Origin of the sequence: Rhizobium sp. LjRoot258, assembly GCF_964254185.1 — a bacterium.
Taxonomy (GTDB): domain Bacteria; phylum Pseudomonadota; class Alphaproteobacteria; order Rhizobiales; family Rhizobiaceae; genus Rhizobium.
In genome coordinates this window covers 849,737-906,633 of the sequence record NZ_CAXUST020000003.1, presented here as the reverse complement: position 1 = coordinate 906,633, position 56,897 = coordinate 849,737, and the positions used below count along the sequence as shown (strand labels likewise).

52 protein-coding genes, 5 pseudogenes and 1 riboswitch (1 of these 58 cut by a window edge) are annotated in these 56,897 nt (G+C 59.0%); of the genes and pseudogenes, 34 read left to right on the top strand and 23 right to left on the bottom strand.

What is annotated here, in order from left to right; genetic code table 11:
* Positions 1-3 precede the first annotated feature (3 nt).
* Positions 4-1,869, top strand: a complete 1,866-nt coding sequence (locus ACSQ9D_RS32795) for a heavy metal translocating P-type ATPase (RefSeq protein WP_436285911.1) — start codon at positions 4-6, stop codon at positions 1,867-1,869.
* On the opposite strand, the gene ACSQ9D_RS32790 is transcribed toward ACSQ9D_RS32795, so the two are convergent.
* The 3 genes from ACSQ9D_RS32790 to ACSQ9D_RS32780 all read right to left on the bottom strand — a co-directional run bounded on the left by ACSQ9D_RS32790 (position 1,866) and on the right by ACSQ9D_RS32780 (position 4,065).
* A complete protein-coding gene (locus tag ACSQ9D_RS32790; RefSeq protein ID WP_436285910.1) occupies positions 1,866-2,318 on the bottom strand; it encodes a universal stress protein in 453 nt (150 codons plus the stop codon). The two genes, ACSQ9D_RS32795 and ACSQ9D_RS32790, sit on opposite strands and share 4 nt — an antisense overlap.
* A gap of 103 nt (positions 2,319-2,421) precedes the next feature.
* The gene (locus ACSQ9D_RS32785) at positions 2,422-3,255 is read right to left on the bottom strand and encodes a universal stress protein (protein WP_436285909.1); all 834 of its coding nucleotides are present in this window, start codon (positions 3,253-3,255) and stop codon (positions 2,422-2,424) included.
* 495 nt (positions 3,256-3,750) lie between these two features.
* Complete coding sequence (locus ACSQ9D_RS32780; protein ID WP_436285908.1) at positions 3,751-4,065, bottom strand: hypothetical protein; 315 nt, start codon at positions 4,063-4,065, stop codon at positions 3,751-3,753.
* Between the two features lie 155 nt (positions 4,066-4,220).
* On the opposite strand from ACSQ9D_RS32780, the gene ACSQ9D_RS32775 reads away from it, so the two are divergent.
* The gene (locus ACSQ9D_RS32775; protein ID WP_436285907.1) at positions 4,221-5,204 is read left to right on the top strand and encodes a zinc-dependent alcohol dehydrogenase family protein; all 984 of its coding nucleotides are present in this window, start codon (positions 4,221-4,223) and stop codon (positions 5,202-5,204) included.
* Positions 5,205-5,996: 792 nt separating this feature from the next.
* Here the strand turns inward: ACSQ9D_RS32775 and ACSQ9D_RS32770 are convergent.
* Positions 5,997-6,498 (bottom strand): annotated as a pseudogene (locus ACSQ9D_RS32770) (adenylate/guanylate cyclase domain-containing protein); the annotation flags it as partial.
* A 476-nt stretch (positions 6,499-6,974) separates the two neighbouring features.
* Here ACSQ9D_RS32770 and ACSQ9D_RS32765 point away from each other — a divergent pair.
* Positions 6,975-8,630 (top strand): Na/Pi cotransporter family protein, encoded by a 1,656-nt coding sequence (locus ACSQ9D_RS32765; protein WP_436285906.1) that lies wholly within the window; start codon positions 6,975-6,977, stop codon positions 8,628-8,630.
* Positions 8,631-8,973: 343 nt separating this feature from the next.
* Here the strand turns inward: ACSQ9D_RS32765 and ACSQ9D_RS32760 are convergent, their stop codons facing one another.
* On the bottom strand, positions 8,974-9,159 hold the full coding sequence (locus tag ACSQ9D_RS32760) for a hypothetical protein (protein ID WP_037121500.1): 186 nt from the start codon (positions 9,157-9,159) through the stop codon (positions 8,974-8,976).
* A gap of 218 nt (positions 9,160-9,377) precedes the next feature.
* Between ACSQ9D_RS32760 and ACSQ9D_RS32755 the strand changes: the two genes are divergently transcribed.
* A complete protein-coding gene (locus tag ACSQ9D_RS32755; RefSeq protein ID WP_436285905.1) occupies positions 9,378-10,418 on the top strand; it encodes a C45 family autoproteolytic acyltransferase/hydolase in 1,041 nt (346 codons plus the stop codon).
* Here ACSQ9D_RS32755 and ACSQ9D_RS32750 read toward each other — a convergent pair.
* Entirely contained in the window at positions 10,415-11,578 is a 1,164-nt protein-coding gene (locus ACSQ9D_RS32750; RefSeq protein ID WP_436285904.1) for a hypothetical protein, read from the bottom strand. The two genes, ACSQ9D_RS32755 and ACSQ9D_RS32750, sit on opposite strands and share 4 nt — an antisense overlap.
* Before the next feature lie 153 nt (positions 11,579-11,731).
* On the opposite strand from ACSQ9D_RS32750, the gene alr reads away from it, so the two are divergent.
* The 3 genes from alr to ACSQ9D_RS32735 are packed head-to-tail and all read left to right on the top strand — an operon-like array spanning position 11,732 to position 14,573.
* A complete protein-coding gene (gene alr, locus ACSQ9D_RS32745; protein ID WP_436285903.1) occupies positions 11,732-12,820 on the top strand; it encodes an alanine racemase in 1,089 nt (362 codons plus the stop codon).
* Entirely contained in the window at positions 12,817-13,695 is an 879-nt protein-coding gene (locus ACSQ9D_RS32740; RefSeq protein ID WP_436285902.1) for a DMT family transporter, read from the top strand. Before alr ends, ACSQ9D_RS32740 begins: the two co-directional genes overlap by 4 nt.
* On the top strand, positions 13,692-14,573 hold the full coding sequence (locus tag ACSQ9D_RS32735) for a TIGR01459 family HAD-type hydrolase (RefSeq protein WP_436285901.1): 882 nt from the start codon (positions 13,692-13,694) through the stop codon (positions 14,571-14,573). Before ACSQ9D_RS32740 ends, ACSQ9D_RS32735 begins: the two co-directional genes overlap by 4 nt.
* Before the next feature lie 30 nt (positions 14,574-14,603).
* Here ACSQ9D_RS32735 and ACSQ9D_RS32730 read toward each other — a convergent pair whose 3' ends face one another.
* The gene (locus ACSQ9D_RS32730) at positions 14,604-15,434 is read right to left on the bottom strand and encodes an IclR family transcriptional regulator (RefSeq protein WP_047521319.1); all 831 of its coding nucleotides are present in this window, start codon (positions 15,432-15,434) and stop codon (positions 14,604-14,606) included.
* 63 nt (positions 15,435-15,497) lie between these two features.
* Positions 15,498-16,829 carry an MmgE/PrpD family protein gene (locus ACSQ9D_RS32725; protein WP_436285900.1) on the bottom strand — a complete coding sequence of 444 codons (1,332 nt, stop codon included), beginning with the start codon at positions 16,827-16,829 and terminating at the stop codon, positions 15,498-15,500.
* Positions 16,830-16,973: 144 nt separating this feature from the next.
* On the opposite strand from ACSQ9D_RS32725, the gene ACSQ9D_RS32720 reads away from it, so the two are divergent.
* The 11 genes and pseudogenes from ACSQ9D_RS32720 to ACSQ9D_RS32670 form a co-directional block, all read left to right on the top strand.
* Complete coding sequence (locus ACSQ9D_RS32720) at positions 16,974-17,288, top strand: (2Fe-2S)-binding protein (RefSeq protein ID WP_436285899.1); 315 nt, start codon at positions 16,974-16,976, stop codon at positions 17,286-17,288.
* Entirely contained in the window at positions 17,285-18,670 is a 1,386-nt protein-coding gene (locus ACSQ9D_RS32715; RefSeq protein ID WP_436285898.1) for an FAD-dependent oxidoreductase, read from the top strand. Before ACSQ9D_RS32720 ends, ACSQ9D_RS32715 begins: the two co-directional genes overlap by 4 nt.
* A complete protein-coding gene (locus ACSQ9D_RS32710; protein ID WP_436285897.1) occupies positions 18,657-19,811 on the top strand; it encodes an NAD(P)/FAD-dependent oxidoreductase in 1,155 nt (384 codons plus the stop codon). The genes ACSQ9D_RS32715 and ACSQ9D_RS32710 overlap by 14 nt, the downstream gene beginning before the upstream one ends.
* 33 nt (positions 19,812-19,844) lie before the next feature.
* Entirely contained in the window at positions 19,845-20,732 is an 888-nt protein-coding gene (locus ACSQ9D_RS32705) for a substrate-binding periplasmic protein (RefSeq protein WP_436285896.1), read from the top strand.
* 55 nt (positions 20,733-20,787) lie between these two features.
* The gene (locus ACSQ9D_RS32700; protein ID WP_436285895.1) at positions 20,788-21,564 is read left to right on the top strand and encodes an amino acid ABC transporter ATP-binding protein; all 777 of its coding nucleotides are present in this window, start codon (positions 20,788-20,790) and stop codon (positions 21,562-21,564) included.
* On the top strand, positions 21,561-22,208 hold the full coding sequence (locus ACSQ9D_RS32695; protein ID WP_436285894.1) for an amino acid ABC transporter permease: 648 nt from the start codon (positions 21,561-21,563) through the stop codon (positions 22,206-22,208). Before ACSQ9D_RS32700 ends, ACSQ9D_RS32695 begins: the two co-directional genes overlap by 4 nt.
* 1 nt (position 22,209) lies before the next feature.
* Positions 22,210-22,926 carry an amino acid ABC transporter permease gene (locus ACSQ9D_RS32690; protein WP_436285893.1) on the top strand — a complete coding sequence of 239 codons (717 nt, stop codon included), beginning with the start codon at positions 22,210-22,212 and terminating at the stop codon, positions 22,924-22,926.
* A gap of 18 nt (positions 22,927-22,944) precedes the next feature.
* Complete coding sequence (locus tag ACSQ9D_RS32685) at positions 22,945-23,940, top strand: dihydroxyacetone kinase subunit DhaK (RefSeq protein WP_436285892.1); 996 nt, start codon at positions 22,945-22,947, stop codon at positions 23,938-23,940.
* Positions 23,937-24,557 carry a dihydroxyacetone kinase subunit L gene (locus ACSQ9D_RS32680; RefSeq protein WP_436285891.1) on the top strand — a complete coding sequence of 207 codons (621 nt, stop codon included), beginning with the start codon at positions 23,937-23,939 and terminating at the stop codon, positions 24,555-24,557. The genes ACSQ9D_RS32685 and ACSQ9D_RS32680 overlap by 4 nt, the downstream gene beginning before the upstream one ends.
* A 915-nt stretch (positions 24,558-25,472) precedes the next feature.
* Positions 25,473-25,718, top strand: a complete 246-nt coding sequence (locus ACSQ9D_RS32675) for a hypothetical protein (protein ID WP_436285890.1) — start codon at positions 25,473-25,475, stop codon at positions 25,716-25,718.
* A gap of 396 nt (positions 25,719-26,114) precedes the next feature.
* A pseudogene (locus tag ACSQ9D_RS32670) lies at positions 26,115-26,690 on the top strand (transglutaminase-like domain-containing protein); the annotation flags it as partial.
* Between the two features lie 187 nt (positions 26,691-26,877).
* On the opposite strand, the gene ACSQ9D_RS32665 reads toward ACSQ9D_RS32670, so the two are convergent.
* The 3 genes from ACSQ9D_RS32665 to ACSQ9D_RS32655 all read right to left on the bottom strand — a co-directional run bounded on the left by ACSQ9D_RS32665 (position 26,878) and on the right by ACSQ9D_RS32655 (position 28,480).
* Positions 26,878-27,201, bottom strand: coding sequence for a hypothetical protein (locus ACSQ9D_RS32665; protein WP_436285889.1), 324 nt, complete (start codon positions 27,199-27,201; stop codon positions 26,878-26,880).
* Positions 27,202-27,362: 161 nt separating this feature from the next.
* A complete protein-coding gene (locus ACSQ9D_RS32660; RefSeq protein ID WP_436285888.1) occupies positions 27,363-27,929 on the bottom strand; it encodes a hypothetical protein in 567 nt (188 codons plus the stop codon).
* 200 nt (positions 27,930-28,129) lie between these two features.
* Positions 28,130-28,480 (bottom strand): hypothetical protein, encoded by a 351-nt coding sequence (locus ACSQ9D_RS32655; RefSeq protein WP_436285887.1) that lies wholly within the window; start codon positions 28,478-28,480, stop codon positions 28,130-28,132.
* A 666-nt stretch (positions 28,481-29,146) separates the two neighbouring features.
* Here ACSQ9D_RS32655 and ACSQ9D_RS32650 point away from each other — a divergent pair.
* Entirely contained in the window at positions 29,147-31,009 is a 1,863-nt protein-coding gene (locus ACSQ9D_RS32650) for a TPR end-of-group domain-containing protein (RefSeq protein WP_436285886.1), read from the top strand.
* A gap of 208 nt (positions 31,010-31,217) precedes the next feature.
* Here ACSQ9D_RS32650 and ACSQ9D_RS32645 read toward each other — a convergent pair whose 3' ends face one another.
* Positions 31,218-31,655, bottom strand: a complete 438-nt coding sequence (locus ACSQ9D_RS32645; protein WP_132591229.1) for an Lrp/AsnC family transcriptional regulator — start codon at positions 31,653-31,655, stop codon at positions 31,218-31,220.
* A gap of 146 nt (positions 31,656-31,801) precedes the next feature.
* Between ACSQ9D_RS32645 and ACSQ9D_RS32640 the strand changes: the two genes are divergently transcribed.
* Positions 31,802-32,857 (top strand): ornithine cyclodeaminase, encoded by a 1,056-nt coding sequence (locus ACSQ9D_RS32640; protein ID WP_436285885.1) that lies wholly within the window; start codon positions 31,802-31,804, stop codon positions 32,855-32,857.
* 10 nt (positions 32,858-32,867) lie between these two features.
* Positions 32,868-33,800 (top strand): citrulline utilization hydrolase CtlX, encoded by a 933-nt coding sequence (gene ctlX, locus ACSQ9D_RS32635; protein WP_436285884.1) that lies wholly within the window; start codon positions 32,868-32,870, stop codon positions 33,798-33,800.
* A gap of 459 nt (positions 33,801-34,259) precedes the next feature.
* Here the strand turns inward: ctlX and ACSQ9D_RS32630 are convergent, their stop codons facing one another.
* From ACSQ9D_RS32630 to ACSQ9D_RS32615, 4 genes are all read right to left on the bottom strand, one after another.
* Complete coding sequence (locus ACSQ9D_RS32630; RefSeq protein WP_436285883.1) at positions 34,260-35,213, bottom strand: sugar-binding transcriptional regulator; 954 nt, start codon at positions 35,211-35,213, stop codon at positions 34,260-34,262.
* A 21-nt stretch (positions 35,214-35,234) separates the two neighbouring features.
* Positions 35,235-36,701 (bottom strand): FGGY-family carbohydrate kinase, encoded by a 1,467-nt coding sequence (locus ACSQ9D_RS32625; RefSeq protein ID WP_436285882.1) that lies wholly within the window; start codon positions 36,699-36,701, stop codon positions 35,235-35,237.
* A gap of 66 nt (positions 36,702-36,767) precedes the next feature.
* Positions 36,768-37,724, bottom strand: coding sequence for a transketolase family protein (locus tag ACSQ9D_RS32620; protein WP_436285881.1), 957 nt, complete (start codon positions 37,722-37,724; stop codon positions 36,768-36,770).
* The gene (locus ACSQ9D_RS32615) at positions 37,724-38,533 is read right to left on the bottom strand and encodes a transketolase (protein ID WP_436285880.1); all 810 of its coding nucleotides are present in this window, start codon (positions 38,531-38,533) and stop codon (positions 37,724-37,726) included. The genes ACSQ9D_RS32620 and ACSQ9D_RS32615 overlap by 1 nt, the downstream gene beginning before the upstream one ends.
* Positions 38,534-38,745: 212 nt before the next feature.
* On the opposite strand from ACSQ9D_RS32615, the gene ACSQ9D_RS32610 reads away from it, so the two are divergent.
* From ACSQ9D_RS32610 to ribB, 7 genes are all read left to right on the top strand, one after another.
* On the top strand, positions 38,746-39,726 hold the full coding sequence (locus tag ACSQ9D_RS32610; RefSeq protein WP_436285879.1) for an ABC transporter permease: 981 nt from the start codon (positions 38,746-38,748) through the stop codon (positions 39,724-39,726).
* A gap of 117 nt (positions 39,727-39,843) precedes the next feature.
* Positions 39,844-40,773, top strand: coding sequence for a sugar ABC transporter substrate-binding protein (locus ACSQ9D_RS32605; RefSeq protein WP_436285878.1), 930 nt, complete (start codon positions 39,844-39,846; stop codon positions 40,771-40,773).
* Between the two features lie 27 nt (positions 40,774-40,800).
* Positions 40,801-42,279 (top strand): sugar ABC transporter ATP-binding protein, encoded by a 1,479-nt coding sequence (locus ACSQ9D_RS32600; protein WP_436285877.1) that lies wholly within the window; start codon positions 40,801-40,803, stop codon positions 42,277-42,279.
* Positions 42,280-42,300: 21 nt separating this feature from the next.
* Entirely contained in the window at positions 42,301-43,089 is a 789-nt protein-coding gene (locus ACSQ9D_RS32595; protein WP_436285876.1) for an SDR family oxidoreductase, read from the top strand.
* Positions 43,090-43,093: 4 nt separating this feature from the next.
* Positions 43,094-43,831, top strand: coding sequence for a triose-phosphate isomerase (gene tpiA / locus ACSQ9D_RS32590; protein WP_436285875.1), 738 nt, complete (start codon positions 43,094-43,096; stop codon positions 43,829-43,831).
* A 68-nt stretch (positions 43,832-43,899) separates the two neighbouring features.
* Positions 43,900-44,682 carry a glucose 1-dehydrogenase gene (locus ACSQ9D_RS32585; protein WP_436285874.1) on the top strand — a complete coding sequence of 261 codons (783 nt, stop codon included), beginning with the start codon at positions 43,900-43,902 and terminating at the stop codon, positions 44,680-44,682.
* Between the two features lie 107 nt (positions 44,683-44,789).
* Positions 44,790-44,937, top strand: a riboswitch (FMN riboswitch).
* A gap of 113 nt (positions 44,938-45,050) precedes the next feature.
* Complete coding sequence (gene ribB, locus ACSQ9D_RS32580; RefSeq protein WP_436285873.1) at positions 45,051-45,680, top strand: 3,4-dihydroxy-2-butanone-4-phosphate synthase; 630 nt, start codon at positions 45,051-45,053, stop codon at positions 45,678-45,680.
* A gap of 216 nt (positions 45,681-45,896) precedes the next feature.
* Here the strand turns inward: ribB and ACSQ9D_RS32575 are convergent, their stop codons facing one another.
* Positions 45,897-46,064, bottom strand: a complete 168-nt coding sequence (locus tag ACSQ9D_RS32575) for a hypothetical protein (RefSeq protein ID WP_436285872.1) — start codon at positions 46,062-46,064, stop codon at positions 45,897-45,899.
* A 338-nt stretch (positions 46,065-46,402) separates the two neighbouring features.
* Here ACSQ9D_RS32575 and ACSQ9D_RS32570 point away from each other — a divergent pair.
* Positions 46,403-46,887: pseudogene (locus ACSQ9D_RS32570) on the top strand (helix-turn-helix domain-containing protein); the annotation flags it as partial.
* Between the two features lie 109 nt (positions 46,888-46,996).
* Here the strand turns inward: ACSQ9D_RS32570 and ACSQ9D_RS32565 are convergent.
* Positions 46,997-48,292 (bottom strand): flagellar hook protein FlgE, encoded by a 1,296-nt coding sequence (locus tag ACSQ9D_RS32565; RefSeq protein ID WP_436285871.1) that lies wholly within the window; start codon positions 48,290-48,292, stop codon positions 46,997-46,999.
* 444 nt (positions 48,293-48,736) lie between these two features.
* On the opposite strand from ACSQ9D_RS32565, the gene ACSQ9D_RS32560 reads away from it, so the two are divergent.
* The 4 genes from ACSQ9D_RS32560 (at position 48,737) to ACSQ9D_RS32545 (ending at position 51,802) form a co-directional block, all read left to right on the top strand.
* Positions 48,737-49,372 (top strand): TetR/AcrR family transcriptional regulator, encoded by a 636-nt coding sequence (locus ACSQ9D_RS32560; RefSeq protein WP_436285870.1) that lies wholly within the window; start codon positions 48,737-48,739, stop codon positions 49,370-49,372.
* Positions 49,373-49,472: 100 nt separating this feature from the next.
* On the top strand, positions 49,473-50,321 hold the full coding sequence (locus ACSQ9D_RS32555) for a DUF6502 family protein (protein WP_436285869.1): 849 nt from the start codon (positions 49,473-49,475) through the stop codon (positions 50,319-50,321).
* Positions 50,318-51,355: a DUF5666 domain-containing protein gene (locus ACSQ9D_RS32550; protein WP_436285868.1), complete on the top strand. Its 1,038-nt coding sequence runs from the start codon at positions 50,318-50,320 to the stop codon at positions 51,353-51,355. The genes ACSQ9D_RS32555 and ACSQ9D_RS32550 overlap by 4 nt, the downstream gene beginning before the upstream one ends.
* A gap of 150 nt (positions 51,356-51,505) precedes the next feature.
* Complete coding sequence (locus ACSQ9D_RS32545; protein WP_436285867.1) at positions 51,506-51,802, top strand: hypothetical protein; 297 nt, start codon at positions 51,506-51,508, stop codon at positions 51,800-51,802.
* Between the two features lie 33 nt (positions 51,803-51,835).
* On the opposite strand, the gene ACSQ9D_RS32540 is transcribed toward ACSQ9D_RS32545, so the two are convergent.
* From ACSQ9D_RS32540 to ACSQ9D_RS32525, 4 genes and pseudogenes are all read right to left on the bottom strand, one after another.
* Positions 51,836-52,153 carry a DnaT-like ssDNA-binding protein gene (locus ACSQ9D_RS32540; protein WP_436285866.1) on the bottom strand — a complete coding sequence of 106 codons (318 nt, stop codon included), beginning with the start codon at positions 52,151-52,153 and terminating at the stop codon, positions 51,836-51,838.
* Positions 52,154-52,166: 13 nt separating this feature from the next.
* Positions 52,167-54,348: pseudogene (locus ACSQ9D_RS32535) on the bottom strand (DUF1217 domain-containing protein).
* Between the two features lie 241 nt (positions 54,349-54,589).
* The gene (locus ACSQ9D_RS32530) at positions 54,590-54,934 is read right to left on the bottom strand and encodes an ArsR/SmtB family transcription factor (RefSeq protein ID WP_436285865.1); all 345 of its coding nucleotides are present in this window, start codon (positions 54,932-54,934) and stop codon (positions 54,590-54,592) included.
* A gap of 572 nt (positions 54,935-55,506) precedes the next feature.
* Positions 55,507-55,605 (bottom strand): annotated as a pseudogene (locus tag ACSQ9D_RS32525) (TetR/AcrR family transcriptional regulator); the annotation flags it as partial.
* 432 nt (positions 55,606-56,037) lie between these two features.
* Here ACSQ9D_RS32525 and ACSQ9D_RS32520 point away from each other — a divergent pair.
* Entirely contained in the window at positions 56,038-56,601 is a 564-nt protein-coding gene (locus ACSQ9D_RS32520; RefSeq protein WP_436285864.1) for an EF-hand domain-containing protein, read from the top strand.
* A gap of 213 nt (positions 56,602-56,814) precedes the next feature.
* Here ACSQ9D_RS32520 and ACSQ9D_RS32515 read toward each other — a convergent pair whose 3' ends face one another.
* On the bottom strand, positions 56,815-56,897 hold the 3' portion of the coding sequence (locus ACSQ9D_RS32515) for a hypothetical protein (RefSeq protein ID WP_436283259.1). The gene runs 88 nt beyond the window's last position; 83 of the gene's 171 nt are visible here — the last part of the coding sequence; its start codon lies beyond the right edge, outside the window; the stop codon is at positions 56,815-56,817.

Genomic DNA, 56,897 nt, shown 5'->3' with positions numbered 1-56,897 from the left:
TACATGCTGCCACTCGATGCGACGCCACTTGGCAAGACGATTTGCGGCCGGCGGAGCGTGAGGGATTTCGCTGAGCGCGTTTGGCCACTCCTCCTGTTTTCCAGCGCGTTGGGATGTCTTCTGATCTCCCTCGTCCTACGAGCGACAGGTGCCAAACCTCCTGCCGAGGTCTTTCTGATTGTTGCAATCGTCTCGGTGCTTGCACGCCTGCTGGTCGAAATCGTATCGAAACTTCGCCGCGGCGAATTTGGCCTCGATCTTATTGCGGCGCTGTCCATGTCTGCGGCCCTGTGGTTCGACCAGTACCTCGCAGGCGCTATCGTTTCGGTGATGTACGCTGGCGGACATCTCCTCGAGTTCTACGCCCATAGTCGTGCTGAGAGCGGAATGACCGACCTTCTGTCGCGAGTGCCGCGAACCGCCTTGCGCATCTCAGAAAATGGGCTGGTGGAGATACCAATCGCCGCAATCGGAATTGACGACAAACTGCTTATTCGCCGCGGCGACATCGTCCCGGTCGATGGGCGAGTGGAAAGCCGCACCGCACTCGTCGATCAGTCAGCTCTTACGGGAGAACCGCTTCCCGTACGCCTGGGGCATGGACAGCCAGTCATGAGCGGGGCGTCGAACGCGGGCGATGCCTTTGAAATGATCGCCGCCCGATCGGCTGCGGAGAGTACGTATGCCAGCATCGTGAGACTCGTCGAGGAAGCCAAGCAAAGCAAGGCTCCGATCTTCCGTGTCGCCGACCGATTTGGGCTGCTGTTTCTTGTGCTGACTGTAAGCGTGGCCATTCTTGCCGTAACGATCTCCGGAGACAGCTTGCGGCTTTTGGCCGTTTTGGTCGTCGCGACTCCGTGCCCGCTCCTTCTTGCGGTTCCGGTCGCCTTCGTATCGGGGACATCACACGCTGCCCGTCACGGCATCTTGGTCAAGGGAGCGGCAGTCATTGAAGCACTGTCCAACATTCGCACTGTGGTGTTCGACAAGACCGGGACGCTTACCATCGGACAGCCTGCTGTCACTGACATTGACTGCAATGGCGATGCGAACAGCCTGCTGCGACTGGCTGGATCAGCCGAGCAGGTATCGTCGCATTCCATCGGCCGCGCGATCGTCTCCGAAGCCCACCGACGCGGCCTCGCTCTCGTAAAGCCGGAGAAGGCCACCGAGGTCGCGGGCGAGGGCGTTGAGGCTTCGGTTGATGGCCACAATGTTCTCGTTGGCGGGCCTTCGTTCATTGCTTCGAAGATCAGCGGCGCTTTATTTCCCGTCACCAATGTTTTGGCCAGTGCCCTTGTGTTCGTGGACGGACGATATTCGGGCACCATCTGCTTCGAGGACACGCTCAGAGAGGAAGCCCCTGAGACGGTCGCAAAGCTGCGCGCTACGGGCATCAAACGGATCATTCTTGCGAGCGGTGACCGGATCGGCGTAGCGTGCGCGGTCGCAGAAAGGCTCGGCCTGGATGCTGTCGAGGCGGAGTTGTCGGCGGGCAAGAAAGTCGAAATCATCCGATCAGAGAGAGAGTCGGGACCCGTCATGATGATAGGCGACGGAGTCAACGACGCGCCGGCACTTGCGGCGGCCGATGTGGGCCTCGCTGTTGCGCGGGGAAATCTCGCCGCCGCATCGGAAGCGGCTGACGTCGTGCTGTTGCGCAGCGATTTGAGGGAAATCGTGACCGCGCTGACTATTGGCCGCCGTTCGAAACATATCGCGCTTCAGAGTGTCTACGCCGGCATAGGTCTCTCGGCCATCGCAATGCTGGTCGCCGCGTTCGGCTTTCTGCCTCCGGTCCAAGGAGCGCTCATCCAGGAGGCCATTGATGTGGCGGTCGTCTTGAACGCGCTTCGGGCACTGGCCTAGTGCGCTAGCAGCACGGGGACGCGGAGATTATCGAGCAGACCACGCGTTACGCCACCGAACATCGCTTCACGAAGCTTGGAGTGACCATAAGCTCCGGCGATCAGCAGATCGGCACGGCCTTCGAGGGCAGCATCCTGAATAACAGATGGGATGCTTTCCCCATCACAATGCAAAGCCGCGAGTTCCACCTCAAGGCCCGAATGCTTTAAAGCTTCGACGTGGCGCTCCAGCAGCTTGTCATGGGATAGCTCCCCATTTCGCACACAGGCGACGATCGCCTTGGTGGCGGATCCGATCAGCGGATAGGCGGTCGACAAGGCGCGCGCGACAGTGGCGCTGCCGTCCCAGGCTATGCAAACGGTGTCGATACGTCCGTAAAAATCCTCTGGCGGCAGCAAAAGCAGCGGGCGACCACTTTCGAAAACGAGGCTTTCGATTGTTGGCCGCATGGCAATCCCCATTGAATGGGTTCAGTGACTTTCGGTTGGGAACTTCATTGATATCGATCGCAAGCCCCGGCGACTGCCGGGGCCGATAGGCGTAGAGTCTGCGTCAACGGGACAGGAAAAGCGGGATCTGGCTGTCCTTCAGCATCGACCGTGTCACACCGCCGAAAAGCCGCTGTTGGATCCGCGGGTGGTTGTAAGCACCCATGACCACCATGTCGGCCGCCACGTCTACCGCGTGCTGACGCAATGTCTCGTCCACACGGCGCCCACCGCTCGCGATGCGGTCAACTTCCACCTTGATCCCGTGACGGACAAGGAAGGTGGCAATGTCGGATCCCGGCTCTTCACCATTCGCGAAGCTGCTAGCGACAGGATCCACGAGGGTGACGTGCACGGCGTCGCAGCCCTTCAGAAATTCCATCGACTGGCGGGTTGCACGCGCGGCCTCTTCGCTCGAATCCCAGGCAAGCAGCACGGACTTCGGAAACGCCACGACCGGCTGCATGCGAGGGTTGATGAGAATTGGCGTTGGGGACTGGAACAGCGCTCCATCGACAACTCGCCGCTGAAGATCTTCATTCGCTGCGGCCTGAGGGCCAATAAGCACAAGATCGGCATAGAGTGCACGTTGTGCAATGTCCTCGTCGGCCCAGGCGAACTCGGTGTAGATTTCCTGCACATCGAAGGACAGTTCAGTTCTTTCGAGGATCTTGCGGACCGCGGCCGTCTCCTCGGAAAGGCGATCGATTTCTTGTTGCTGCCCCTCGAGCCACGTGGTGGAAAGCGCTTCATACGTAGCAATCGCCGGAACACGCCCCATGCAGACGACGAGGGCGGTCATATGTGCACCCTGCGTTTCGCAAAACTCGATGGCGGTCTTGAGGTCCTGATCCCAGCGGTCGACACCGAAAACGCATATAACGGTCTTAATGCTCATCTCACTACCCTCCTGTTGGGTTGATGTGAGTTTATCGCCGCCCTGCGTATTGTCTTTGATGTTAGTCAATATTCATTGGGCGAGGGCAAAGAAGAAATATCGTACAAGCGGACCGCTGAGACGTTGATCCATCTGTCCGGGTGACGTTCGGTTGTCTCAGGGGCGAACACCGAAAACGTCGCTGGAAAACGTGCTTGCACGATCTATATCATTCAAACTCGAACACTGGTTTGCGCAATGCTTAATAGTATCGACGCCCTCGCTTATGTTGGACGTCATTCCATGCGCTGTCCGGCTCTCCGTATTTTTTAAGGAGAAGACTATTGGGTGAGGGAGCTTTGCGAATCCTAAAGCGAAGCCGGCAGGTTTCGCAACAGGATGCTGACTTCCGAGCACGGTCAGTTGGTGGCAGCAGAGTGTGACCAGTTGTGCGCCGACCTGGAGCACGACGCATGGCCGACGGTCGGTACCGGTTAGGAGACCTGGTCGCTAGCGCTAGTAGATGTCCTTGCCACCAAGGCCCACGAACTCTGTCTTGAATGCTTGTTTGCGCGCGTTCTTCAGCAGGCGGTCTGCGCTCATTATGTCAAGGCGCATGCTTCCGGCGAAGCAAGCGCGAAGCGCGCAGCAGAGTTCGTGGGCGGCCCAGTTTTGCGCCCGTAACGAGATCATGGTCACGACCCAGTGGTCGTTATCTGACCGCTCAAGCAGGATATCCACGTCCCTTGTCCCCGCATTGCTTGGAGCGAGGGTGCAACTGGGAATGACGGTAGGATTGGCGTTGAGGGTACTGGTTACGATATGGTCCATTGTGCCTTCCTCCTGGTCGTCCGTAAGCGCATCGAATTCAGTTAAGAATGCTCGATTTCTATCGCGCGGCAGGGCAGGTGTCTTTGATCCAGGTCAAGGCAGGTGCGTTCGGTGTGTTGCTGATTGGGGCTACTTTTCGATAAATGGAGGCTGACGTGAAGGCAATGATGCTTGACAGAGTTCGGACGCCTCTGCGCCTTGTCGAACTGCCGGATCCGTCTCCGTCAGCGGGACAAGTCTTGATCAGGGTTGAAGCTTGCGGCGTCTGCCGGACGGACCTCCACGTGTTCGACGGCGATCTTCCAGGCCCAAAGCTTCCCCTGATACTTGGCCATGAGATTGTAGGGATCGTCATTGCGCTAGGATCCGGCGCGCCGGAAACGTTGCTAGGTCGAAGGGTTGGCGTGCCGTGGCTTGGTCACACCTGCGGCAGTTGCTTGTTTTGCCGCGGTGGAAAAGAAAACCTCTGCGACGCTCCGCGTTTCACGGGTTACACGCTTGACGGCGGGTTTGCGACACATGTTACTGCCGACGCTAATTACGCGTTCGTTCTGCCGGAGAGCTCGGATCCGATTGCTACTGCGCCGCTTCTTTGTGCGGGTTTAATCGGATGGCGATCATTGAAGATGGCGGGTGGCGGGAAAACCGTTGGGCTATATGGTTTCGGCGCCGCCGCTCATATCTTGGCGCAAGTCTGCCGCTGGAAACAGCAGGGGGTCTATGCGTTCGTCCGACCGGGAGACGACGAAGGAAAGCGCTTTGCATTGGAAATGGGAGCGGTATGGGCGGGATCGTCTGACCAAGTTCCGCCGAAACCGCTCGACGCCGCCATCCTTTTTGCTCCGGCGGGCGAGCTGGTGCCCAAGGCACTGGCTGCCGTTCGGAAAGGCGGTGTGGTTGTCTGCGGCGGCATCCACATGAGCGATATTCCTGCCATGCCCTATCGCCTACTGTGGGGGGAGCGACGAGTTGTGTCAGTGGCCAATCTTACCCGGACTGATGCTCACGAGTTCCTGGAGGTCGTACGAACAGCAAACATTCGAACTGTCACAACCCCTTATCCCTTGGCGCAGGCCAACGATGCATTGGCGGATCTGCGAGCAGGTCGGCTCAATGGCGCGGCCGTCCTTGTAACCTGATCCGCATCAGTCACGGAGAGGATATTATGCTGCAGACACCAGCGCCTTAGTTCAAGCGATTGTGGCAAACGCCTTGAAGATGGCGATGATTTAACGCCATCGCGCCCATCGACGAGAGTGAGATCGGGTCCATGTGTGCGATTTCGCGAGAGCTGTGTGTCGCTGAGCCAATGGTAATCTGACATAGCGGTCCTTTGCCAAAACTGCATGTGCGCCGACATGAAATCCTCGAGCAATGCAAGTTGCCTTGCATGAGAAACGCTCGTTTTCGCTCAACAGCCAGAGATCAGATTGCTTCTTCAGCTTGTCCCCACTCTTTGCAAACATCGACCGAACACCAGTGGTTCACGTGGATAGTGGCTCCTGCAGCACTGCTGCATCCATCGCTGCGCATGGCCGGGTAGTCCCGACCACTCGCAACGTCCAGCCATATTTAGGCGGCGAGACGCCAATCGCCGCTGCACGCCGATCCGCTTCCTGCGCTGCCAATGCCTTGGCAGTTCCCAGGTTAGCAGCCCAAGCCGTGATCCTCATCTTTCCGGCCATAAAGGCATAGCGAGGAACTTTCTTTCTCCGACCGACAGCAAAACCAGCCCGGAAGCCGCGCGTAACGTCAAGCTCATCGTGCTTGGCTTTGAAAGTCGTTCGATTGGGCCGCCGCCAGTCGTCGGAGGCGGCCACCACATCCGTCGTTCGGTTTGACTTGACAGCAGGGTTACCCTGGATGTGAAGCGATGGTGCTGCGACCGAGGAGACGGGCGCGCGGTTGGACCCCTCGGCGTCATCAATGATGACATTGAATATGCGGAGCGGGCGCCTAATGTTTTTCAATGCAGGCTCGCCATCGTCTTCGAAACCGATGCCCAGGCGATTGCCCACGGTGTCGCGCACCGATGCCGAGACCGCGATGCCTCCTGGACGAGCGATGCTTTCGATGCGCGGCCAAGTTCACCCCGTCGCCATAGACGTCTTCGTTTCCGAACAAGATGTCACCGATATTAATGCCGATGCGGAATTCAATCTGCTGGTCGCTACGAACATTCGAATTCCTTCGCCCCATTTCACGTTGGATTTCTATCGCACAGAGGACTGCCTCTTCGACAGTGCGGAATTCAACCAACATTCCATCGCCCATGAGCTTGATGGTGCGACCGTGATGCAAGGCGATTTTGTCGTCCAAGAGTTCCTGTCGATGCCTCTTGAGGGCCGACAGGGTGCCCTTCTCGTCAACCTCCATCAGTCGACTGTAACCAACGACGTCAGAGGCCATGATGACGGAGAGTTTTTGTTCCATCGGTGCTCCCTGCTCCGGTCCCTGACTACATAACACATCCGCACCGTCGAAACACCGAACTTACGCAACCACACCCTGTGATTAAAAGATCCTGTCTCGGTGCTCTTTCAAAGTCAGCACCTCGTCTGGAACGGTCTCCTGAACGCACCGTCTGCCGGGTCTGCGGTTCAACCCCACTCAGGGTGGGTCGCAATTGACTGCGCCGACCGTGTCGGGTTGACTAGCCAGTGAAAGCTGACGATTCCGCACGGTCCCCATGGAGCACAACGCACGATACGAGCAGGCCACTGGAGGAGTCGGAGTGCGGAATCGACGCTCGGCGCCCCAGGTACTCGGACCGCTGAGCATCGCTATTCGCAGCTCACCCGTTTCCGACGCTAAGGCGTCGTTGCCGTGAATAGGCTAACGGCATAGGGTCGGCTGGCAGTACAACTCCAACGCGCTCAAGGCCGAAGCGCAGACCGGAAGAGACGTGCATGTCGACAGCAATTGCCATACTCGGCGGCGTCGGGCTCTTCCTGCTCGGCATGACTGTCATGACCGACGGCCTGAAGGCGTTGGCGGGATCCGCCCTGCGCACCGCCCTTGGCAAGGCGGCGGCCACGCCGCTCTCAGGTGCCTTCTGGGGCGCCATCGTCACGCTGCTCGTGCAGTCGTCGAGCGCTGTAACGATGACGACGATCGGTCTCGTCAGCGCCGGCCTTCTAACCTTTCCGCAAGGACTCGGTCTCGTTTTCGGCGCCAATATCGGCACGACGGGCACGGGCTGGCTCGTGGCACTGATCGGCGTGCGCGTCTCGCTTTCGGCCTATGCTCTGCCTTTGATCTTCCTCGGCGCGCTAGCCAAGTTGCTGGCAGGCGGGCGTATAGCGGCGGCGGGCGGCGCGCTCGCAGGCTTCGCGCTGGTTCTCTACGGGCTGACCACCCTCCAGCAAGGCATGGGAGGTCTGGCGCAGAGCCTGCATCCGTCTGACCTTCCCGCAGTGCTCGGCGTAGCGGGAGTTGGCTGGGTCGAAGGCTCGGTCGGTCTCATGACCCTCATCGTTGTTGGGCTGGCCATGACCGCGGTCATGCAGTCCTCTACGGCCGCCATCGCCGTCACCATTTCGGCCTTCTACGCCGGGGCGGTGAGCCTGGAGCAGGGCGCTGCGCTGATCATCGGTCAGAATATCGGGACGGCAACGAGCTCCGCATTGGCGGCCATCGGCGCCAGCGCGACGGCCAAGCGCCTCGCCCTTGCTTATGTGCTGTTCAAGGTCATAGCCGCGCTTATTGCGATCGCCGCCTTTCCGTTCACGGCGGCGCTAATGAAATCCTTATCTGCGTCGGTCGACGGAATGACGCTCCTTGCTGCCTACCACACGGCTTATAACGTCGTAGGGGTCGCGGTACTCCTACCGGCGACGCAGTGGTTCACCCGCGTCGTGGAGCGGCTCCTGCCCGCCAAGCAGACGGCGCTTCAGCGCGCGCTCGATCCGAGCGCGCTTGCCAGTCCGGTGGTCGCGGTCGAGACCGCCCGGCGTGTCGTGGCGGACGTCCTCGCGACAACCGCCGCCTCGGTTTCCGCAGCACTTTCGGGCGGAGCCGGCCCCGCGGCACAGAGCACTGCGGCCGCCGCCACGCTCGAGGAGGTGCGGGATTTCCTGTCCGAATTGAAGGAGCCGCCCGAGACGGAGGCCGAGCGGCTCCGCATGACGAGCACGCTACACGCGCTCGATCACGCCTCCCGTCTCGTGGAAGCCATGGAGGAGGGCAGGCTCGAAGGACAGCCGGCCGGCTCCGCCCATGACCTTCGTGCAACGGAGCTGTGCACGCAAGCCATGCATGCTGCACAGGCAGTTGGTGGCTCGATCACCGCGGAATGCGCCCTCAGCGCACAGGCGGCTCCCATCGGCTGGAACGTTTCGTCGGAGGTTGCCGCGGCGCTCGCCGAGCTGGAGAGCGCGGCAAGAGAGCTCGATGCCCTGCAGCGAGATCATCGCGCCACCACCCTTGCCTCCGTCGCGCCGGGAGAGCTGACCGCCGCGGATGCCCTTGCGCGGATCGACGCTGCCCGTCGGCTCGACCGGATCGCCTATCATGCCTGGCGTTCGGCGACGCATCTCCTCGGCCGCGGCTTCATGATGGGCTGAACCCGTGACCTCGACCTCTATTTGCGGCAATGCTTGCGCATCGAGAGGCCGCGACTGCCGGGCGATCCCGCCCGCCGCATCAGTATCGCCTCCAGAGTTATCGAACGCCGCTCTGCCGGCCCATGCGTTGGCGGCGTGCATGTCGCGGATCTTGATAGAGCTTCAGACAACCGCGTCGTTCATCCCAGAAGGTAAACGAGCTGCCCAGCCATATTACCGCAGCCCTATGCCACGCTTCTCGTCAAGATCGGAAATTGAACCTGGCCACAGCGCCGGGTTTCCGTTTTCGGAGCGCAGCTTCACTTGCGACCGAGCCCGCGTGAGCGATCAATGTGGGAACCTTTTACCTGAACTTTGGCGCACGTGTCATATTGTGCATGAGCTCAGCTGCCGTCGCGAACGGGCCGAACAGCGCGGTCAGCCTCGCTTCCTCATTATTATCCAACCGGTGGCGAGCGCAAAATTCCGGCACGCTCCAGACCCTGGTTGCCATGGTGAAATCGGTGCCTTCAAGCTCTACTTGCTGCATGAGATCCTCCCCTGATGTGTGGACGCTACTAAAGTCTATTTTAGCTTGCAATAAAATACGACAGGGGTCGCAAGGTAGAACCCACTTTTCCGAAACAGCCTCCGAACCTCGACCCGTAGTAGCAGTCAACTTTCGCACAGCGACAGCTTGTACCCACGTAGACTCGGAAAAATCGAGAATCCATATTGTGGATACATATTCCAAAAGACGGGTCACCTATGAGTTCTGGTAAAATTCCGATTCTCCATCTGCGCGGCGATGCTTACACCCGCGGAAAGCTACACGGAGTTGCATTGTCCACATCGATCCAAACGTCGTTCCTGCGCCTCAGGCGATCGACGGCGGATCGGGGCTGGCTGCGCGCGGAGCAGCGCGCGGCGAACTCCTGGCGGCTGCTTGAGAGTGTGGCGCCTACCATTGTCGCGGAGATCAAAGGCATCGCTGACGGGAGCGGATTGGCTCCGCTTGATATCTATCTCCTTTCCGGTTTCGAGTTCTTCGATGGTGCGATTGCCAGCGGCTGCACGACGGTGGCATGTGCCACAGGTGCTGGCGCGGTCTTGGCGCAAAACTGGGACGCGCTTCCTGGCACGGAAGAGGAGCTCGTTCTTCTCGTCCACGATGGCACTGACGATGGCGATGGCCTGATCATGGTGACGTCCCCCGGCACGCTCGGCTGGGTTGGAATTAATCGTGCCGGCTTGGCGTTCGTGACGAACGATCTCTTGCTTGATGCTGCCACCCACGGAATGCCGAGCCTCGTGGTCAGACGCCTGATCCTTAAGGAGCGGCACGCTGCCGGTGCGCTGGCGACACTTCGACGGGTCAGCCACCTGTCCGGACGCTGCTACCTCCTCGCAGACGCCTCGGGTGAGGTGCACGGTGTGGAGATCTCACCGTCAATCGGCCCTGTTGCCCTCACGGGAAACCCAATCGTTCATACAAATCATCCTGTCACGCCATCGCTTGCGATCATGGAAGACATAGAAACAGCGGCAGGTATCTATCCCTCCAGCCGAGAGCGTCTTCGAGCCGCCAAGCTCCATTGTATCAGTGACGTCGCTGGTATCCGCCGCCTTCTGTCGGATACCAGCGGTTCGCCGGACGCAATATGTAAGACCGCATCCCCACGAGAACCGACACAGACTGCATTTTCCGTCATCTTCGAATGCGGGAGCCGCCGCGCATCGATTTGCCTGGGACGACCGGACCGGGGCGATTTTCACGCCTTCGACACCGCATGGACCGCGGCGGCCTAGGCCACGGAAAGATCGCTGACGCCCGATCTACGAGCATATTCAGCGAAGCGGGATGCAAGCTCGTCGGCTCGTTCCTCGCATTCATCCGGCCGATACGGACGGCAGTCGTAGCCGATGACCTCCCTCATGATCTTCGACGAGGCCTCGGTCATGCGAACAGTGCCGTCGTCATCGACGCTCTCGATACCGTCGTAGCGCTGGCAGCGCCGGTTGATGTCGATTGCCTCGTCAAGCGTCAAACCGGCCGGCAGATCGACGAGAAAACCTGTCGGCGACACACGGATCGGATAGCCGCCGACAAGACCGAGCGGCCCAGGCCCATGAACAACCTGGCCGGAACGAGAGGCGACCGCATGGAGCATCGCGGTCGCCGAGGATGCGGTGACGGACTGCCCGGCAAGCCCTTTGACCCGCCGGAACCGCCCGGCGACATGAGAAAACAGAACTTCGTGATCAATCTCGGCCTTGGGGACCTCCGCACCATCAGCATAAATTGTCAGATGATATGGGGCACCGTCCGTTCCGCCGGTGCTGGGCATTCGGTAACTCAGATAGTGATGGGCAAAGAAGCGGATATCGATCGCCGCTGGATCGCGCCTGAGCATGTAAGCTGCGGCAAGGCGGATACCGGGGACCGCATTGGCAATGTTGCCGATGCCAACCGCAGGGGCCAGCCCTTCGGCGGCAAGCGACGCGTTGACGACATCGGGATAGGAAGCGTTGACGACGACTGCGGGGCTGTCAGCAAGTCGCACGGCCTTCATCAGGCGACGCACGAGGACCTGATGCATGGGCGTCCACACGCCCCCACGTGCCATGTCCAGAGACTTGTATGCCTCAGGCGGTAGTTTGGTGATAACCCACCAACTGTGTAGCGTGGCCGCATTGAAAATGATGTCGGGCTTGAGCTTGTCCAGGCGCTCGGCTGTCTGCTCAATGTTCATCAAATCGAGAGGCATCATATCGACCTGTGGCTCACGGCCGAGATTCATCGCCGTATAGCGCGCGAGATTGACCCGCAGCAACGCGGTCTCGGGTCTTCTCACGCCGACAGTCAAGGCATAGTCCCGCTCGCTCTGAAGCAGAAAATCAAGAACATCGCCACCGAGCACACCGCTGCCGATAATGAGAATATGGGGTGTTTTCCTACTCGCAGTCATTGCGATCTCCTCCAAGTTTGACAGCAACCATGAGACGAATCTATTAAGTCGTCACATTTCTAGATAGCAATCTGGAGCATTTTACCTTAGATTGCAACGATAATTTACTATCTCCTCAGGTTGTCTCCCGTGCAAACGCCCCGGATCCCGTCCATGCCAGCAGAACTGCGAATCGACGTGTCAGCGATCGGAGCAAACTTTCACCGTCTAAGATCGCTGGTCGGGTCGAACACGGAAATCGCCGCTGTGGTCAAGAGCGATGCCTATGGCTTGGGAATCGACCTGATCGTTCCAACCCTCGTCGCAGCGGGCTGCAAAAGCATTTTTGTCGCTGACCTTCGTGAGGCGGTCCAAGTTCGCCGAACGCTCGCAAACCTGGCTCATATCTATATCCTCTCCGGGGTCCAAGAGAGCGAATTGGAAACATGTCTCAGCCACCACCTGACCCCCGTTTGCCATTCTCTGGCAGACGCGCTCGTTGCGTCCCGTCAACTTCCTGAATTCGTCATCAATGTCGATACCGGCTTTTCCCGCTTCGGCCTGACATTCACCGAGGCACGGGCCCTGGTGCACATCTCGCAACGACCACCTGATCTTGTGATTAGCCACCTCGCATGCGCTGATGTCCGCAATGACCCCACAAACCGTCTGCAACGAGACCGCTTCGTAGCGATGTGCCAAGTGCTCGATCCACAAAGGCGCAGCCTGGCTGCCTCAGCTGCTGTCTGGCTTGATCAGAGCTTCCATTTCGATCTTGTTCGAGCAGGGTCCGCGCTCTTTGGACTGAACAATGCAGGCGTAGAGCCAAATCCTCTTCTGCCCGTTGTGCAACTCTTTGCGCGCCTTGCCGATGTCAGGACCGTCCAGCGTGGCGAGGCGGTCGGATATGCCGCGAGTTTTCGCGCCGCACATTCCATGCGTATCGGAATCGTCGCCTTGGGCTACGCGGTTGGCCTGCCCTGGTCCGCGGGAAACGCCATCGCCGCCGCGCTCGGCTCATACATGGTTCCCGTCGTTGGCCGCGTCGCCATGGAATATGTCGCGATAGACCTCAGCGATGTTCCCCTAGCTCTGTGCAGGCCGGGGCGGGCTGTCGAGTTTCTGGGCCCTCGTTTGTCCGTCGAAGCCATGGCAAAGGCAGCCGGTACAATCCCACAAGAGCTACTCGTTCGGCTCGGATCACGTTGTCCCCGTCACTACACGCTGCTCAACCACGAACCGTCCATCGGAGCAGGGCCATGAAGGTTGAGCAACTGGGAACGTTCTACATCCTCGGGGCAGCCATGCTTTGGAGCACCGCTGGATTGTTTATGGGGCTGCTCGTGACACTCGACGTCTGGACCATTCTCTTCTGGCGCAGCTTCTTTGGGGCGATCGCGGTCGGCGGAGCGGCCTTGATGCGCGGTGACGCCGGGTTTCATCCACGCGTCTTGAGACGATCGTGGTTTGTCGCTACCGGCTGCTCGGCACTCGGAATGGTCGCCTTCATCCCCGCATTGCATCTGACATCGGTTGCCAATGTTGCGATGATCCATGCATCACTTCCTGTCCTCGCCGCCATCGCGTCTGCCCTCACGTTTCGTGAGAGACCGTCGCGCCCAACAGTCTTCTTTTCAGGCGCAGCACTTGTCGGCGCCGCAGTTATCTTCACCGGTTCTCCGGGCGGAAGCTCCAGTCAGTTGGGCAACCTGCTGGCGCTTCTAATGACAATATCGATCGCGTTCATGACGGTGGCGTTGCGCGCTGACCGGGGCCGATCGGTTCTTTGGATTGTCGCGGCATCCAATGTGATTGCCGCAATTGTTGCGCTCTGTTTCGCACCCAGCATAAGCATTGATCTTGACGAGGCACTCCTTCTCGCTTGCTTTGCGCTCATCCAGATGGTGCTCGGCCTGGTGCTTTACAGCAAGGGAGCACAATTGCTGCCCAGCGCCGAAGTAGCGCTGTTCTCACTCGTCGAAGTCCCTCTTTCGCCGCTATGGGTCTGGCTGACGTTCGACCAACGGCCGGGACTACCAAGCGTGCTCGGTGGCGCGATCATCATTACGACCGCCATCGGTCATATTCTGACGCGATGGCAGCGAGATGCAGATCGCCAACGGAAGTGTCCGCCATGACTGGCCGGCCATGGGTTTTTACAAATCTTCGGGATATCGCCTCGGGTTACCGGGGCATCATTCTCGACCTTTTCGGTACGGTGCACGACGGCCTCAATCCTCTCGACGGGGCCATAGAAGCCCTACGCACGCTTCAGCGAGATGGGATTGCCGTGTGTCTCCTGTCCAATTCGCCCCGGCGACGCGAGGACGTTGCCGCCCGCCTCGCTCAAATGGGTTTCGCGCCAGAACTATACGGCGGTCTGGTCACGTCTGGCGAACTTGCCTTCGAGGCTTTGTCGAACGACGCTGACCGAAATCTTGGACGCCGCTTTTTCCATATCGGCCCATCGGAATTGTCAGGCCTATTTTATGGATCCGGGCGGGAACGGGCAGAAGCGGTTGATCAGGCCGACTTCCTGTTGTGTACGGGAGCAGGTGGGAACCAGGCTCTTGAGGACGCTGAACGGGTCCTGTGGGACGCGCAGGCAAGAGGACTTGTCATGGTCTGCGCCAATCCCGACCGCGCTGTCATGATCGGCAAGACGCGCATCGATTGCGCAGGTAAAACCGCCGCCCACTACGAGCGTCTTGGGGGAACCGTTCTCTATTACGGAAAGCCGCTCCTACCGGCTTATGACCGGGCCCTCTCAGTCCTTGGCCTTGCCCGAGACCATGTTCTGGCGATTGGTGACGGGCTTGAAACCGACATCGTTGGAGCGCGCAGAGCCGGAATAGAGGTGGCCCTGGTGCTGACCGGAATCCATCATGACCAGCTCGTCAATCCAATGACGGGCCACGTGCTCTGGGACAGGCTCCCTCGTCTGTGTTCGGGCCACGAGCATCTACCTGATTTCGTTATGCCGGCCTTTACGTGGGAGAGGCGAGGTCAATCGTGACGTAAGCGCGACGGTGCAGACAGGGGTCTATCATCTCCGCGGCGAAACCATGGCGGCGGCAGCCGATCCCAAACGTGGCTCGTCAAGCGGATTAAGGCTCGCCTCGATCTGGCGGACTTCACTCTGCAGCATGTCGACCAGGGTTGGGAGCCGGTCCTCTGTCAAGCGGGCGCTGGTCAGGTTGATGGCGATTGCCGCCACCGCGTCACGACCGGGCGGCAGGATCGGCACGGCGATCGCCGATATGCCGGCCACAAGTTCTCCGTGATCGACAGCGTAGCCGTTCTGTCTGACAGCCGCCAAAGCGTCCTTGACCTTTCGTTCGGTCAGCGGTGCGTATTGCTTATAAACAGGCGCGTTGGTCGCAACGATCACCGCCGCCTCCGCTGACGGCAGGAAGGCGAGGATCGCCTGGCTTGCAGGGCCGACGCCCATCGGGATCTGTCCCCCGATATGACCGGTCAAGCTGTCAATGATGTAAGAGCCCTGCTGACGATCGACGCAGACCGTGTTGAAGCCAGCCCGAGCCATCAGAAATACGGAATCGCCGGTCGCCGCCGACAGCCGCATCAGGGCAGGGCGAGCGAGCACGCGCAATCCCGTTCCATCAGCTGCCGCAGCGCCCATGGCAAAAAGCGCGAGCCCCAGGCGATAGCGCTTCGTTTCGCGTTCCCGATCGACCAGACCGTGGCGCTCCAGCGCAGTAATGATGCGATGCGCGGTCGGCTGCTTCAGGCCAAGCGCATCGCCAATCATCGCCATCGTCGCGCCGTTCTGTCCGACATCGCCGAGGAATTTCAAGATCGCGACCGCTCTGTCGAGCAGCTGTGTTCCTGTTGCCGCGACCTCGTCCCTTGCCATTTCAACCTCATCCGTCTGCCGGTTTGGCGGATTCGTATATCAAATGGCAGCTTTGTAGAATGACTATGAGGCGTTGCAAAGGGCGTCGAGAAGCGAAGTCGTTGCCGTCCCGTCCATGAGTGCTGTGACCGCAGCGGAAATGGAGCGCGCCTGGAGAGAAGACATGGGCAGCCGTGATGTCAGCGTGGCGAACTTCTCCGCAAGCTCTGCATCACTCATCGGATTGCCGGGCTCTCCCTTTGGGTAGGTGATCTCAAGCGCAAAAACCTCGCCGCCTGCCGAGATGGTGACCGTCGCAGGAGTCGTTGCTGGAAAAGCGCCGACATATCGTGGGCTGGCTTCCAGCCGTACCCGCGAAGCGAGTGCGATGACATCGGGGTCTGCGAGGTGGCGATCCTCGAGCGGCAACAGCGCGGTTTGCCCGTGTAGAAGCGCCACGGCGATGCAGAAGGGAATGCTGTACTGCGCAGCCTCGTTCGAGGTGGGTATAATCTGGTTCGGCAGGGTGAGCGCTCTGTCGAAGATTTCAACGACGATCCCCTCGATCGCGCGGGCGGATAGCTTGCGCTCGTCCAGTAGGAACACCGCTGCGTCGATCGCCGCATGCGCCCAGCGGCAGCAGCTATAGCGCTTGAAATACGCGTGTTCGACAGCCCATGCGTCTCCGAGCCCCGCAAGCAGCCGCGTCCTGTTGTAAACGGGTTCCTCGTCAAGCAGATCGAGCGGGCCCCTATGGCCGGCGGCAGCGAGATATGCTGCCTGAATACCGTTTGCTGCCGCCCAGGGAATTCCTTCCTTTACCGTATGGCCGACACGCGTCCAGCCCGTGGCAAACTGACCAGTCGCAGTCTGACCAGCGATCGCCATCGCATGCGCAATCACCGGAAAAGGAAGCGCCATGAGCCAGCCGGCAGCGGCAGCCGCGCCATAACCGCACCAGAGGCCCGTGTCGGTGGTGCGCAGGCTATTGATGCCACGGGAGGCCGCGGCACGAACCGCAATCTCATATCCGATGGCAATCGCCGTCAGCAACCGGCGACCCGAAACAGCGTGGCAGCCGACAAGCGCCAGCGCTGCTGGAACGATGGCAGCGGCCGGATGTCCGGCAGCGGCGCGGTGACCGTCGTCAAGGTCGAGGCTTGCCGCATAGGTGGCGTTGACGAAGGTGGCACCGGCTGGCGTGAGCAGCGTCCTGGAGAACCAGATCGATGACGCCCCTTCGCCCCAGATGGCGCTCGCAGCTTTAAAGGAGGCGCGACCTCCAGGCGTTGCAGCGCCGCTGGCAGCGACCCCGATCGTGTCGAGAACCGTCCTGCGGGCGGCCTTTAAGGTCGTTTCGGCTACGGTTTCAATTGAGCCGCAAAAGGCGGCGAGCTCGGATATTGCGTTCGGCAAGGCGGTCTTCCTTTCGATACTACCTCAGGTCGTGCAAAAGTTTCGAACAGCCGTGGCTAGAGATGGCCTGCTGTGGATTCGATTCACGATTGACATCCATATTATGGATTATTAGGGTTGAGCTGACAATGGGGAGGAAGAGGCATGACCTTGCAAAAATGCCGAGAAACAAGCTTCAAGAGGCTGGGCACGATTGCACCGCCCGTCATCGAACTCACTGTCGATGGCCAATCCGTCGTGGCGCGCGCCGGCGAAACGGTACTTGTTGCGCTCAACACCGAGCTTGGGCATGTCCGCAACTTTGAGTTCCACCACGAGCACAGGGCTGGCTTCTGTTTCATGGGAGCCTGCCAAGATTGCTGGCTGTGGAAGACCTCGGGCGAACGTATCCGCGCGTGCACCAGCCTCGTTGAAGCGGGCATGTCACTATCGACCGTCACGCCGGGGGAAATGGCATGAGCGACGGGGATCCTATCGTCATCGTTGGTGCAGGCCCGGCAGGTGTAAGCGCTGCCCGCACCCTGGTAGCGGCCGGCCACAAGCCTGTTCTGATCGACGAAGGAATGTTTCCGGGGGGCCAGATTTTCCGCCGTCCGCCGGCTCCGCTGCGGCGAAGTGACGGGGATCTATACGGATTCGATGCTGCTCGCGCATGCATCATGCGCGACCAGTTCGCAGCCATTTTGCCCTCGATTGCCTATCGTGCCGAGACCTTGATCTGGGGTGTCGAGCCCGGGGTTCTTCACCTGGCCAGAAGAAACGAGGTGATGCGACAGCCATGGGGACGACTGATTGTTGCGACCGGCGCAATGGATCGAATCGTGCCGATCAAGGGATGGACGGCGCCAGGAGTCTTCACGTTGGGTGGGGCGCAGATCGCCCTGAAGGCCCAAGCCTCGACAATAGGCCGCGACGTCATCTTTATGGGCAGCGGGCCGCTCCTTTACCTCGTGGCATACCAGTACGCGCGGGCCGGGGCACGGGTCGTGGCCGTCCTCGAATCCGGCAGGCCGTTGCGACACGTATCCGCTCTTCCAGGATTGGTGGCCGGCGGACGGATCTTTGCCAAAGGCCTGTATTACATGGCCTGGCTTCGCACACACGGCGTTCCCATCAAAACAGGCATCGAACCACTCGAGATCCTCAAAGCCTCAAACGGTCGTGTCGCCGGCTTGCTCTATCGTCAGTCAAAGGCTGAGACCACCTTGTCCTGCGACGCGCTCGCCATTGGCTTTGGGCTGACGTCGGAAACGCAGCTTGCCGATCTACTCGGGGTCGATTTTCGCTTCGACGAACAGCACCGTCAGTGGCTTCCTGTGACAGACGGGGACGGGCGCAGTTCCGTTGACGGCATTTATCTCGCCGGCGACGGGCTCGCGATCCGTGGCAGCGAAGTCGCGGCCATGACAGGTGAGCTTGCAGCCCTGGCAATTTTGGCAGATGCCGGACAGGCGGATGCGTCGCGCGCCGCGCGACTGCGCCGCGGTATCGAGCGAATGGATCGTTTTCGACGGTCTCTCGACGTAGTCTTCCCGTTTCCCCGGCGCCTGCCGGCCGATCTTCCAGACGAGACCGTAATCTGCCGCTGCGAGGGTTTGACAGCTCATGCCTTGCGCGATTCCGTCGCAGCATCGGGAGAGTGCGAGATCAATCGCATCAAGGCGTTCACGCGTCTTGGCATGGGTCGCTGCCAAGGACGCGTCTGTGGCCTGGCCGCTGCCGAACTGATCGCCGCCAAAGGATCCGTCCATGTCAGTGCGGTTGGCCGCTTGCGGGGACAGGCGCCGATAAAACCGCTCGCGCTTTCCACCCTTGCGGGAGGCGCCCATGACGGTCTTTGATGTGGCCATCATCGGCGGCGGACTTGCCGGCTGTTCGGCCGCGCTACACGCTCGTCGGAAGGGAGCCTCTGTCGTTCTACTCGAACGGGCGCGCTGCGGCGCGCAGGCCAGCGGTGTCAATTACGGCGGCGTACGCCAGCAAGGCCGTCACCCCGCTGAATTGCCGCTGGCCCAACGTAGCCGGAAAATTTGGGGAAGGCTCGCAGAACTTGTCGGAAGCGACTGCGAGTTTGCTGTCACAGGCCATCTGAAGATTGCGCGCAGCGACACTGATATGGCTGAGCTGGTTGCCTACCAAGAGATCGCCCGCCAGCATGGCCTGACGCTCGATGTTCTCGAGCGTGCGGACTTGCGCCGCCGCTACCCCTATCTCGGCGAAGGATTTATCGGCGGCTCGCTTTGTGCCGAAGACGGTCAGGCCAATCCCCGGCTTGTCGCACCCGCTTTCGCGCGCACCGCAAAGCGTTTTGGCGCCGTGATCCGTGAGGGATGCACGATCGAACGCGCTGCGGTCTCGCGCACGGGTTTTGAACTCTTCGTTGTTGGCGACACCACGCCCGTTCATGCGCGCCGGCTGGTCAACACCGCAGGCGCATGGGGGGCGCGCGTCGCAGAATGGTTCGGAGATACCGTGCGCGAAGATGTGATGGCGCCAAACATGTGTGTCACCGAACCGATAGCACCGCTAATCGGCCCGAACCTCGGTATCTGCGGCGGCGGCATGTATATCAGGCAGGCGAGGGGACACGGCAGCGTGATCTTCGGCTCAGGGCTCGGTGTCGCCGATCGTGACACTCTGCGCGCGCGACCGCTTGCTGATGTCACGATGGAAGCGGCAAAGGCGGCGATCGAGATGGTTCCAGCCCTCGCCAACGTCCTGTTGGTTCGCAGTTGGACTGGCATTGAGGGGCGTATGTCTGACGGACTGCCGGTCGTTGGATCAAGCCCGACCACATCCAACCTCTTTCACGCTTTCGGATTCTCCGGGCACGGGTTCCAGCTTGGGCCAGCGGTCGGCGCAGTTCTCGCGGAGCTGTGTCTCGACGGCGGTTCTCCAACCTCACTCGAAGGCCTCTCCATGACCCGCTTCATCAGACGGCCCACCAATCCGGCAGCACGTGCTGCTGCCGGTCAAACCTGATTGACCTCAAAACAAGGAAAGGGAACAACGATCATGCAGACTTTAACGATGACCGGAATGACGGCTGGCGCTTTGGCACTCCTGGTGGCGCTCAGCGCCCCACCGGCGAGTGCGGCGGATAATGCTGCCTACAATCTTGTCGAACCAGGGATCCTGTCGGTCGCAATAACCGGCGACATGCCGGGACTTGTCGCCCGCGATGGCAAGCTCGTGGGATATGACGGTGAGATACTGCAAATCGCCGCCGATCGCCTTGGCCTTACCGTCAAGCCCGTCCCGATGGAATGGTCGGGGGCAATTGCAGCTGTCCAAACTGGCCGCGTCGATATCATTGGCGGCAACGTCGCCTGGACCGACCAGCGGGCGAATACGCTCTCGCTCACCGACCCCACCGGCTACTTCCAGAACGGCATCACCTCGAAGACGGAGAACGGCTGGCATACGCTCGCAAACCTCGAAGGCAAGGCGGTCGGTTCAATGACCGGCTTTTCGTTTCTGCCGGAGTTGCGGCGCATCCCCGGTCTTGAACTGTCGCTTTATGACAGCTCGGATGCAGCATTGCGCGATCTTGTTGCAGGGCGCATTCAGGCCCTCGTCGGCGATCCACCCGTCATCGACTATGCGATTTCGAAGAACCCCGCCTGGGACCTCGCCAATCTGCCTTTCACCGACAACAAGTCGGATTTCCCCCTGCTGACCGGCGTCGGCCGCCAGTACGTTTTCGGCCTCTCCAAGCAAAACAAGACACTTGCCGACGCAATCAGCGCAGAGATCCGCAAGCTCTGGACCAACTGCGAGGTCAAGGCCGTCGGCAGCAGATACGGCAACGTTAGCGAGGCGAATTACACGCCTTCGGCGCAAAACTTCCGCGCTGGTGTCGATCGACCGGCCGACTGGAAACCGCCCGTCTGCGGACAATAATTGGCCACCTGCGACCGGCGCGCCGGTCGCACCCTTCTTTCCCGTGGAGGCACCCATGCCTGGCAACATACTTTTAACGGTCGACAAGCTCAACAAGTCCTATGGCCAGCTGGCTGTACTCAAAAATGTTTCGTTTTCCCTTCGGCGCGGAGAGCGCATAGCCCTGATCGGTCCTAGCGGATCCGGGAAATCAACTTGCCTCAGGGCGATCAACTTTCTCGATCCTCCGACCAGTGGCGAGATCCGGATCGACGGTCGACTGATCGGTCAACAACCCAATGGCCGGCGGATGACCGATGCGGAACTGGCGCCGCAGCGCGCTGACATTGGCATGGTGTTTCAACACTTCCACCTCTGGCCGCATCTGAATGTCAGGGCGAACGTTGCTCTTCAACCCAGGAAGGTGCGCGGCCTTCCGGCTGCCGCGGCAACGGAGCTTGCTGAGGAACTGCTCGCCAAGGTTCATCTCAGCCACAAGGCAGGCGAAATGCCCTCGCGGCTCTCTGGCGGGCAACAACAACGAGTCGCGATTGCCCGCGCACTCGCGCAACGTCCAAAGCTTCTGCTTTTCGACGAGCCTACGTCAGCACTTGACCCCGAACTTGTCGGGGAGGTGTTGAACGTCATCAAGGAACTCGCCAGCGAAGGGCGATCGATGGTGCTCGTCACCCATGAGATCGCCTTTGCACGCGAGGTCGCCGACCGGATCCTGTTTATGGACGGTGGTCGCATCGTCGAAGAGGGCCCGGCCCGCCAGATTCTCGATCGGCCTCGAGAGCCCAGGCTCAGGCAATTTCTGTCCAGCCTGTCCACGCGAGGAGCGTCCTCATGAACGAGGTGTTGCTGAACAGAATAATCAACGCGCTGCTCACCGGAGCAATCGTCACTGTCGAAGTCAGCGTTGGTGCGCTTGCCGTGGCGCTGCTGATCGGTTTGACGCTTGCCACGATCGAGCACCTTACCGTCAATCGTGCGATAAGCTTCCTCATTCGATCCTATGTCGAGTCACTGAGAAACGTGCCTAGCCTGACATTCCTGTTCCTCCTCTATTTTGGGCTGGCGGCGGCCGGCGTGCGCCTGTCATCGATGACGGCCGCTGTCATAGGCCTTGGGCTGATCGGCGGCGCTGTCGTCATTGACATATTTAGGGCTGGCTTCCAGTCGGTTCCGAAAGGACAGAACGAGGCTGCCGCGGCAATCGGCCTGAGACCCCTGGCCGCCTTCCGCCTGGTGATTCTGCCCCAGGGCCTGCGCCTCGCACTGCCGCCGCTTGGCAACTACGCCGTCGGTCTCGTGAAGGACACGTCTCTTGTTGCCGCGATCGCCGCACCCGAAGTGATGTTCAATGCACGCCAGATCGTAAACGAGACTTTCGCGACCGCCTGGGTCTATGGCACCGCAGCAATTCTCTATCTCGCACTAACCTTCGTTGTTGGCCAGGCCTTCATCCTGGTCGAGCGCCGGCTGGAGTATTGATATGGGTTTCCTTCAGACAATCCTCGCCAATCTCGTCGATTGGGGCCCGAGACTCGTCGACGCTTTGGGGGTGAGTCTTGCGCTGACATGTGCTGGATTCGGTCTCGCCCTCGCACTCGGGCTGGTGCTCCAATATCTCCGGTCGCGCCATTCTGCTATCGTTCGGGCCGCCGCCGGGACCTATGTCATCGCGGCACGCGGCGTTCCTATCCTCGTCATTCTTTATCTGATCTACTTCGGCTTGCCGGGGACAGGCATCGTCCTGTCGGCCTTTGCTGCAGGATCTCTCGGACTGGCGCTCGTCTACGGCGCATATCTGTCCGAGGTGTTCAGAGCGGGTTTGAACGCGATCTCGCCAGGGCAGCGCGAGGCGGCGCTCGCCGCCGGCCTGACACCCGCCCAGACGTTCCGTCTTATCCTGCTGCCCCAAGCGATCCAGCATATGCTTGCACCCTTGCTGGTCAACCTTATCTCGCTGCTGAAAGACAGTTCGATCTGCGCGCTGATTGCGGTGCCGGAGCTGACACTGACCTCGCGAGCGATCATGTCGGAGAGTTTTCTGCCGCTCCACGTGTTTGCGCTGACGGCGGGTCTGTATTTCGCAATGGCATGGCCGGCCTCGCTTGCCGTCAGGTTCGTCGAACGCAGGCTTGCACACGGTGTGAAGTCATCAAGGCACATCGCTGCGTCAAGCGAACTGCTGACGCAGCCCATCTGAGCACCTAAGGAGATTCTGTTGAAGAAGTTGATGAATAGCCCTTCGACCTACGTCGATGACAGCCTTTCGGGTTTGACATTTGCCTATCCCGACCTCATTCGGGCGGGCAAGACTGGCCGCACTATCGTCCGCCGTGGTGGCGTCAGGAAGGGCAAGGTTGGGATCGTAACGGGCGGCGGCTCTGGCCATCTACCTTTGTTCTGCGGCTACGTCGGTCCGGGGCTGCTAGATGCCTGCGCGGTTGGCAACGTCTTTGAGGGACCGACGTTGCAATCATGCCTCGACGCTATCGATATGGCGGATGCAGGGGCCGGCGTTCTACTTCTCTATGGCAATTATGGTGGTGACCGGATGAACTTCGACATGGCATCGAAGATGACCCGGGTGGAGCAGGTGCGCACTGTCCTTGGGATTGACGATATCGCGAGCGCGGGACCGCATGAGCGCCACAAGCGCCGTGGCGTGGCCGGACTTACCCTTGCCTTCAAGACCGCAGGCGCTGCTGCGGAAGGCGGAGCCCCGCTGGAGGAGGTCACAAGGATCGCACAAAAGACCGTCGAGCGGACACATTCGATAGGCCTTGCCTGGGCCGGATGCAGGCTGCCCTCCGCAGATGAACCGCTTGTCGATATCAGCGACGGTGATGTCGAATTGGGGATCGGCATTCACGGTGAACCAGGAATTTGGCGAAGACCAATGGCGACAGTCGATACGTTGGTCGGCGAGATGGTTGAGAGGATCCTGGAAGACCGCGTGCCAGAAAGCGATGGCAACAAAGTCGTCTTGATGGTCAACAATCTCGGTGCCACGCCGGTAGACGAGCTCTTCATCGCCTATCGACGTGCTCACGAGGTGCTAACAACAAACGACATCTCGATTGCGCGATCGTTCGTCGGGTCTTTCGCCACATCGATGGAGATGGCCGGCATGTCGATCAGCGTCTGCTTCATCGACGATCAGATCGAACCTCTGTTTTCGGCGCCCGCCTGCTCACCATTCTGGAGCATTCAATGATGTCTCTAACCTGCCAAGACATGATCACCGCCGCAAACCGTAGTGCGATCGCGGCACGAACGATGGAAACCGAGCTCAACGCAGCCGACAGTCGCCTGGGTGATGGTGACACCGGCACGATGCTCGCACGCTTACTATCGACGATCGAAGCTGCTGACTTGGATAAGGAGAACCTTGGAGACACATTCGCAGCTATGGCCATGGCTGCGGCGGAGAGCACCGGTTCAAGTCTTGGAACCCTTATTAGCGCGGCGTTGTTTTCGATGAGCAGATATTGCGGAAGTCGTTCAGAACTCCCGCTCGTCGAACTGTCGGCGTTGCTGAAAACAGCGAGGGACGAGATGCTGTCGCTCGGTCGTTCGCGGCTGGATGACAAGACAATCATCGACGGTTTGCATGCTGTAGCAATGGCTGTCGAAGGGCCGACCACGCAGGACGAGATGGCGCGGGCTGCAGATGAAGCGGCCAAACACGCAATCCGGGAGTTCAAAGGAAAGCCCTGCAGGGTCGGCCGCGCCCGCATGTGGACCGAGCAAAGCACGAAGCATGATGATCCAGGCATGGTAGCCCTGGCAGGCATAGTGCGAGCGATCGTGTCACCATGCTCGCACCCGTGACCTTCTCCTGAAATACCTGCTGTGTGTAAGTGAACGAAATGTCGGCCGACGCCGAAACCATTTTAGTGTCGCACGAGCGAACGACACAGAGATCGGTGTCGAGGATTAAGGGCGAGTGACATAGGACAAAAAGCGAACGTGAGCCAAGCCCTTGCATCAACTCGCCATCCATCGCGTCTAAAGCTTGTCGTCCCGCCAGACGGGGACGCGCATTGTCTTGCGGCTTTCGAACGCCGGATTTCGGTTTGGCCGCATTCGCTCCCGCGAGGGAAGTGCAGCTTGACCGCCATATAGTTCTTCTTGTTGCACCGCTCGCACTTAAAGCGAGAGAGGCCCGATACAGCGTGGTGTTTCCGGACAGCTCCAGAACGTCCATGGGCAGGTAGCGATGGGTCACCTGGCAAAAGTTACAGGTAAACCACCAACAGCTGGCCCTGCTCGTCGGAACTTCCGTTCATCTGATTGAAGGCGACGATGATCTTGTAAATCTTCATGGCATCGATGACCCTCGCGAGCCTCGGATTAACTTGGAACGCGAGAAACAGAGCGCTCGGACCATCGGACTTGCCACTGCTGACGCTGTCTCGGCTTGTGTTGAAGTCGGGTCCAACGAGAGCCGCACCACGGCCTGATCGGATCGAATTTGCCCTGGCAACAGCGTTGGGCGAGGCGGCATTGCCCGAATGGACGATGTTCGGCGTGACTGGCTTGCACGCCGATCAGCAAAAGGCATTCTGGACAGGTAGTGCGCGGAACTGAGGCGTTCTCAGGCGGATGAAGCTACACAAATGTGAGCTTTGACTCATGAAGCCACAGGCCCCGTCAAGACAACAGGGACAGACTTCTTTGCCTGTGGTACGCTAATCCTTCTCATATCCGCGCATTCGCTTGTATTGCGAGCGCATAAGGATGAAAATGGTTGAATTCAACTACATGACTGAAGCCGGACTTTACGCTGGCAAGAGACTCCGTGGCGTCGCTGGTCCCCGTTACAGGCGGTTTGAAACCGCGGCAGAAGCCGTGCGCTTCGCCATTGAGGAAATGCCCGAACGGCAGCTGCGCGGGTCTGTGCTGGAAGTGGACGAGGCGCGTTTCGACGATGGGCAGATCCGGATGCTTTATGACGATCCCGGCTATCCGCTGGGGCGCCGGGGCGAATGAAAGAAGCCGTGGCTGCCGTACGCTATGAAACCTCGACAGCAGAATAACGATCCTCTCTGTTCGGCACACAACCCCTTACAGCTAAGAGGTAGATGGCTTTCGGTTAGATCGGCTGATGTTCCGCCCTCGCGACAGTTTCGATCAGACACTTTTGAAATGCATTCTGGATCTCATTCCGCAACCGGATCGCGCCGCTGAATTCACGCGTTTTTGGAACCTGCATTGCATTGATCGACACTGCCGCTATGTCGTCCAAGTTGCGCGTTGAAATTGAGGATCCGCCTTGATCATACAGCGCAGATTCCCCTCGATCTTGACATAGACATGCAGGCACTCAGCTTTCCCTTCGATGATGCCAACGACTTGAGCAGGACTCGTTAGCGGCAAGTCGATTTCGAGCACGATATCAACCATCTGCCCGACGACGTGCTCGTCTACCTACTTGGCAGCCGCTATTGCGATACCGATCGCCTTGCGGATTTCGCCTGGAAGACATTCTCCGACACGCCGCTCGGCTGGCCGCGCGTGCAGGCGATTCTCGATTTCACGCATAACCGGATTGCCTTCGACCAGATGAAGGCTGACCCGCTCAGATCGGCCCTTGGCGGGTTCACGGACCGGACCGGTGTCTGCCGCGACTTCGCCCACCTCGCCATCGCACTTTGCCGCTGCATGAACATTCCGGCGCTGTACTGCACAGGGTATCTGGGCGACATCGGTGTGTCGAAAGATCCTAATCCGATGGATTTCAGTGCGTGGTTCGAAGTCTATTTGAGTGGACGATGGTATACGGTCGACCACAACACGCCCCGCATCGGACGAATGCTGATGGCCATCGGGCGTGATGCAACGGATGTGGCAATGTCGACGGCGTTCGGCCCTGCAATCCTGAAGCGCTTCGAAATCATCGCGGAGGAAATCTCTACCAGAACGTTTAGAATTGATCGCCCACGTAAGTTTTGGATCTCCTAACCAATTGACCGCTGATAGCGGATAAGGATCGGCGGAAACGCTCGGCTGGCTCGTGCATGAGGTTGGCGGCGGCCGATGATTTCTGTGCAGGAGCATCTGATTGATGGGGCGCTGATGCGGGGCCCCGCCGGAGGGGCGGGAAAGGCTGGTGGCGCCGACCTAGGATCTGGGTGGATTGCGGCGGATCTCAGTCTTTCCCGTCGACTCCTTCGGCGGCGATCTTTTTGCTAAGGTTGTCCCGCGCCACCTCGAGCTCTTCGATGGTCGGAAGCTCGTCGCGCGGCGAGGCATTTTCCTCTACCTCGATGCCGTCAGGCGCTAGCGGTGGCGATTGTTCATCGCCGCCCGCAGCATCGGGCGTTTTAGTATCCGGTGCTGCACGCGCGGCGGAAGGCTGCGCGACCAGTTCCTGGGCCGAGCGACTTGCCGCGTGGCGTTTCTCACTGGCGCTGAGATGTGTCCTGTTGGCGGAAGAGGCCGGATTGGCGATATTGTCCCTGGGCATGTTCACTCCCTGTTTCCTCTCGAACCGTGCCGCCATCCATCAGCCAGCGTCGGCATTCCGCAAAGTGCGGGAGGGACTTATGTAAGTTGGGCGGCTTGGGGTTTCAGCCAGTTTGCCGTGCGGGGAGAGGACTGAACCCGTGGTGGCCGACACGCCGGAGCGGAACTTCAACGTGCTTTGATACGCGCCTCGACTAAGTTCAATTCGAAGCGGTGATAGCGTTGCCGAGCAATATACCCGGCAAGCTCCTGCTGCGCCAATGACGTCGGTTCACCGCGAAGCGACGCACCTGCGATCCGAGCCTCTTGTGCTGCAACATTGAGGGCATCATCTGTCAGGTATTTCCGCGTTCGCGTGAGGTCGGCCTGTAATCGATCATTTTCCGAAGAGAGCACCTCCGGAGGCGCCACAGCTTGCGACGTGTGGGCGCCGCCTGCTTCTTTTACCGGCGGGATTCGGGTTGTTACAATGCCCTGAATAGCGTGGCGGTTTTTGTTGATCGGTTTGCTTAACACGGCTTCGCCGGGCAAATAGCCGAAGTGCTTTCTAAGCTCAGCGGATAAGACAGCAGGGTCCTTCACACCTTGTTGAAACAGCTTCACCAACAGTTTCGCGGCTACGTCCCTTGGCGCGGTGCTTGAGACTTTGCCGGTGTATTCCGCGTCGGTGAGTATCTTCTGAAGAAACTGCAGATCGACGGACGTCAGATGTTTAACGGGAGTGGCGGACGACATATCGTCCTCCTTTCGGCCAGGGGCGAGGGTTGTAGCTCTCCACCAGTGATGCCCTGATCAAGACTACTGGATGACTCAGCCTGCGCCGTTCGCATACCCACGCAACCGAATAGGCAACGGAGCAGTTGGTGCCGGCCGATGCCTTGGAAAGGCCTTCGCGCTTGAGGCGGAGCGGTGGCAAGTGCGCACCGCCGCGAAGATCAGCCGGCAGTGCCAAGCGCAATCTGACACGCCTGGGCTAGATCTGCATTAGGCTCTGTGCTGCCGAGTGGTGTCGCCCAACCGGCTTTCTTAACGATGTCTGAGCGGCCGTATGTTCCAGCCGCTTTTAACTCTGCCATGATCTGGGCGGAGGCTGGGTCAGTTTTTGCCCGCTCGAGGCAATAAGGCGTCAAGGCGGCGGCGATGGCAGATGTCCGTTCGACACCGGCTGACCTCTTTGCGCTGCTGCCCGTAACCCAACCGCCCCAGGAGAAGCCGACGATGGCAAGAGCAATTGCTCCACATACCGCGCCAGTTAAAGCTGGTTTCAACCATTGAAACTTTTCCACGAGAATTCCGATCTATCGATTAAGAGCCAACCCGATTGGCGGCAATAACAGATCATAACACAATTTTAATAAAACATAGGAATTTTAAAAATAATGTATAATTTTTTAATGATTTGAATTTTATTTAAACTCGACAATTCAAGCTGTGCTGCATGCGCACTCCCTAATAATTTTCGTAGATATTACAAATGCTTTCGAGCATTTCTGCAAAGACCACTTCCCGGGCTAAAAAACTTGCTTCGCGTGAAGGCGGTCAAGGCAGCCCGTTCCATAAAAAGATGGACTGATAGGTCATGTGGAGCCGCAACGTCGAAGTGTCCTGTTTGTGAAAAGTTGGAATCTCAGCTCCCCTTGGCTTCGGCGATTTGGAGACGCAGGATGGGACGGGTTTTGATGAGCGAGCGCGAACTCAATCGGCTTGCGGTTTTGTCGGAGGTTATTGATGGTCGCCGCAGCGTCCGGTCTTGCAGACAACGCAGCGCCTGCGGACGACCAGCTCGAACTCCATCCGGTGTCGCGACACGTAAACTCGTCGAACTTCGACAGAAGCCGGAGATAAACCCTTTGACGACCGCGACCATCTCGTGACTCTGTTTTAGTTCGGGGTCTGCTTTGGAGCGTATGCTACTATCTGCGTTGGAGAGCAGCGGTCAGCAGGGGGCCAGCATGGAACGCAAGCTTGCAGCGATTCTTGCCGCCGATATCGCCGGCTACTCGGCGCTGATGGAGGTTGACGAAGCCGGCACATTCCAACGAGTGAGGGCAGGTCACCAGGAATTGCTCGAGCCCGAAATTCAAAAGCACAACGGACGCATTTTCAAATTGATGGGCGATGGACTGCTCGCAGAATTCGGCAGCGTCGTCGATGCGGTAGAATGCGCAGCCGCGCTTCAGCGCGGTATGGCGGAGCGGAATGCCATCGGTTCCGAAAGCAACCCCTTGCAAATCCGCATTGGCATCAACTTCGGCGAGGTTATCGTCGAAGGGGAGGATCGCTATGGGGAGGGTGTGAACATTGCCGCCCGTCTGCAAGCGCTCGCCGACCCCGGCGGCATCTGTGTTTCAGGCAAGGTAGGAAAGGAGGTCGGAAGCAAACTTGCCTTTGCCTTCGAGCCTATGGGCGATCAGCGTTTAAAGAACATCACTGAGCCGATTGCCTGCTATCGTGTGAATTTTGATCGAGGGTCACCGGATCGCGTCGAGCCCCATTTGCGGAACGGATATCCCACGCACAAAAAAACGTCGATTGCGGTCCTGCCCTTCAGCAACATGAGCGGCGACCCGGAGCAGGAATATTTTTCTGACGGCATCACTGAAGACATCATCACAGACCTGTCGAAGATTTCGAACCTTCATGTTGTGGCCCGCAACACGACGTTCACTTACAAGGGTAGACCCGTAAAGGTACAACAGGTGGCCCAGGAGCTCGGCGTCACCTTTTTGTTGGAGGGCAGTGTTCGAAAGGTCGGTGCTCGCGTTCGTGTGACCGGGCAGCTTGTCGACGGCAGGGATGGAAGCCATCTCTGGGCGGAGCGCTATGACCGCGAACTCACCGACATCTTTGCCATACAAGATGAAATCGCGCATGCCATCATCGAACAGTTGAAAGTCAGGTTGCTGCCGGACGAAAAGGTGGCAATCAGCGCAACACCGACGGAGGATGTCGAGGCCTACACCTACTACCTCAGGGGCCGGCAATTCCTGCACATGTGTTCGAAATCCTACATGCTCTTGGCGCGGCGCATGTTCGCCAAGGCGTCCGAGATCGATCCCGATTATGCGCGCGCCCATGCGGGCATCGCCCTTTGCGATTCTGTCCTACACTCCTGGCGATATGCCGATGTCTCAATCGAAACCATTCTCGCAACGAGTGCAAAGGCGCTCGAACTTGATCCGGACCTGGCTGACGCACACGCCGCGCGGGGCCTTGGTCTCCAATATGGCGGACAGCGTGAACAGGCCGCTGCCGAATTCAAGCTTGCCCTTGCGCTCGATCCTGATCTGCACGAAGCAAACTACTTCTTTGCGCGTTTCTTTTTCGAAGAGGGCGATTTCGAAAGAGCCGCCGAGCTGTTCGAGAAGGCTACGCAGGTGCGGTCCGACGACTACCGCTCCGCTGTCTTGTTGACATGCGTCTATCTCGCGCTTGGACGGCGGGCGGACATGAAGAGAGCGGGTCTGCTGGGTCTGGAGCGGGCCGAACGCGAACTCACTCTGCATCCGGAGAATTCAAGCCCTGCCCAACTGGGGGCATTGGCGCTGGCGTATCTCGGTGAGCGGGACCGCGCGAAGGAATGGGCGGCGCGAACCTTGGCCATCGATCCGGATGACCTCAATGCAATGTATAACATCGCATGCGCCTATCTGCACATGGGTGAACATGAGCCTGCGCTTGATTTGTTGGAGAAGGTCATTCCGATAGCCTCCGTGCATCGCTTCTGGTGGAGCACGGATCCAGACCTTGATCCGATCCGGAATCACCCACGTTACAAAAGACTGGTTGAGAGAACCACGCTGGCCTCTCCTTAATCGCAGGCGACCGCGGAGGTCATCACGTGTCGTCGCCTGACATTGCCACGATCAGGTTCAGGGGGTCCCGCGCTTGCAGCGCAACTTCCAGCGATCAAGGCAACGCGCGCTATACGCCGCACGCCATCGCTTGGTGTTTGGTCGATTGCTTCCGGTTCGTCCAGGGCGATCGCGACGAGGGCGGAGGTATCGATGACATCTCTGCTTGTCAAACGCTGCTCAGCAGAAGGCTCGTTTCGCTGTTGGCAACGCCATCGATCATACGCACTTCGCGCAAAACGCGGTCGAAATCGGCAAGACTCGCCGCCCGGATATTGGCGACGAGATCCCAATTGCCGTTGGTCGTGTGCAACGCGGAAATCTCCGTCAGACCGCGCAGCTTGCGAATGACCTGCGTCGTCGACTTTCCGACGACCTCGATCATCATCACCGCATGCACCGCGCTCAGATCGTAGTCTTCTCTCACCCGCACGGTAAATCCGAGCAGCGTCCCCGTCTCGATCAAGCGGTCCAGTCGATTCTGCACAGTCCCGCGCGCAACGCCGAGCGCATGCGAAAGCTTGGTCAACGATGCCCGTCCATCAGCGCGAAGATGGCCGATGATGCGGCGGTCGAGATCATCCGGCGAATATTTCGCGACATCCATGCTTCCCGCTCCAGGCTGATGAATTTATGCAAGCTGACTGAACAAATTGTACAATCGACTGCCGGAACTAGCACAATTTTGCGCTTTCGGCCAACACTTGGGAACGCTAACCTTCCTCTATAAGCTCAGCGCCAGAGGAATTCGTGATGCCGTCACCCCTTCCATCGGAAAAAGCCTTCGTACCCTTCGTCAGCGTCGAGAACATGATGCGGCTCGTCCACCATATCGGGCTGGAAACCTTACTGGCCGAGCTCACCGACGTCATCGAGACGGATTTCCGCCGCTGGGAGCTCTTCGACAAGACACCGCGGGTCGCCTCCCATTCCCGCGAGGGCGTGATCGAGCTGATGCCGACCTCGGATGGCGAGATCTATAGCTTCAAATATGTGAACGGCCATCCGAAGAACATGGCGCAGGGCCTGCAGACCGTCACCGCCTTTGGCCTCCTGGCGGAAGTCTCGACCGGCTATCCGGTACTGCTGACTGAAATGACGCTGCTGACAGCGCTTCGCACCGCCGCCACCTCGGCCATGGCGGCACGGCATCTGGCACCAAAGGGTGCGCGCACCATGGCGATGATCGGCAACGGCGCGCAGGCAGAATTTCAAGCGCTTGCCATGAAGGCTGTCTGCGGCATCGATCACATCAGGCTCCACGATATCGATCCGCTGGCGACGGCAAAGACGGTGCGCAACCTGTCGGGCGCCGGATTGACGGTCACCGCCTGCACCTCGTCGCAATCCGCAATCGAAGGCGCCGACATCATCACCACCTGCACCGCCGACAAGCAATATGCGACGATCCTCACCGACAACATGATCGGCGCCGGCGTCCACATCAACGCTATCGGCGGCGACTGCCCCGGCAAGACCGAGTTGCATCGCGATATCCTGCTGCGCGCCGACACCTTCGTCGAATATCCGCCGCAGACGCGCATCGAGGGCGAGATCCAGCAGATGGAGCCGGACTACCCTGTTACGGAATTGTGGAAGGTCATCACCGGGCAGGCGCAGGGGCGGCGCGATATCAGCCAGATCACCCTATTCGACAGCGTGGGTTTCGCGATCGAGGATTTTTCCGCGCTCCGCTACGTCCGCGACAGGCTCAAGGGCACAGGGCTCTACCAGGACCTCGACATCATCGCCGACCCCGACGATCCGCGTGATCTGTTCGGCATGCTGCAGCGGGCAAGGCAGGCATAGGAGCAAAACGATGCCGCGACATTCAGCCTATTCCATCCAGGCGCCCTCCGCGGTCGTCATGGTGCGTCCGCACCATTTTACCGTGAACACGGAAACGGCGGCCGACAACCATTTCCAAACCAGTCAGGACTTGAGGGAGGATCTGTCGTCCGTCGCCTATGGTGAAATAACTGAGGCAGCCGGCACGCTCGGACGTCACGGCGTCGGGGTGCATCTCTTCGAGGATACGGGTCGGCAGACACCGGATTCGGTCTTTCCCAACAACTGGTTCTCCACCCATGCCGGCGGTCACGTCGCGATCTATCCGATGAAGGCCGTCAGCCGCCGCCGCGAACGGCGCAGCGACGTCATCGAAATGCTGAAGACCCGCTATCGGGTGCAGGAGGTCATCGACTATTCGGGCCTTGAACCCGACGGGCTCTTTCTGGAGGGCACCGGTGCCATGGTCCTCGACCACATCGACCGGGTCGCCTATGCGGTACGCTCCGACCGCACCGATCCGATCGCGCTCGAACGCTTCTCGACCCATTTCAATTACGAGCCGATGGTGTTCGACGCCCGCGACGAAAATGGCGTGCCGGTCTATCACACCAATGTCCTGATGTGCATGGCCACCGATTTCGCCATGATCGGGCTGGAGATGATGACCGATCCTGCCAGACGGCAGGAGATCGTCACCAGACTGGAGCGTTCCGGCCGGAGTATCGTTGCGCTCACCAACGAGCAGATTTCGCGGTTTGCCGGCAACGCCCTTGAGCTTCAAGGAAAGGATGGTCGTATCCTGGCGCTTTCGACCACGGCGCTAGCCTCGCTCGACCGGGATCAGCTCGCCGTGATCGAGGAAAGCGTCAAACCCGTCGCCCTTGATATTCCGACGATCGAAAAAGCGGGCGGATCGGTCCGTTGCACGCTGGCAGGTATCCACCTGGTACAGCGGTCATAAGCGCAGAGTGTTACGGCCCGAGCCGAACACGCCAATCAAACCGGGTGCAGTTTTGACGCGGCCCAGTAATTAGTGCTCGTCATGGGTTGAGAACATGAGTATCCGACCCATCGATTTGATGGCACCAGACCGCTCCCGGTATTTCCTCACTTGGAGGCGGTGTTCAGCAGCGACAACGCTTGCTTACCCGCATACACGTCGGCGAGGCAATGCATGGCTCGCACGCACTGGGATGACATCTAGTGCGCATTGCGCTCGCGCAGCGCTGTTTCAGGCGTTTCCGGATGACCCTGAGGAAACTCCGTTTCACCGGGAACGAGAACGACGAAATCAGGTCCCGGCATCGCACGACATGACCTACCCGTTCAACGAATGTACAACTGGTCCATTACGCGCTCAGCCGAATTTATGCCGCTGGGATCGGCTTTAGGTGGGCTCGGTGTTGCCTAGGGAGCGATTCTATAGATCGATCAATCGCTGAGCGGTGAACTTGTCAGTCACCAACATACCTATGACCCCAAGTCGCAGCGCACCGGCAATAGCGGCCGTCTTTTTTAAGCCGCCAGCCAAAGCAATGACACGATCGACCCGCCCAAGATCCTCAAGCGGGATGCCGATAACGCGCTCGTCCAAGGGCGTCTTCACCGCTTTGCCGTTTTTGTCGAAGAAACGGAGCGAGATGTCGCCGACGGCACCCGCCTCCGCGAGATCAGCAAGCTCCCGCGACGAAAAGATGTTCCCCGACCGTGCGAGAAGTTCTGAGGGTTCGACGGCTCCGACGCCTACAATCGCAAGCGTGATGCTGCCAAACAAGTCCATCGTCTCTCTGACAAATGGATCGGACTGCATGAGGAGCTTTGCCTCTCGCGAGGTGGTCACTCCTTGTACAGGAAGAAGTTTGGGCTCCGCACCGGTCAGCCGCGCAAGCCGTGTCGTAAGTTGGGTCGCGTGGGTCTGCACCGATGGATCGCCCATGCCGCCGAGGGTCTGAACGACGTATTTCGCCTGCGCGCTCTTCTGAGGGTGGATGTTTTCCACCATCTTGAAGATGGTTTGACTCCAACTCGAAACCCCGATGATCTCTCCGGGGGCAAGTGTAACCTCCAGAAGATGAGCTGCCGCTTCGCCGATCCGGGCCATGATGGCTCCGTCGCGGTCTTCCGTACACTCCACAACAACTGCCTCGGGCAGGTCGTACCTCTCACGGAGGCCCGCCTCGAGTTCGCTGTAGGTGCCAACAGGCGGGATGACGCTCGTCCGGACGATATCCTCCGCCTCAGCGCGCTTCAGCATCCGTGAGACTGTTGCCTGCGACAGCCGAAGATGCTGTGCGATCTCCGCCTGTCGCCGTCCCTCGATGTGATACATCTGGGCGACTCTTGAAATGAGGCGGAGTTCGTTGAGGCGAGACATCGCTGATCCCGGTGTGAATTTTTATTCACCTTTAGCCGGTGTTTGGCGCGACGTCGAGCGGGCGAGAGCATCATTCCAGGTATTCAGGAGCGCTTCTCGATCCACGCGTTCCGGGGCAATGATCTGCTTGCTTCGGGGCAGTCCCGCGATGACCCCGAGATCGCTCCACAGGCCGAGTGACAGTCCCGCCAGATATGCGGCACCCAGTGCCGACGCCTCAGGCGCCTCGCATTGAATGACGGCGTGTTCGACAAGGTTCGAGACGCACTGCATGAGGAAACGGTTCTGGCTTGGTCCACCGTCGACATAAAGGGCGCCGAGTTCGCCGCCGCTCTGCGCGCGCATGGCAGCGATCACGTCGTGGACCTGGAAGGCGATCGAGTCCGTCACTGAGCGCGCCATTTGGGCACGCGTCGTGCTGAAGTTGATCTGCGAGAACAGGGCCCGTGCGTCGGAGTTCCAGTAGGGTGCGCCCAGTCCTACGAAGGCGGGCACGAAGCCTGGTCCTCCTGGTTCGGCGGTCGCCGCCAGGTCGACCAAGGCGGCCACGTCAGGGAGGCCGAGAATGCCCGTCATCCAGGGGAGACTTGCGGCGGAAACGAGAATGTTGCCTTCGAAGGCGAAAGTCGGCTTTCCACCGATGCGCCATGCGACAGTGGTCGTGACGCCGTTGCGCGGGGCGATGAACCGAGGAAGTGTCGTCATCACCGAGGAGCCTGTTCCGAAGGTTACCTTGCCATCGCCCGGTTTGAATGCTCCATGACCGAACAGGGCGGCATGGCTATCGCCGATTGCGGCCCTGATAGGTATGCCGTCCGGTACGCCCGGAAGCCCTTGTGTTGCACCAAAATCCGCAGAGCTGTCGAGCACCTCCGGGAGGAGTGCAGTATCGACGCCGAAAATCTCTCCGAGTTCCTCACTCCATCTCTGCTCCTGGAGGTCGAACAACTGGCTTCTGGCAGCATTCGAGGCATCGCAGACGTGCCGGCTCCCGCCGGTCAGGCAGTGTACGAGCCAACTATCGATCGTTCCAAGCCGGACCGATCGGCCTGTCGGCACACGCTCGAGCAGCCATCGGAATTTCGAACCGGGGAACATTGGGTCCAAGGGGAGGCCTGTGAGCGCCTGCACACGGTCAAGACGACCTTCGGCAAGTAGACGCTCGCAATCGGGCGCCGTGCGTCGGCACTGCCAGCTCAGCACCGGGCCAAGTGCTTCTCCCGTGTCGGCGTCCCAGGCGGTGACCGATTCGCGCTGATTGGAAATCGCCACGGCTTCGATGGTCACATCGGGTATGGCCTTCAAGCAGGCGTCGATTGCTTCGCAGACCGAGGCGTAGAGCCGGCGCGGGTCTTGTTCGACCCAGCCGGGCTTCGGATAGGAGATGCCGACAGGGGCCGAGCCTCTGGCGACGACTTCTCCCTTTTCGCAAACGAGAACCGCCTTGGAATTGGTCGTGCCCTGGTCGATCGCCAGAATAGCCCGCATCGTATCCTCCCAGATCATACGGCCGGGGCGGCGGAGTGCGCCCCGGCTTGATTAGGTGCTACCAGTTTACTTGCGCTTGATCAGCGACTGCGCGGCGTCGGCGATCGCCGACGGTGCCATGCCGAACTCGTCGAGTAGGAACTCCGCCGATCCGGTCGGAGCGTAGATGCCGGGAACGCCCAGACGCTTCATCGGGACCGGAGCATTGTCGACCACTACTTCGGCAACCGCAGAGCCAAGCCCGCCAAAGATCGAATGCTCTTCGGCCGTGACGATTGCACCCGTTTCCTTCGCCGCTGCAATGATGGCCTCCTCATCGATCGGGCGAACCGTTGCAAGGTTGAGCACCCTGGCGCTGATTCCACGTTCTGCAAGGATTTCGGCCGCTTTCACCATGCGATGCGTCAAAGTGCCGTTGGCAATGAGCGTGACGTCCGAACCGTCGCGCAGGAGATTTGCCTTGCCAAGCTCGAACGTGTGACCTTCCGGAAGAAGGTCGGGCACGCCCACGCGCGAAAGGCGGAGGAAGCATGGCCCGTGGTAGGTCGCCGCCCACTCGACGGCCGCGGCGGTTTCGATGCGGTCGCAGGGCGCGATCACGGGAAGATTGGGCAGGACGCGAGTCCAGGCGAAGTCTTCGATCGAATGGTGGGTCGGCCCCAGCTCGCCATAGGCCATCCCAGAGGAAATGCCTACGAGCTTAACGTTTGCATTCGAGTAGGAGATGTCGGCCTTGATCTGCTCCAGCGATCGTCCGGTTAGAAAGGGAGAGGCGCCGCAGACGTATGGAAGGCGCCCGCCGTTGGCGAGGCCTGCCCCAACGCCGACCATGTTCTGTTCCGCGATGCCGACATTTACCAGGCGCTCCGGGAACTTCGACTTGAAGCCGCCGAGCTTGGAGGAGCCTACGGAGTCGTTGCAGACCGCGACGATCGTTTCGTTCTCGGCTGCCAGGCGCTCGAGCGTCGCTGCGAACGCGTCGCGGCAATCGTAGAGCTTGGGTGCGTTTACTGGCGCGTTCATCACAGTGCCTCCGACAGTTCTGCCAATGCGATTTCGTACTGTTCCTTGCTCGGGACCTTGTGGTGCCAGTCGACGCTGTCCTGCATGAACGAGATTCCATGACCCTTGTTGGTGTGGGCCACGATGCAATGTGGTCGCGATCCCCGGTGTTCGAGGGCCGGGACGACCTCGCTCATTTTGTTTCCGTTGATCTCGGTGACTTGCCAGTCGAAGGCTTCGAGCTTCGGACGGAGCGGCGCGAGATCGTTGGTGTCGGCCAGAGCGGCGCCCTGCTGGAACCTGTTGTGGTCGATGACCAGCGTCAGGTTATCCAGCTTGAATTGCGCCGCGGCCATGATCGCCTCCCAGTTGGAACCTTCCTGCATCTCGCCGTCGCCGGTGACAACGTACGTATGATACTTTGCGCCGGAGAGCTTGGCGGCCTTCGCCATGCCCACCGAAACCGGCAGACCATGGCCGAGCGGGCCGGTGTTCGTTTCGACACCTGGAACCTTGTTGCAGTTGGGATGCCCGTTCAGTCTCGAGTGCGGCTGCAGGAAGGTGGAAATCTCCTCTTCCGGAATGAAACCGCGCTTTGCGAGCGTCACGTACAGGGCGCACGCCGTATGCCCCTTGGAAAGAACGAACCTGTCCCGAGCGGGGTGCTTCGGCTGGTCCGGCCAAACGTTCAGCACGCGGAAATAGAGGGCCGTCAGGATATCGATGACCGACATCTCCCCGCCGATATGGCCGGCACCTGCTTCGAAGACTGCCTGAAGATCGCGCAATCGGATCTCGCGAGCGAGGCGCTCGAGTTCTGTCGTATCCATGGGTTCCTCTCATGCATAAATATTCAATCATCAATATTTTTGCACACGAGCGCGTTTAGTCAACCCCCTCAGGCAAACATCATGCCAGCAGGAGCACGGACAAATGTTGTTGACAGCCATAAACCAACTTGTTAATGAATTTTCCAGCAGGCGTGCATAATTATTCTGCCCTGAACAAATATTGACTACCAGCCTAGACCTAGGGAGGAACGATGGTGGCGCTCGATATCAATGAACAGAGGCTTTCGGCCGGCACCTGGCTTAGCAAAGTCAAGGGAGCTACCGGTCCACTCGTGGGGCTGCTCGCACTTTGCGTCTTCCTAAGCTTCAGCACAGACGCGTTTCTCTCAGTTCGAAACGGCCTCAACATCCTCGATCAGATCACCGTCCTTGGCATCATGGCGGTTGGAATGACCTTCGTCATCCTGATCGGCGGCATCGATCTTTCGGTCGGCTCGGTGCTTGCGCTCGCTATGATGGTGATGGGTTGGAGCGCCAACATCGCCGGCCTTCCACTTGCCGTCGGGATCGCTTTCGGCCTGGTCGCCTCCGGCATTTCGGGGCTGATCGTCGGCCTGCTCGTGACGCAGTTCAAGGTTCCGGCGTTCATCGCCACTCTGGCCATGATGTCCGCAGCGCGCGGCGTCGCGAACATGATCACGGATGGTCAGCAGATCGTAGGATTCCCCGACTGGTTCATGATGCTCGCAATCGACCGCCATTTCGGCGTGCTGACGGCCACTGTCTTCCTGATGCTTGCCGTCGTCCTCGTGGCCTGGCTTTTCCTGCATTTCCGTTCCGAAGGTCGCATGCTCTACGCAGTGGGTGGAAATCCGGAGGTCGCCCGCCTCGCAGGCATCAACGTCAAGCTCGTGACGATCGGCGTTTACGTGGCGAGTGCGGTCCTTGCAGGACTCGCAGGCATCGTGCTCGCCGCCCGCCTTGACTCTGTCCAGCCGTCCAGTGGTTTCGGCTATGAGCTAGATACAATTGCTGCGGTCGTTATCGGCGGCACTTCGCTCTCCGGCGGCGCCGGGGGTATCGGAGGGACGCTCATCGGTGTCCTTATCATCGGTGTCCTTCGTAACGGTCTCAACCTTCTCAATGTCTCGCCGTTCCTTCAGCAGGTGATCATCGGAATCGTCATCGTACTTGCGGTCGGCGCGGAGACTATTCGTCGGCGTCGCGCCTGACGAAGGGGCCGCCAGGTCGGCGAAGCCCTGGAATTCCGCCCCAAAGGGTTGGAGCGGATCAATACCCCGAGGGGGAGGTATTACCCGAGGGTCCCATCAAACAACGGAGGAAATACAATGAAAATTGCGCGCACCATGCTCGCGTCTGCCGCACTACTCGGTCTTACGCTCGGACCTGTACACGCCGCGGAGCTGAAGAAACTCGGCCTCGCCGTTGCCAACCTTCAGGCAAATTTCTTCAATCAGATCAAGCAGTCGGTCGAAGACGAAGCCAAAAAGCGTGGAATCGAAGTCGTCACCGTCGATGCTAAGGGCGACGGACCGACGCAGGTCAACCAGATCCAGGACCTTCTGACCCAGAACATCGATGCACTGATCTACATTCCGGCGGGAGCCGCCGCTGCGACCGTTCCGGTCAAACTTGCCAAGAGTGCCGGCGTTCCGGTGGTGAACGTCGACCGCAACGCCGACGGCGCACCGGGCGATACCTTCCTTGCAACGGATTCCGTAGCGTCCGCCAAGGCCGTCTGCGATTACATTCTGAAGCAAGCCGGTGGCAAGGGCAAAATGGTCATCATTCATGGTCAGAAGGGCACGACGCCCGAGGTGGACCGCTCCAAGGGATGTGCCGAGTCCCTCAAGGCAAATCCTGATGTAAAGGTTGTTGCCGAACAGTACTCGAACATCTGGAGCCAGGACGAGGGCTTCCAGATCATGCAGAACATGCTCCAGGCAAATCCGGACGTCTCGATCGTGTTCGCGCAGGCCGACGCGCTCGCACTTGGCGCCGCGCAGGCCATCAAGGTCGCCAATCCTTCCCAGAAGATCGTGGTTGGCGGCTTCGACGGCGACACTGCAGCACTCGAAGCTCTGGGCAAGGGCGTCTTCGACGTGACTGCGACACAGCAGACGCAGAAGATGGGCCGCGATGCGGTGGCAAACGCCGCCAAGCTCGTCGCCGGAGACAAGGTGCCTCCGGTACAGCTTATGGACGCCACGCTGACGACAAAGGAAAACGTCGCAGGCTTCATCGCCAGCCACCCGTAATATAGTCAAGGTCTCGAGGAGGTTGCCGTGACTGATCCGGTTCTTTCCCTGAAGGGCATATCGAAGTGGTATGGACCGCTCCAGGTTCTGAAGAATGTCAGCTTGGACGTCTATCCGGGCGAAGTGGTTGCACTTCTCGGTGAGAACGGAGCAGGCAAGTCAACGCTTTCCGGCATCATCGCCGGGTCACGCACGCCATCCGAAGGGTCGATGACATGGCTGGGGCAGCCCTATGCCCCCGCCACCCCAAGAGAGGCGATCGACAAGGGCGTCGTCCTGATCCATCAGGAGCTGCAGCTTCTGCCGCAGCTCTCCATCGCGGAGAACGTCTTCATAGGACGTTGGCCCATGAAGAACGGCGTCGTCGACCGTGCCCAGATGGTTCGTCGCGCCCAGGAACAGCTCGCTCGCCTGAACCTTCACATACCGGCAACGCGGAAAGTCGCAGGGCTTTCGACCGCAAATCAACAGCTCATCGAGATCGCGAAGGCGTTGGCTCTCAATGCGAAACTCCTGATCCTCGACGAGCCGACGGCGGCACTTGGCGGCGCGGAGACGGAAGCTCTCTTCGAACAGGTTAGGAAGCTTCGGTCGGAGGGCGTTGGCATCATCTATATCTCCCACCGCATGGAGGAGATCAAAAAGATCACCGACCGGATCGTCGTACTTCGCGACGGGGAGCGCGTGCAGGAATTCGCCGACAGCGCGACACCCGTGCGAACCATCGTCGAGAGCATGGTCGGACGCTCGCTTGACCGCTTGTTCCCAACGCTGCCGGTTCCGACCGATCGGCCAGTACTTCAGGTGTCCGGGCTGAGTTCTCCTGACAATTCGTTCCGCGACGTTACCTTCGACGTCAAGGGAGGAGAAATCCTTGGAATCGCCGGACTGGTCGGCGCCGGCCGCACGGAACTTGTCCGCGCCATTTCGGGGGCGGATCCGATCAGCGCAGGCTCGATCAGGCTGGAAGGCGAAGAACTTAGGCTGCGCGATCCTGCGGACGCGATCGCCAAAGGGATCGTAATGGTTCCGGAAGACCGAAAGGACCAGGGCCTGGTAGTCGGCCACCGGATCGGCGAGAACATCATCTACGCCAACCTCGACAAGCTGGGCGGGCGTTGGATCACGCCGCGCGTCAAGCGTTCGTTCGCGGAAAAGGCGGTCGCCAAGTTCGGCGTAAAGGGTCGCGCCGAGCAGTATGCCTCGGACCTGTCCGGCGGCAACCAGCAGAAGGTCGTGATCGCGAAATGGCTTATGCGCGATCCCAAGGTCGTTGTGCTCGACGAACCCACGAGAGGCATCGACGTCGGCGCCCGAGCGGGCATCTACGACATCATCGTCAATCTTGCGAAACGGGGCGTCGCGGTCATCGTCGTGAGCTCGGACCTCGAGGAGGTTCTCGGCGTGTCCAATCGTATTCTCGTGCTTGCCCAGGGCAAGCAGGCAGGCATTCTCAATCGTGACGAGGCAAATGACGTCTCGGTCATGGAGCTAGCTACAATCTAACAGACAGAGAAAGGAAGAGCGGTGTCCGACATCACTCTGAACGCCCCGAAGCTTTTCGATCTCAGCGGCCAGGTCGCAATCGTGACCGGCGCCGGCAGCGGGATTGGGCAGCGCATTGCCATCGGCCTCGCACAGTGCGGCGCCGACGTCGCGCTGCTCGACCGTCGAACCGACGACGGGCTGGCCAATACCGCTGAGCACATTCAGGCTGCTGGCCGTCGTTCTATCCAGATCGCAGCCGACGTCACGAGCAAGTCTTCCCTTGGAGATGCGGTGGCCCGCATTGAGGCGGAACTCGGTGCACTGACACTTGCAGTCAACGCCGCAGGTATCGCCAATGCGAACCCCGCCGAGGAGATGGAGGAGGAACAATACCAGACGTTGATGGACATCAACCTGAAAGGGGTCTTCCTTTCTTGCCAGGCCGAGGCTCGCGCCATGTTGAAGAACGGAGGCGGGTCCATCGTCAACATCGCCTCCATGTCCGGCGTGATCGTCAATCGGGGACTGAGCCAGGCGCATTACAACGCTTCCAAGGCCGGCGTGATTCATATGTCGAAATCCGTGGCGATGGAATGGGTCGACCGCGGCATCCGCGTCAACACAATCTCGCCCGGATACACTGCGACGCCGATGAACACGCGTCCGGAGATGATCCATCAGACCAAACTCTTCGAAGAGCAGACGCCAATGCAGCGCATGGCAACCGTCGACGAAATGGTCGGTCCGGCGGTGTTCCTGCTGTCGAATGCGGCAAGCTTTGTGACGGGCGTTGACCTGCTTGTCGACGGCGGCTTTTGCTGCTGGTGATGTGATGAGAAAGTTGGTTGCTGGCAACTGGAAAATGTACGGTCTCGCTTCCTCCCTGGCTGAGATCGAGGCGCTGAAGGGGCTCACGGGCGAGGCGGCGTGCGATATCGTCGTCTGCCCGCCCTTCACGCTGATAGAAAAGGCCGCCGAACGAGCAAAGGATTCGACCGTCGCTATTGGCGCCCAGGACTGCCACCCGCAGATTTCGGGCGCCTACACTGGAGAGGTGTCGGCGGAGATGCTCGTCGATGCGGGCGCACGCTTCGTAATTCTAGGTCATTCCGAACGTCGCATATTCCACCACGAGACCGATGCCATAGTCGCGACCAAGGTCACTGCAGCTCACACGGCCGGACTGACCGCAATCATCTGTGTCGGTGAGACCCGTCGTGAACGCGGTGACGGAAAGGCGATCGAAGTCGTTGGCGGACAGCTACGCGCTTCAGTTCCAGCGGGTGCCTCCAGTTCGAACATGGTCGTTGCATACGAACCTGTCTGGGCGATTGGAACCGGTCTGGTTCCGACCATAGAGCAGATCGAGGAGATCCATTCTTCGATAAGGCAGATGCTCGAAGAACGGCTGGGCGAAGATGGGCGCAACGTAAGGATTGTTTACGGTGGCTCTGTGAAGGCCTCGAATGCCGCCGACATCTTCGGGGCGGCAAACGTGGATGGAGCCTTGGTCGGGGGCGCATCGCTGAAGGCGACCGAGTTCGCTGGGATCATATCGGCAGCCGTTTGAAAGTCGGCGTGACGCACTTGGGGCTGCTTTGCGCCCGATATCGTCAGCCACCGCGAAAGGAAGAGAGTATGAAACGCTTCGAAAACAAGACCGTCGTCATCACCGGAGGCAGCCGCGGCATCGGTGCTGGGATCGCCAAGCGCTTCGCCAGGGAAGGGGCCAATCTAGTGGTCTCCGCCAATGAAGAGTCGGTCCATGCAGTCGCCGAGCAGATCAAGGCGGATGGCGGCAATGCTGTCTCATTCGTCGGAGACGTCACTAGCAAAACTAGCGTAAAGGCACTCTATGACGCGGCGGAGAAGGCTTTCGGCACTGTCGACGTGTCCATCCAAAACGCCGGCGTCATCACCATCGCCCGCATCGAAGACATGACGGAAGGCGAGTGGGACAAAGTCATGGCGGTCAACACGAAGGGCGTCTTCTTGTGCGCACAAGAAGCAATTCTGCGCATGCGTAAGCATCGACGCGGCGGCCGCATCATCAACACCGCCTCCGGCCAAGCGCGCGACGGCTTCATCTATACGCCACACTACGCCGCATCGAAGATGGGGGTCGTCGGGATCACCCAGAGCCTTGCCAAGGAGGTCGCGACCGAAAATATCACCGTCAACGCCTTCTGCCCTGGCATCATCGAGACGGACATGTGGGCCTACAACGATCAGGCCTGGGGAAAGCTCCTCGGCAACTATGGCCCTGGGGAACTCATGAAGGAATGGGTCGAAGGCATTCCGATGAAGCGGGCAGGATCGGGCGAGGACGTCGCCGGTCTCGTCACCTTCCTCGCCAGCGACGATGCTGCCTACATCACCGGCCAGACGATCAATGTCGATGGCGGCCTGATCATGTCGTAGCTTTATTCAACAATGGGGAACGGTGCGTTCACCAGGAAGAATCAGATTCTCGATCGCTCGGCGGCTGGAAGCCTCTTGCAAAACAACGCATCGATCCCCTATGTTATTGGTGTTCTCAGGGCGGGGTGCAACTCCCCACCGGCGGTATCGAGGCAACTCGGAGCCCGCGAGCGCCTTCGTTGGATAAACGGAGGGTCAGCAGATCCGGTGAGATGCCGGAGCCGACGGTTACAGTCCGGATGGAAGAGAGCAATGCAGACGACTCCGCTCTATGAGCGGAACCGGACGCTTGTTCGCCCAAGGGAAAATGGTGGCTTTGACAGGCCATGCACGCCGCTCACAACGGCTAACCCTTGAAAGGCAAGAAAGTGACGATTTCCAAAATTGACGATGCGGTGGCCGCGATTGCGCGCGGCGAAATTGTCGTCGTTGTCGATGACCGTGACCGGGAAAACGAAGGTGATCTCGTGATTGCGTCAGAGGCAATTACTCCGCAGGCGATCGCGTTCATGATGAACCACGCGCGTGGCCTCATCTGTGTCGCGATGGAAGGCGAGAGGCTCGACGAGCTCGATATTCCTCTGATGGTGCCGCGCAATACCGAAGTGCTCAAGACCGCCTTCACCGTTTCCGTGGACTACATTCCGGAAACGACGACCGGGATATCTGCCGCCGACCGAGCTGCCACCGTTCGAGCACTCGTCAAGGACGGTACACGCCCCGAGGATTTTGCGCGCCCGGGTCATATTTTTCCGCTTCGCGCTCATTCCAATGGGGTGCTGTCTCGTCCCGGCCACACAGAGGCGGCGGTGGATCTTGCAAGGCTCGCGGGCTTGTCACCCTCAGGGGTGATCTGCGAAGTGGCCAACGACGACGGCACGATGTCGCGATTACCGGAACTTGAGGCGTTTGCTGAGCGCCATCGCCTTCATCTAGTTACGATCGAAGACTTGATAGCCTATAGGACCGCGATGACCTTATCCGAGAGAGCGGCTTGAACTTCGTAGAGATCGCGTTCGGTTGGGATGCGATCTCCCTCTTGAATCGGCGCCCGTACTGATGGGTCAGCATTTCGAGCCATTCTCGGATCCACTGAGAACGCGCAGGAAATTGTCTTCCGAGCATCTGCACGGTCGGAGGAAATGCAAATGCGACAACGGCATTTGCAATCCATAGCATGAAGACGCACACTCCTTTGGCAAAGCTGCGAATCTTCAGCGGGACATCTCCGCGAGCGGCCACCATACGAGCAGGCCGATCGTGCCCTGCATCGAAAAGACGAAGCCGACTACGAAAAGCAGGATGGCATATGGCTTAAGGGTTATACCCGGCATGAGGAGCGCTGTGAGGCCGATCAGGAGATGGAATGTGGTGGTCAGCACAACCCCCCCAACAACATGACGCGCCGATCGATCCTGTTCATGAAAAACAAGCCGACCAGAATGCCAAGCACGCTGAACAGGCCACATCACGACTATAATCAACGGCGATCTAGAGCCTTGAGCGCCTGTTCGGCGAACCGTGGTGACGTCTATGCAAGTCTTTCGATCAATTCTCTCATCGTCAGCGTCGGTCGCCGATAGGCGGCCGCTTGCATTGTGAGCGCCTTCAGAACCTCCGCGAGAAGCGTCGATGGGGCCGAGTATACCGTTGATCCAACCTTCCCTTTCGGCAAGAGCGTCGATGCGCCCTCAGTCCTGTTCATTCGGCTGGCTTTCAAACGCTCCTCGACATGATCCTCGAGGAATATCGCGAGCACTGCGCGGAGGGCGAGAAGGTGCTGTCCGGGCTGATCGGCGTGGTACTGTCGCTGATGGATCGCCTCGGGGGCGTCGTCGCGCTGCCTTCGACCTCGCCGACGGTTGCCCTCGGGCTTGCGCTTCGTCGCGCGATCGACATTCACTTCAAGGAGGACTGGACCGTCGGCCGATATGTCGAGGCGCTCGCAACGACACCGCACCTGCTCGACAAGGCCGCCCGCGAGGTTTTCGGCCTCTCGGTCAAGGAGCTTTTTCTGGAGCGGCGCCTCCTGGAGGCGAGGCGCCTGCTCCTCTTTACCGTCCGCTCAGTGGAAGACATAGGCCGAGAGACCGGCTTCGAGGACCCGGCCTATTTCTCCCGCTTCTTCCGCAAGCGCACGGCGAGGCACCTGCCGCGTGGCGCCGGCGCCATCTGCATCAGGAGACGAAGACGCCGGCGGTTTGATCCGATGGATCATCGCGCTACTCCAACTTCGCCTACAGCACATTGCGAAAGGGCTCTCAGTCTCGGCCGTATCCCGGTGATGTCCAGCCCGTCACATTACGGGTTATCCTTATCTCTTCAGGTTGACGAGCACGTCCATGATGTCGGAGCCCGTTTGGAACACCTTGGAATTGGCCGTGTAGGAACGCTGGGCTTCGATCATTTCGGTCAGTTCGCCGGCGAGATCGACGTTCGAACTTTCCAGCGCACCCGATTGGATAGAGCCAAGGCCATTCGATTGCGGAAAGCCGGTGACCGTCACGCCAGAGGCACCGTTTGCGCTGTATACGTTGCCGCTCAACAATGTGAGATTGTCAGGGCTGGCAACAGTTGCGAGCGGTATCTGATAGAGCGGCTTTGTCGTGCCGTTCGAATAGGAGACCGTAACGACGCCATCCGTGCCGATACCGACGGAGCTGACCGTGCTTGCCGCCTGACCGTCGGCCGAACCTGTTGCGGCGAAGTCCGATGAGAGCTGAGTGAAACCCGAATAGTCCATCGTGATCGTCTTAGCGGTAACGGGATCGACGATGTCGGTGTTGGTTGCAGAGGTCAGTTGGCCGTTCGCATCGAAACTGAGGCTGGCCACGCTTACCGCACTGGAGGAGTAGGGGAAGGACGTCGTGCTGCCAGTGCTGGCATCAGCATTGCGGTAGGCGGCGACTTCCCAGGTGGTGCCGGTGATGGCACCACTGGCGTCTGTCGTTTCGCCAGTCTTGGTGAAGTAATAGTCGTACTGCACCGTGTTGCCAAGGCTGTCGTAGGCGACAAGCGACATCTTCTTGGTGTCGTCGGTGACAGTCGTCGCGTCGTTTGCGCTTGGAAGTGCGCTGGGGTCTGAAACAACCTCAGCGCTTGAATCGAGGTTGCCGCTGAAATAGGCCGAGGTCGAAGCGATTGCACTGAGACCGGACTGGGCCACGTTGACCGGTACAAGGCCATCGAAGCCGTTGACGACGACCGCCGGCGCTCCCGAGTCATAGGAGTAGCCCATCAGCGTAAATCCGGCGCTGTTGACGAGATTGCCATTCGCGTCGACGGAGAAATCTCCGGCGCGCGTCAAGACGGGTGTTCCATCCGCGCCGTTGACGATGAAAAAACCGTCGCCAGAAATTGCAAGATCGTAGGCGGAGGTGGTGTAGGAAATGTCACCTTGTTCGGCAACGGCCTGGCGGACCGACGTTTGCACGCCGCCAGAGTTGTAGTTGCCGGTCGTGGAAGGGAGGACGAGCGAGGAGAAAGACGTCGATACCGACTTATAGCCCGTTGTGTTGGCGTTGGCTATGTTGTCAGCGACGGTGCTTAAGCGGTTGGCCTGCGCGTTCATTCCCGATACTGCGGTTTTCATGCTGCCGAAGATGCTCATGGCATTTTTCCTTTCGTGAGGAGTGAAGGGACATGCCGTCATCTGGGCGCACAGGAAGACCGGACGGCAAACGCATGCCGACGCGAAGCGCGATGAGGACTGGGCGAGTTCGCAGCGGATCATCCGTGCGCACCGCTACGTCCAGCCGAGTGGCAGATTCAGCGGCGAATCATTATGGTACTTCTTGGTACTTTAAATGCAGCCTTAACGTCTTCAATCCCTGAAATCATCTATTATTTTCTGTGGCTGACGGGTTGAACTTCGATCGACAGCGGTTACACCGCAAAACCGTGGAAAGTCCTGCCGGCGTTCGCTTATTTAGTGGCAAGTGGTTGACGTTGCTTCGAATGTCGTGATTTGTAGCCTGCGCGAAGTCGTGCAGGTCAATGCATCCGGCGCCCGACCACTTTGCGTCTAGGTATCAGCAACGGATTGGCGAAGCCCGTGAACGCGCCTGAACAAAGACTTGATCAACGGCAAGTGAAGCGGTCCCGTGGTCGTCCTCCGACCTCTGATGAGGCAACTCGCCGTCTGCAGATAATCGAAGCCGCACGACAGGCGTTTGCTGAGCTTGGCTACGCAGGTACAACGACAGATATCGTGGCAACGCGTTGTCAGATATCGAAGCAGACTCTGTACCGGTTGTTTCCCAGCAAGCAGGAATTGTTTGTCGCTGCAACCAACATCTCCGAACAAAGGCTCCTTGCGCTGCCGCGGCCGATTGACGAGCAGGCGCCGATCGAGGAGACGATCGCCAGGATATTCCGCATTGACCGGGACGACGACGATCAGGCAATCCTTGTCCGGACGATTGTCAGAGACTCGTCTGTTATTCCCGAACTGGCGGAAGCGCTGGGTACAAGCGAGGTTCTTCGCTCCAGGCAAGACCTGGCCGAATGGCTAAGCGCGCAGGTCGAGAAAGGCTTGCTGCGCCTCGACGATCCGCTGAGTGGTGCGCGCCTGTTGATGGACATGATCTTCGGAGGCATGAACCCGCCCGATGGATGGAGCAGCCCGGAGCAGGAGAGGGAACACCTATGGCTGTGCATCATGGTTTTTCTGAGAGGCACAGCACCTTGATTTTTGGGTACGCATAAGTACTAAGGTTCATCGCTAAGGGACTTGATCAGGCTTTGGTTACGTTTCATCACCGAGGTCTGTGGATGCGAGCGTTCAGATAATGAAGCAACGGCCTAAAGCTCCATTTTCAGAAGAGGCTCTTCAGCGAACACTTGTGCGCGTCCTCAGGCCAATAGTGCGGCTGTGCTTGGCGAGCGGACTGAACTTTGTCGCGTTTTCGGGCTTGATGCGGCGCCTCTTTGTCGAGGTCGCTGAAACAGACTTTGCTTTACCGGACAAGAAGCAGACCGACAGTCGCATATCATTGCTCACCGGCATCCATCGCAAGGACATAAGCCGTCTTCGGGTGAGCGAATTGACGGTCGAATCCCTGCCTGCGCCGGCTTCCCGAACGAGCCGGATCATCGCTCGCTGGCTTGCTGATCCCCGTGCCTGCGATGAGGCAGGTATTGCCAAGGCGCTGCCTCGCGTTTCGTCAGACGGAGATTTCTCCTTTGAGAGTCTGGTTGCCGAAGTCACTCGTGATCTTCATCCAAGAGCTGTACTGGATGAATGGGTTGATCGCGGGCTTGCGATGGTCGACGATCAGGATCGCGTTCATCTGAGCGCAGCCTCTCTCATTTCCAGCGGGGATGCCGAAACGAGACGGCACTATTTTACGCGCAACCTTCATGATCATGCGGCTGCGGCCGTAGAGAACATCCTTGCCGAGGCACCCCCGTTTTTCGAGCGAGCCGTCCATTACAATAACATTTCCGATGCGCTCGCCGCGCGGCTGGAGGAGGCGAGTCGCGAAGAAGCCATGGCGATGCTTTTGCGGCTCAATCGGCTAGCCAATGGTGCCATCGAGAACGATTCCGGCGGAAATCGGCGTTGGATCGCTGGCGTCTACGTCATGCAAGCGAAAGATAGCCCGGTTGAGTCGGGTGGCGGGGAGAGCGACGAATGAAGCCGTCGGTTCTTTTGCGACGTCAGTTCTTGCTGGGAATCGCCTGCCTGCCTGCGGCGCTGGCGGCGAACGCCGCGGAAAGGACTCGACCCCACGATCACGGCATCGGAGGTACCGGTCAATCCATCGTCGGTGGTGAAGATCATGGGATCGGTGGCACCGGCATCGTTGGCACGATCACCGGCTTCGGCAGCATAATCGTCAACGGTCGACATGTTCCTTACGCACGCGACGTCCCGGTCTTTATCGATGGTCAACGCGTCGATGCGGGTGACATGCGCCTTGGCCATGTCGTTCGAGTACTGCTCGATGGGCAAAGTGCTCAGGCAATCCATATAACCAGTGAAGTCGCCGGCCCCGTTTCAGCAATCGGCAAGCGGCAAATGACCGTTCTTGCGCAGCGCATAGACTTGAGCAAGGTAGAGCGCCTGCCACGTGTGGCGCTTGGACAGGTCGTCGCTGTCTTCGGAATTCGCAGACCCGACGGCACCATTGTCGCGAGCCGCGTAGAGCGGCGTAAGAGGTCTGCGGTTCCCGCGCTGAGGGGTGTCGCGGAGTTCAACGACGGACAGGCCCGTATTGCAGGATTTGCGATTGGCCGGTTGTCGCGCAGCTTCAATGGAAAACGTGTTGTTGTCAGATTCGCTATGCGGGGCGGCCAGTGGCGGCCAGCGCGCGTCAGTGCGGAGGAGATTGTGCCCGGCCTTCAGGCGGGCGTCGTCAACATAGAGACCTTTATCGAGCGAAACGGTTCAAGCCTACGGGCAGGCCTCGGAATCCACGTACGCGAAAGAGGTGCAGGCGTTCTGGCAGACCAGGGGCGCGCTTTCCTTGATCTACCCGTATCGGGTGGAATGTTCGAGGCCCGCGGACCGGGTGCACCTGACAGGCGTCCTGCATTTGATCCCAACCGACCGGGCGGCCCTCCGCCAGATGGTCCAGGCATGGGGCGGCCGCCACCTGGCCGACGCGGGCCGCCGCCGGGAGGACCGCCATCCGATATGGGCGATCCTCCCGGGCCACCGCCGGACTAGACGCCAACAAACATGAAGTGTTCCTAGTGAGCATTGGACGTGCGCATGACTGGGTAGCCGTTGGCAATTGACAAATGGGAAATTTTCCCATTTATTTTGCGAAGCAGAGCCGATCGTTGCATGGCCTCTGGAGAAAAGGAGACTTGTCCCTTGGACGATGTGTTGCGCTTCAATGCCATTTCGCTACCAAACCGCGATGCGGTGCGGTCGCCCTACGGCTGTGAATTGCAGTCGACTCACGCCGAACTCGCCCAAGTCATCCTCACCTGGGAAAACCACGATCAGATTGTCGAGTTGTTCCGGCGGGCCAGCGGGGTTGCTCTCCAGATCACCGACCTTTGGGAGAAGACCAAGGGCAGTCGCCTCGACCAGGATGATGTCGACTTCCTTACGGGGCTAATGGCCGTACAGGCGCAGTTGGCAAAAGCCGTATCGCAAGTTGATTGACGATAGTTGCCAAGACTTTTCTTTCGTCGCGACTCAATGAAGCCGGAGGCCGAAGTGATCGTTTCGTAGGAGCGGCGCTACAGTGATCGACAGTGCCTGCATATCGAAGCAGATATCTGCGACCAAGCAGGTGACGATCGCTTCGCACAGGAGTTCGACTTCGAGTGGGATTCCGGCAATCTCAATGCCTTCTATACCAAACACCCCGGTACGAGGCCATGCGCGCTTCTGCTGCGGGTTCAGCTTTTGACCCGAGAACGGCAGCAGATCTATGAGATCGCAGGCAAGCCGAAAGGCGCTTTCCAAGCCCTCTTCTTCCGTCGCAATGAAATCCGTGCTTCGACTGGACATGGCCGTCTTGCTCCTACGAACTCTTCAACTGAGCAACTGCCAGCAGCGTATCCGCGCTGATTGACGTGGCGCCACTGAGGATCGTCGCTGCGCTCGAGGTCGTGGTTCCGTTGCTCATGTCGTACATCGCGGTAAAACGCTTGATCAAATCCTTCACCTTGTCGGGATCGCCGAGATCCTCGATCTCGATGAAGTTTGAGACCATCTCCGCCTGCTTCTCGACATCCATGTTCGAGACGGAGCTGGAGAGGCCGAAGGTTGTCGTGAAGAACTCGAACAGTGCGTCGTCCCCGAGGATGTCATAGGCACTGGAAATCGTTGGGGCCATTCGCTCGAAATAGAGTGCCAATCGCACTCCGGTATTGCTGTCTCCCTGATCACTCTCCAGAGTTTGCCGCAAATAGTTGTTCACGGTGTCGATGACATCGCCACGCTGCTGAACAGTGCCTTCAGGCTCGGAAGAGAGGTTCCCGTCCGTGTCAAAGTTGAACGAGGCAACGATCTCAGCGAACCGATTGTCAGACAGGCTGTTGACGTAGCTGTCGGGGTCGTCCGGATCGGATGCGAACATCTTCTGCAATTCGGCGTCGGTAACATCATCGGGATCGATGCCCTTCGCTTCGAGCATCAAATTCACAAGACGGTGGTCCACCAACACGTCAGAGGCCGTCTTCAATGTTGCCATCTGAGTATTGAAATAGCTCATCTCGGTATCGGCGGCGTCTGAGGCGTCTGTCGCGTCCGTACCGGTAAGGTATCGGATCTTGTTTTGCTTGTAATCCGCAACGAAGTCATCGATGACCGATTGCGACATGGCGAGCAACGGAACCTTAGTGTTCCCGTCGGAGTCGAAATTGAATGAAGCACGCAGTGCGGTGAACCTTTCGTCATTGAGCTGGTTCACGTAGCTGTTTGGATCGTCCGGATCGCTTTCCAGTATTTTTCGAAACTGGCTTTTCGTAACCTCGGAAGCGTCGATTCCAAAGGCGCGTAGCGCCATCTGCCACAATTCGGCGTGATCGTCGTTGTCGTCATCGTCGTCATCCGCATTCGACGTCAGGAAGTCGTCGATGCTGGTCACGTCCGCGATGCGGCTCTTGTAGTTGTCGACCGAATCCTCGATCCAAATGTCGACACTGCTGACGCTGTAGTTTTCCGAGAAGGCAGTCGTGGTGGCAGATGTCTGATCACTGGTCTGCGCTGCAGTTCCATCAGCCAGTGCTCCATCGGAATCGAAATTGAACGCGTCGTGCAGTTCACTGAGCCCGATGGCAGTCGCAAGCGATGAACTCTTCAATGCCGCCGAGATGTAGTTGTCGGGGTCAGAATCGCTCACGCCATAGGCGGTGCGTAGGTAAGTTACGAGCTTGTCGTCGGCCATTAATTCGTCGACGGAAGTGATGCTGCCGATCGTGTCTTCGAAATACGTGGTGTAGGCGTCGCCGACCGAACTCGACGCGAATGTCGATACGGAAAATCACATACATGTTTTCGACTTGAGACTTCTGGTCATCGCTCTGCACCGGATCACCCGCCGTGCCGTCCGTGCTGAAATTGAAGGCCTTTGCGAGATTGACGAAGACGTCGTCGTCCAGTTGGTTGACGAAGCTATCCGGATCGTCGACGTCGCTGGTCAAAACGCTGCGCAGAAAGCTGGTGGATGTGTAGTCCGTGCTGAGGCCGAAAGCCTCCAGCACATAGTTGCGAAGCCGGCTGCTACCGAGAAGGTCATCGACGGAGGTCACCTCGTCGATCGCGCTGTCATAATAGTCGGTCTCCGTTGTCGTCGCTTCCGTCTCCTCCTCGAACGAACTCTCGTAGTTGTCGAGCAGTGAACTCTGTTGCACATCTGTTTGAGCAGTCGCGTCCTCACCGACGAACTTGAATGCCGCAGCAAATTGCGTATAGCGGCTATCGCTCAAGGTGTTCGCGAAACTCGAGGAGTCGCTGAGGTCGCTTTCAAGGACCTTCTTCATAAAGGCCTTCGCATAGGTCATGTCTTCCAGACCATAGGCCTTCATCGCGTAGGAATAGAGGCGGTAGTTATCCATGAATTCATCGACGGTCGTTACCTTGCCGATGTTTTCCTTGTAGTATGCGGTCTCGTTCGCAACCGCGCCTTTTGACGCTACTGCTGATAGCGTCTTGTTTAGATTGTTCGCCACCGTAAGGTAGCTAAGATACGTAGACACCATAGAACGCGCCCCCTAACAGAGCAGGCCAACGGAAAGGCCAACTCGGTTGCCACCCTCAGGGCGTCGCCGAGACCCACGTTCACCTGCCGCATGTTCAATGCTGGGTGGCCGCTCCATTCAGCCAAGAGGGCGCCAGAGAAACTATGTTCATCAAAGGCGCACAGTCTGTACTTCATTACAGAACCCATCAGTTCTATAAATGATTCCGTGGCTGATCACCAGCATTTTCTCGGAGCGTGCGCTAACCTCCGAACACCGCGTCGGGATGCTCTTCGACAGGGCGATGTTCAGACTGGCGAAGCAGCAAATCCCGCGTACGCTCGAGCGTGAGCAGGATGGGCTCCTTCCGAATCGAGTAGAATATTGCCTGGGACGCCCGCCGTCCCGTGACGAACTGACACGCTCTCAGAACAGCAAGATGCTGGGATAGTGCCGACTGACCAAGGTTCAGCATCTTGGCAAGCGCGTTGACTTGAAGTTCGCCGGAGGAAAGATGTTCGAGCATGGCCAACCGGTTTGCATTTCCGAGTACGGAGAGGTGCTCGGCCATTAGTTTGGTATCCGGATTTGCAGAGTGATAGGTCATGATGGCCCTCAAGAATGGACAAAGAATTGCCATCACCGCATACGCAAGTTCTGCGGCGCTGAATGGACTGTTGGGGATGCGAAGCTTCTGTGTGGACTAGTTCGGCCGCGGGATTGGCGCCGAACGCAACGCCGGCTCGAGCTTTAGGTCGGGGGCGAGACTATATGGTCGTATCTGCTGCGAGTTGACTATCGCGATAAGCCGCTGGTCATGCCGAATAAGGAGAGTGGACATCATGTTCACCGGTTTGAATGGCTTTAGCGGAACAATCCTCCACAGCATTAAACAGATCGTTAAAATAGTAGCCTTTCGGATTGAAAAGACTGCTTTTTATGGCTCTTTGACCGAAAAAAGGTATTTTTAGTACGAATTAGTTCCTTATTTCTGAGGCAACGGCCACGATAGAGCGGCGCATCGATCAATAACGAATCAGTGCGCAGCCACGCCCGCGAGCAAATATGCTTATGCATCGTTCCAAACGGAGCTTGCGCGCGTTCCGGGCGAGCCAAGCCTATGCCCGTCCGTCCTCGATGTCGATCATGACGCCTCGGCTATCTGCAAGTCCTTCCCCCCTCCGACGGGGGACGGTCCAGCATCATTCTCCGATGGGCGACAACGACTGCAGCAAAGAGGTCTTCCTTACTGGCAAAGAGCTTGTACAGGGTCTGTTGGAGACCTTTGGCGCCCACGCGATCGGGCAAGTTGTCCAATTACCCGGGAGTTTCTGATTCAGAAACCACCGGTCCACAGCATGTCGGCTAGCGAATCAGCCGCCCAACAATCAGGCAAAATGTCAACTACGACTTCTTGCCAGCAGCCTTATGCTGTTGCGAGTTTGGCAAACTCAGATTAGAGAACTAACCAGTTCTGTAATGCGTCACCTCACTCATCTTCGTCGCATAGGAGCGCTCTGTGACAACAATCGCGTCGACATCAGCCACTACGTCCTACCGGTACACGAAACTCGCTTCGGGCACCACCGAAAGTCAATCAATTTCCTCTAATGCTACCGGCAGCTCGACCGGAGTTTCCTCGACCTCTCGGAGGAAAGCGCACTGATCGACAGTGCACAGAAACTCCTGTCTCAGTTGATGTCGATGCTGATGAGCATGCAGCAAGGTCAAACGGCATCGGATGGCAGCCAATCCGATACCGGCACTGGCCAGCAGCAAGGCGATCTAGCCACTTCAATGGACACTGACGGTGACGGTCAGGTCAGCCTGGCAGAGTTCGTTGGAGCCCGTCCGTCGGATGTAAGCGAGGAACAGGCAACAAATCTGTTCAATAGCTTTGACACAGAAAGCTCAGGCTCCCTGACAGTCGATCAGTTGAACGAGGCAATGGCGGGAAATGCGCAGCCAATGGGGGCGGGGGCCCCACCGCCGCCATCGTCATCAGATGACTCGCTTTCCGACCTGTTCAGCTCGCTGGATACAGACGGTGACGGTGTCATAAGTCAGGAGGAATTTGCTGCTGGTCGTCCTGACGACGTGAGCGAGGAACAGGCGAATGCACTCTTCCTGAGCTTGGACCAAGATGGCGCCGGGTCGATCACCGAGGATCAATTTCTCGACGCATTGAGGCGACAGCCACCATCGTCGTCACCTGATTTCCAATATGCGGCCTTCGAAAGCGATGACGAATCAACGCAGACATTCATAGTCTGAGTCTAGGACGAGATTGCCTTGGAAGGCGCCTGTAAACTTTGACCTAGCCTCCAAGTTTTATTCCTTTTTGAGTTCGCTCCGGCGGTTGTCTAATCGCACGCTACTCGTCAAGATGGTTTTGGCACTCGGCATCGTCACCGCGTCGGAGAAAGCGAACACGGTGTAAAATTGAATGGTTGGTCGTCCCCTCAGCGACCGTCTTACCAGTCAGAGCTATCCAGTGCCGGGAGCAGGGTTGTCTTCGCGGTCGACAGGTGTCGCCGCATAGTGGGTCTTCGCAGGTAGGACCTTCCTAT

Coding starts and splice junctions, on each gene's coding strand:
- ACSQ9D_RS32735 (WP_436285901.1), top strand. CDS start 13,692: ATGACTGGCCGGCCATGGGTTTTTACAAATCTTCGGGATATCGCCTCG.
- ACSQ9D_RS32640 (WP_436285885.1), top strand. CDS start 31,802: ATGCCGTCACCCCTTCCATCGGAAAAAGCCTTCGTACCCTTCGTCAGC.
- ACSQ9D_RS32660 (WP_436285888.1), bottom strand. CDS start 27,929: ATGTCGTCCGCCACTCCCGTTAAACATCTGACGTCCGTCGATCTGCAG.
- ACSQ9D_RS32520 (WP_436285864.1), top strand. CDS start 56,038: ATGAGCATGCAGCAAGGTCAAACGGCATCGGATGGCAGCCAATCCGAT.
- ACSQ9D_RS32565 (WP_436285871.1), bottom strand. CDS start 48,292: ATGAGCATCTTCGGCAGCATGAAAACCGCAGTATCGGGAATGAACGCG.
- ACSQ9D_RS32630 (WP_436285883.1), bottom strand. CDS start 35,213: ATGTCTCGCCTCAACGAACTCCGCCTCATTTCAAGAGTCGCCCAGATG.
- ACSQ9D_RS32765 (WP_436285906.1), top strand. CDS start 6,975: ATGTCGACAGCAATTGCCATACTCGGCGGCGTCGGGCTCTTCCTGCTC.
- alr (WP_436285903.1), top strand. CDS start 11,732: ATGCCAGCAGAACTGCGAATCGACGTGTCAGCGATCGGAGCAAACTTT.
- ACSQ9D_RS32755 (WP_436285905.1), top strand. CDS start 9,378: ATGAGTTCTGGTAAAATTCCGATTCTCCATCTGCGCGGCGATGCTTAC.
- tpiA (WP_436285875.1), top strand. CDS start 43,094: ATGAGAAAGTTGGTTGCTGGCAACTGGAAAATGTACGGTCTCGCTTCC.
- ACSQ9D_RS32750 (WP_436285904.1), bottom strand. CDS start 11,578: ATGACTGCGAGTAGGAAAACACCCCATATTCTCATTATCGGCAGCGGT.
- ACSQ9D_RS32550 (WP_436285868.1), top strand. CDS start 50,318: ATGAAGCCGTCGGTTCTTTTGCGACGTCAGTTCTTGCTGGGAATCGCC.
- ACSQ9D_RS32720 (WP_436285899.1), top strand. CDS start 16,974: ATGACCTTGCAAAAATGCCGAGAAACAAGCTTCAAGAGGCTGGGCACG.
- ACSQ9D_RS32695 (WP_436285894.1), top strand. CDS start 21,561: ATGAACGAGGTGTTGCTGAACAGAATAATCAACGCGCTGCTCACCGGA.
- ACSQ9D_RS32615 (WP_436285880.1), bottom strand. CDS start 38,533: ATGGATACGACAGAACTCGAGCGCCTCGCTCGCGAGATCCGATTGCGC.
- ACSQ9D_RS32625 (WP_436285882.1), bottom strand. CDS start 36,701: ATGCGGGCTATTCTGGCGATCGACCAGGGCACGACCAATTCCAAGGCG.
- ACSQ9D_RS32680 (WP_436285891.1), top strand. CDS start 23,937: ATGATGTCTCTAACCTGCCAAGACATGATCACCGCCGCAAACCGTAGT.
- ACSQ9D_RS32780 (WP_436285908.1), bottom strand. CDS start 4,065: ATGGACCATATCGTAACCAGTACCCTCAACGCCAATCCTACCGTCATT.
- ACSQ9D_RS32785 (WP_436285909.1), bottom strand. CDS start 3,255: ATGAGCATTAAGACCGTTATATGCGTTTTCGGTGTCGACCGCTGGGAT.
- ctlX (WP_436285884.1), top strand. CDS start 32,868: ATGCCGCGACATTCAGCCTATTCCATCCAGGCGCCCTCCGCGGTCGTC.
- ACSQ9D_RS32705 (WP_436285896.1), top strand. CDS start 19,845: ATGCAGACTTTAACGATGACCGGAATGACGGCTGGCGCTTTGGCACTC.
- ACSQ9D_RS32530 (WP_436285865.1), bottom strand. CDS start 54,934: ATGACCTATCACTCTGCAAATCCGGATACCAAACTAATGGCCGAGCAC.
- ACSQ9D_RS32715 (WP_436285898.1), top strand. CDS start 17,285: ATGAGCGACGGGGATCCTATCGTCATCGTTGGTGCAGGCCCGGCAGGT.
- ACSQ9D_RS32645 (WP_132591229.1), bottom strand. CDS start 31,655: ATGGATGTCGCGAAATATTCGCCGGATGATCTCGACCGCCGCATCATC.
- ACSQ9D_RS32555 (WP_436285869.1), top strand. CDS start 49,473: ATGAAGCAACGGCCTAAAGCTCCATTTTCAGAAGAGGCTCTTCAGCGA.
- ACSQ9D_RS32620 (WP_436285881.1), bottom strand. CDS start 37,724: ATGAACGCGCCAGTAAACGCACCCAAGCTCTACGATTGCCGCGACGCG.
- ACSQ9D_RS32675 (WP_436285890.1), top strand. CDS start 25,473: ATGGTTGAATTCAACTACATGACTGAAGCCGGACTTTACGCTGGCAAG.
- ACSQ9D_RS32730 (WP_047521319.1), bottom strand. CDS start 15,434: ATGGCAAGGGACGAGGTCGCGGCAACAGGAACACAGCTGCTCGACAGA.
- ACSQ9D_RS32740 (WP_436285902.1), top strand. CDS start 12,817: ATGAAGGTTGAGCAACTGGGAACGTTCTACATCCTCGGGGCAGCCATG.
- ACSQ9D_RS32795 (WP_436285911.1), top strand. CDS start 4: ATGCTGCCACTCGATGCGACGCCACTTGGCAAGACGATTTGCGGCCGG.
- ACSQ9D_RS32585 (WP_436285874.1), top strand. CDS start 43,900: ATGAAACGCTTCGAAAACAAGACCGTCGTCATCACCGGAGGCAGCCGC.
- ACSQ9D_RS32710 (WP_436285897.1), top strand. CDS start 18,657: ATGACGGTCTTTGATGTGGCCATCATCGGCGGCGGACTTGCCGGCTGT.
- ACSQ9D_RS32790 (WP_436285910.1), bottom strand. CDS start 2,318: ATGCGGCCAACAATCGAAAGCCTCGTTTTCGAAAGTGGTCGCCCGCTG.
- ACSQ9D_RS32650 (WP_436285886.1), top strand. CDS start 29,147: ATGGAACGCAAGCTTGCAGCGATTCTTGCCGCCGATATCGCCGGCTAC.
- ACSQ9D_RS32610 (WP_436285879.1), top strand. CDS start 38,746: ATGGTGGCGCTCGATATCAATGAACAGAGGCTTTCGGCCGGCACCTGG.
- ACSQ9D_RS32700 (WP_436285895.1), top strand. CDS start 20,788: ATGCCTGGCAACATACTTTTAACGGTCGACAAGCTCAACAAGTCCTAT.
- ACSQ9D_RS32605 (WP_436285878.1), top strand. CDS start 39,844: ATGAAAATTGCGCGCACCATGCTCGCGTCTGCCGCACTACTCGGTCTT.
- ACSQ9D_RS32760 (WP_037121500.1), bottom strand. CDS start 9,159: ATGCAGCAAGTAGAGCTTGAAGGCACCGATTTCACCATGGCAACCAGG.
- ACSQ9D_RS32540 (WP_436285866.1), bottom strand. CDS start 52,153: ATGTCCAGTCGAAGCACGGATTTCATTGCGACGGAAGAAGAGGGCTTG.
- ACSQ9D_RS32690 (WP_436285893.1), top strand. CDS start 22,210: ATGGGTTTCCTTCAGACAATCCTCGCCAATCTCGTCGATTGGGGCCCG.